This window comes from Parabacteroides sp. AF17-3, assembly GCF_003635445.1.
Taxonomy (GTDB): domain Bacteria; phylum Bacteroidota; class Bacteroidia; order Bacteroidales; family Tannerellaceae; genus Parabacteroides; species Parabacteroides goldsteinii.
Genome location: NZ_QTMM01000018.1, coordinates 57,672 through 115,342 on the forward strand (window position 1 = coordinate 57,672; position 57,671 = coordinate 115,342).

General features: G+C 40.8%; 41 protein-coding genes and 5 tRNA genes (2 of these 46 cut by a window edge). 21 read left to right on the forward strand and 25 right to left on the reverse strand.

From position 1 onward, the window contains the following. From DWW91_RS22085 to DWW91_RS22100, 4 genes are all read left to right on the forward strand, one after another. Positions 1–565 carry the 3' portion of a nucleotidyltransferase domain-containing protein gene (locus tag DWW91_RS22085; RefSeq protein WP_122328925.1) on the forward strand. 77 nt of this gene lie to the left of the window's left edge, so the window shows 565 of its 642 coding nt (coding positions 78–642); its start codon lies beyond the left edge, outside the window; the stop codon is at positions 563–565. A gap of 79 nt (positions 566–644) precedes the next feature. Beyond that, entirely contained in the window at positions 645–1,325 is a 681-nt protein-coding gene (locus tag DWW91_RS22090; RefSeq protein ID WP_007654050.1) for a DUF4476 domain-containing protein, read from the forward strand. Beyond that, positions 1,322–2,947, forward strand: coding sequence for an RluA family pseudouridine synthase (locus DWW91_RS22095; RefSeq protein WP_122328926.1), 1,626 nt, complete (start codon positions 1,322–1,324; stop codon positions 2,945–2,947). The genes DWW91_RS22090 and DWW91_RS22095 overlap by 4 nt, the downstream gene beginning before the upstream one ends. Before the next feature lie 19 nt (positions 2,948–2,966). Further along, positions 2,967–3,899, forward strand: coding sequence for a GNAT family N-acetyltransferase (locus tag DWW91_RS22100; protein ID WP_122328927.1), 933 nt, complete (start codon positions 2,967–2,969; stop codon positions 3,897–3,899). Positions 3,900–3,960: 61 nt separating this feature from the next. Here DWW91_RS22100 and DWW91_RS22105 read toward each other — a convergent pair. Continuing rightward, a tRNA-Pro gene (locus DWW91_RS22105) sits at positions 3,961–4,034 on the reverse strand. 187 nt (positions 4,035–4,221) lie between these two features. Between DWW91_RS22105 and DWW91_RS22110 the strand changes: the two genes are divergently transcribed. Continuing rightward, positions 4,222–4,294 (forward strand) — tRNA-Phe (locus DWW91_RS22110). A gap of 67 nt (positions 4,295–4,361) precedes the next feature. Here DWW91_RS22110 and DWW91_RS22115 read toward each other — a convergent pair. From DWW91_RS22115 to DWW91_RS22125, 3 genes are all read right to left on the reverse strand, one after another. Further along, positions 4,362–5,309, reverse strand: a complete 948-nt coding sequence (locus DWW91_RS22115; protein WP_122328928.1) for a ketopantoate reductase family protein — start codon at positions 5,307–5,309, stop codon at positions 4,362–4,364. Beyond that, positions 5,306–6,154, reverse strand: coding sequence for a helix-turn-helix domain-containing protein (locus DWW91_RS22120; RefSeq protein WP_122328929.1), 849 nt, complete (start codon positions 6,152–6,154; stop codon positions 5,306–5,308). Before DWW91_RS22120 ends, DWW91_RS22115 begins: the two co-directional genes overlap by 4 nt. Positions 6,155–6,240: 86 nt before the next feature. Further along, positions 6,241–8,727, reverse strand: a complete 2,487-nt coding sequence (locus DWW91_RS22125; RefSeq protein ID WP_122328930.1) for an outer membrane beta-barrel family protein — start codon at positions 8,725–8,727, stop codon at positions 6,241–6,243. 297 nt (positions 8,728–9,024) lie between these two features. Here DWW91_RS22125 and DWW91_RS22130 point away from each other — a divergent pair, with 297 nt between their 5' ends. Continuing rightward, positions 9,025–10,377: an MATE family efflux transporter gene (locus DWW91_RS22130; protein WP_122328931.1), complete on the forward strand. Its 1,353-nt coding sequence runs from the start codon at positions 9,025–9,027 to the stop codon at positions 10,375–10,377. Continuing rightward, complete coding sequence (locus DWW91_RS22135) at positions 10,370–10,945, forward strand: Crp/Fnr family transcriptional regulator (RefSeq protein WP_010800437.1); 576 nt, start codon at positions 10,370–10,372, stop codon at positions 10,943–10,945. Before DWW91_RS22130 ends, DWW91_RS22135 begins: the two co-directional genes overlap by 8 nt. Positions 10,946–11,037: 92 nt before the next feature. Here the strand turns inward: DWW91_RS22135 and DWW91_RS22140 are convergent, their stop codons facing one another. From DWW91_RS22140 to panC, 15 genes are all read right to left on the reverse strand, one after another. Then, complete coding sequence (locus DWW91_RS22140; protein WP_122328932.1) at positions 11,038–13,095, reverse strand: hypothetical protein; 2,058 nt, start codon at positions 13,093–13,095, stop codon at positions 11,038–11,040. 64 nt (positions 13,096–13,159) lie between these two features. After that, entirely contained in the window at positions 13,160–15,958 is a 2,799-nt protein-coding gene (locus DWW91_RS22145; RefSeq protein ID WP_122328933.1) for an alpha-L-rhamnosidase, read from the reverse strand. Positions 15,959–16,097: 139 nt separating this feature from the next. Continuing rightward, positions 16,098–17,177, reverse strand: coding sequence for a DUF4959 domain-containing protein (locus DWW91_RS22150; protein WP_158599473.1), 1,080 nt, complete (start codon positions 17,175–17,177; stop codon positions 16,098–16,100). A gap of 29 nt (positions 17,178–17,206) precedes the next feature. Then, positions 17,207–19,027 carry a RagB/SusD family nutrient uptake outer membrane protein gene (locus DWW91_RS22155; RefSeq protein WP_122328935.1) on the reverse strand — a complete coding sequence of 607 codons (1,821 nt, stop codon included), beginning with the start codon at positions 19,025–19,027 and terminating at the stop codon, positions 17,207–17,209. A gap of 11 nt (positions 19,028–19,038) precedes the next feature. Further along, positions 19,039–22,125 carry a SusC/RagA family TonB-linked outer membrane protein gene (locus DWW91_RS22160; protein ID WP_007654070.1) on the reverse strand — a complete coding sequence of 1,029 codons (3,087 nt, stop codon included), beginning with the start codon at positions 22,123–22,125 and terminating at the stop codon, positions 19,039–19,041. A gap of 31 nt (positions 22,126–22,156) precedes the next feature. Beyond that, positions 22,157–23,980: a RagB/SusD family nutrient uptake outer membrane protein gene (locus DWW91_RS22165; RefSeq protein ID WP_007654073.1), complete on the reverse strand. Its 1,824-nt coding sequence runs from the start codon at positions 23,978–23,980 to the stop codon at positions 22,157–22,159. 19 nt (positions 23,981–23,999) lie between these two features. Next, positions 24,000–27,188: a TonB-dependent receptor gene (locus DWW91_RS22170; RefSeq protein WP_007654075.1), complete on the reverse strand. Its 3,189-nt coding sequence runs from the start codon at positions 27,186–27,188 to the stop codon at positions 24,000–24,002. A 741-nt stretch (positions 27,189–27,929) separates the two neighbouring features. Then, positions 27,930–29,141: a hypothetical protein gene (locus DWW91_RS22175; RefSeq protein ID WP_122328936.1), complete on the reverse strand. Its 1,212-nt coding sequence runs from the start codon at positions 29,139–29,141 to the stop codon at positions 27,930–27,932. A 26-nt stretch (positions 29,142–29,167) separates the two neighbouring features. Continuing rightward, positions 29,168–31,999 carry a hypothetical protein gene (locus DWW91_RS22180; protein ID WP_122328937.1) on the reverse strand — a complete coding sequence of 944 codons (2,832 nt, stop codon included), beginning with the start codon at positions 31,997–31,999 and terminating at the stop codon, positions 29,168–29,170. Positions 32,000–32,239: 240 nt separating this feature from the next. Further along, a tRNA-His gene (locus DWW91_RS22185) sits at positions 32,240–32,316 on the reverse strand. Positions 32,317–32,413: 97 nt separating this feature from the next. Continuing rightward, the gene (folD, locus tag DWW91_RS22190; protein ID WP_046147955.1) at positions 32,414–33,310 is read right to left on the reverse strand and encodes a bifunctional methylenetetrahydrofolate dehydrogenase/methenyltetrahydrofolate cyclohydrolase FolD; all 897 of its coding nucleotides are present in this window, start codon (positions 33,308–33,310) and stop codon (positions 32,414–32,416) included. An 18-nt stretch (positions 33,311–33,328) separates the two neighbouring features. Continuing rightward, on the reverse strand, positions 33,329–34,654 hold the full coding sequence (gene ffh, locus DWW91_RS22195; protein WP_007654088.1) for a signal recognition particle protein: 1,326 nt from the start codon (positions 34,652–34,654) through the stop codon (positions 33,329–33,331). 78 nt (positions 34,655–34,732) lie between these two features. Beyond that, positions 34,733–36,055, reverse strand: a complete 1,323-nt coding sequence (locus DWW91_RS22200; protein ID WP_122328938.1) for an MATE family efflux transporter — start codon at positions 36,053–36,055, stop codon at positions 34,733–34,735. 117 nt (positions 36,056–36,172) lie between these two features. Further along, a complete protein-coding gene (panD, locus tag DWW91_RS22205; protein ID WP_007654090.1) occupies positions 36,173–36,523 on the reverse strand; it encodes an aspartate 1-decarboxylase in 351 nt (116 codons plus the stop codon). Between the two features lie 153 nt (positions 36,524–36,676). Further along, the gene (gene panC / locus DWW91_RS22210) at positions 36,677–37,519 is read right to left on the reverse strand and encodes a pantoate--beta-alanine ligase (RefSeq protein WP_007654091.1); all 843 of its coding nucleotides are present in this window, start codon (positions 37,517–37,519) and stop codon (positions 36,677–36,679) included. 100 nt (positions 37,520–37,619) lie between these two features. Here panC and DWW91_RS22215 point away from each other — a divergent pair, with 100 nt between their 5' ends. Together DWW91_RS22215 and DWW91_RS22220 are read left to right on the forward strand one after the other, a co-directional pair. Then, positions 37,620–38,438 (forward strand): glycogen/starch synthase, encoded by an 819-nt coding sequence (locus tag DWW91_RS22215; RefSeq protein ID WP_044215231.1) that lies wholly within the window; start codon positions 37,620–37,622, stop codon positions 38,436–38,438. 13 nt (positions 38,439–38,451) lie between these two features. After that, complete coding sequence (locus DWW91_RS22220; RefSeq protein ID WP_046147976.1) at positions 38,452–39,831, forward strand: DUF4270 domain-containing protein; 1,380 nt, start codon at positions 38,452–38,454, stop codon at positions 39,829–39,831. A 71-nt stretch (positions 39,832–39,902) separates the two neighbouring features. Here DWW91_RS22220 and DWW91_RS22225 read toward each other — a convergent pair whose 3' ends face one another. From DWW91_RS22225 to DWW91_RS22235, 3 genes are read right to left on the reverse strand one after another with little or no spacing between them, the layout of a single operon-like run. Further along, positions 39,903–41,201, reverse strand: a complete 1,299-nt coding sequence (locus DWW91_RS22225; protein ID WP_046147954.1) for a glycoside hydrolase family 57 protein — start codon at positions 41,199–41,201, stop codon at positions 39,903–39,905. 17 nt (positions 41,202–41,218) lie between these two features. Beyond that, on the reverse strand, positions 41,219–42,487 hold the full coding sequence (locus tag DWW91_RS22230) for a glycosyltransferase family 4 protein (protein ID WP_010800450.1): 1,269 nt from the start codon (positions 42,485–42,487) through the stop codon (positions 41,219–41,221). A 14-nt stretch (positions 42,488–42,501) separates the two neighbouring features. After that, positions 42,502–44,442 carry a glycogen debranching enzyme N-terminal domain-containing protein gene (locus DWW91_RS22235; protein ID WP_044215229.1) on the reverse strand — a complete coding sequence of 647 codons (1,941 nt, stop codon included), beginning with the start codon at positions 44,440–44,442 and terminating at the stop codon, positions 42,502–42,504. Positions 44,443–45,102: 660 nt separating this feature from the next. Here DWW91_RS22235 and DWW91_RS22240 point away from each other — a divergent pair. The 4 genes from DWW91_RS22240 (at position 45,103) to DWW91_RS22255 (ending at position 49,911) form a co-directional block, all read left to right on the forward strand. Further along, positions 45,103–47,178, forward strand: a complete 2,076-nt coding sequence (locus DWW91_RS22240; protein WP_122328939.1) for a M3 family metallopeptidase — start codon at positions 45,103–45,105, stop codon at positions 47,176–47,178. An 86-nt stretch (positions 47,179–47,264) separates the two neighbouring features. After that, a complete protein-coding gene (locus DWW91_RS22245; RefSeq protein ID WP_007654099.1) occupies positions 47,265–47,699 on the forward strand; it encodes a dCMP deaminase family protein in 435 nt (144 codons plus the stop codon). 12 nt (positions 47,700–47,711) lie between these two features. Continuing rightward, a complete protein-coding gene (locus tag DWW91_RS22250) occupies positions 47,712–49,433 on the forward strand; it encodes a S41 family peptidase (protein WP_010800452.1) in 1,722 nt (573 codons plus the stop codon). Then, positions 49,426–49,911 carry a 5-formyltetrahydrofolate cyclo-ligase gene (locus tag DWW91_RS22255; RefSeq protein ID WP_232434164.1) on the forward strand — a complete coding sequence of 162 codons (486 nt, stop codon included), beginning with the start codon at positions 49,426–49,428 and terminating at the stop codon, positions 49,909–49,911. The genes DWW91_RS22250 and DWW91_RS22255 overlap by 8 nt, the downstream gene beginning before the upstream one ends. Here the strand turns inward: DWW91_RS22255 and DWW91_RS22260 are convergent. Both DWW91_RS22260 and DWW91_RS22265 read right to left on the reverse strand, forming a co-directional pair. Further along, the gene (locus DWW91_RS22260) at positions 49,901–50,194 is read right to left on the reverse strand and encodes a DUF721 domain-containing protein (protein ID WP_007654102.1); all 294 of its coding nucleotides are present in this window, start codon (positions 50,192–50,194) and stop codon (positions 49,901–49,903) included. The two genes, DWW91_RS22255 and DWW91_RS22260, sit on opposite strands and share 11 nt — an antisense overlap. Further along, entirely contained in the window at positions 50,191–51,294 is a 1,104-nt protein-coding gene (locus DWW91_RS22265) for a DNA replication/repair protein RecF (protein WP_010800454.1), read from the reverse strand. Before DWW91_RS22265 ends, DWW91_RS22260 begins: the two co-directional genes overlap by 4 nt. A 138-nt stretch (positions 51,295–51,432) precedes the next feature. On the opposite strand from DWW91_RS22265, the gene DWW91_RS22270 reads away from it, so the two are divergent. The 4 genes from DWW91_RS22270 (at position 51,433) to DWW91_RS22285 (ending at position 52,911) form a co-directional block, all read left to right on the forward strand. Continuing rightward, on the forward strand, positions 51,433–52,116 hold the full coding sequence (locus DWW91_RS22270) for a tetratricopeptide repeat protein (RefSeq protein WP_007654107.1): 684 nt from the start codon (positions 51,433–51,435) through the stop codon (positions 52,114–52,116). A gap of 75 nt (positions 52,117–52,191) precedes the next feature. After that, positions 52,192–52,674, forward strand: a complete 483-nt coding sequence (gene ribH, locus DWW91_RS22275) for a 6,7-dimethyl-8-ribityllumazine synthase (protein ID WP_007654108.1) — start codon at positions 52,192–52,194, stop codon at positions 52,672–52,674. Positions 52,675–52,729: 55 nt separating this feature from the next. Beyond that, positions 52,730–52,812: transfer RNA gene (locus DWW91_RS22280), tRNA-Tyr, on the forward strand. Between the two features lie 26 nt (positions 52,813–52,838). After that, a tRNA-Gly gene (locus DWW91_RS22285) sits at positions 52,839–52,911 on the forward strand. 436 nt (positions 52,912–53,347) lie between these two features. On the opposite strand, the gene DWW91_RS22290 is transcribed toward DWW91_RS22285, so the two are convergent. Then, positions 53,348–53,815, reverse strand: coding sequence for a helix-turn-helix domain-containing protein (locus tag DWW91_RS22290; protein ID WP_010800455.1), 468 nt, complete (start codon positions 53,813–53,815; stop codon positions 53,348–53,350). 247 nt (positions 53,816–54,062) lie between these two features. On the opposite strand from DWW91_RS22290, the gene DWW91_RS22295 reads away from it, so the two are divergent. The 4 genes from DWW91_RS22295 to DWW91_RS22310 all read left to right on the forward strand — a co-directional run. Continuing rightward, positions 54,063–54,617 (forward strand): helix-turn-helix domain-containing protein, encoded by a 555-nt coding sequence (locus DWW91_RS22295; RefSeq protein WP_010800456.1) that lies wholly within the window; start codon positions 54,063–54,065, stop codon positions 54,615–54,617. A gap of 80 nt (positions 54,618–54,697) precedes the next feature. Continuing rightward, on the forward strand, positions 54,698–56,353 hold the full coding sequence (locus DWW91_RS22300; protein ID WP_122328940.1) for an AMP-binding protein: 1,656 nt from the start codon (positions 54,698–54,700) through the stop codon (positions 56,351–56,353). 14 nt (positions 56,354–56,367) lie between these two features. Continuing rightward, positions 56,368–57,453 (forward strand): glutamate 5-kinase, encoded by a 1,086-nt coding sequence (gene proB, locus DWW91_RS22305; RefSeq protein ID WP_122328941.1) that lies wholly within the window; start codon positions 56,368–56,370, stop codon positions 57,451–57,453. A gap of 134 nt (positions 57,454–57,587) precedes the next feature. Beyond that, on the forward strand, positions 57,588–57,671 hold the 5' portion of the coding sequence (locus DWW91_RS22310) for a glutamate-5-semialdehyde dehydrogenase (protein WP_122328942.1). 1,164 nt of this gene lie beyond the right edge of the window; only the first 84 of its 1,248 coding nucleotides appear in the window; its start codon is at positions 57,588–57,590; its stop codon lies beyond the right edge, outside the window.

The following is a 57,671-nucleotide window of genomic DNA, read 5'->3' on the forward strand; positions in this document are numbered from 1 at the left end:
CGCTCTGATATCTCCGGAGATGATAAGCGAACAATTCGACCTCAACAAAGAGAAAACGAAAGAGCTTATCGATGCCTTATTATCCGAAGGATATATCGAAGCTGCCAAGAAGAAAGGGAAGTATCAACTGACCATTAAAGGCCAAGCCCTTTGTGTAGCCCGGTATACAAATCCGCTCAACAAGGAAAAGGCCGATAAACAGTTTAAGGAATTCATGGAACGGGTCGAAGAGATCAACAGTAATGAGTTTTACCTGTATAGAGTCTCCAAAATCGTTTTATTCGGCAGTTATATTGATCCTGAAAAAACAGATTATTCAGACATCGACATTGCGTTTGAACTCTCCCGCAAGGCCAAAAGTCATGAGGAATTCATGGAAATGGATGAGCAAAGAATTAAGGAAGCAGAACTCGCCGGAAAATCTTTCCCTTCCTTCTTCGATCAAATCGGATACACGGAACGTGTCGTACTGCTCAAGATGAAGAATAAATGCCGGTATATCAGCCTCCATCGTATGTATGACGGAATATTGAATATTACGAAAACCAAACAAGTTTATCCCTAAAGAGTAGTCATAATCTGATATTCCTTTATATATTTGTTTTCTACAAACAAACAATATACATATATAAAGTTCGAAGATCATGAAAACAAAAACATTCATAGCACTTGCACTGATCATCAGTTCCATATCCTTTTGTAGTTGCGGAAGTTACATGACCGGCAAAAGTGCTATCATGAAGGTTGAAAAAGGGATGGCTAAAAAAGAAGTCGTCAGTCTGCTCGGTGAACCCGACTTTCGCCGGTTCGATGAACAAGTTGAAGAATGGGAATACAAGAAAACAAATCCGCTGACAGCGGAAACAACCATCATTATAGTCAACTTCATCAACGAAAGGGTGAGCAATATGAACTCATTCGACGGTGATAATTATCCGGTAAACCCTCCGGTCGCCATTTATCCTCCCGGTGATATCGATTACGGAAAACGTCCCCATCCATCCCGCCCGGATGACCACAGAAGACCATCCAGGGCTATAAACGAAAAAGACTTTCAGCAATTATACAACAAGGTCAAACAGAAACCGTTTAAAGACGACCAGCTGGAACTTCTTGAAATGGGGGTTACCAATAAAAATTTCACCTGTAAACAGTGCATACGCCTCATGTCCATCTACACTTTCGATGATGATAAACTGGAAGTATTGGAAATAGTGGCCCCTCATATCGTCGATTCCGAGAATTACGAAGACATCATCAAGTCGCTGAGCTTTCTTTCCAGCGAAGAAAAAGCGAATAAAATATTGCGTCGATCCCAGAAATGAACAAGTTCCATCAGTTACCTTTTCCGGTTACGCATTTTCATTTACCGGAAAAGTTTACTTATCCATTCCATTACACACCTCATCCTTTATGCGTAGCGGCAGCAGCCGAGGTACAAAAATATCTGCAAAACAAGGATGAATGGAAAAGTGATCTGGAGCAGGGGAAGATGTTCGGTGTCCTGATCGTACAAACCCAGACAGGAGAGACCGGCTATCTGGCCGCTTTTTCCGGTATTCTGGCGGGAAAAAATCTACATGATTATTTCGTCCCTCCCATTTACGACCTTCAACAACCGAACGGTTTCTTCCGGATCGAAGAAGATCAGATATCTGCTATCAACGCGCGCATCAAAAAGGCTCAGACGGATAAAAGCTATCTGGCAACCAAGACACTACTGTCAGAAACAATCGACCAGGCAGAAAAAGCAATCAGTACAGCCAAAGAAGAGCTGAAAGAGGCCCAACAAAAACGAGAAGAAAGGCGCAAGCATACCTCCGACGAAAACGAACTGGCAAACATGATACGTGAAAGCCAGTTTCAAAAGGCTGAATTAAAACGGCTAAAAAAACAATGGGATGAACGTATTTCCGCCATACGATCAGAAGCAGAGACATTAGACCAGGCGATAGAGCAGCTGAAAACAGAACGTAAAACCCGCTCAGCCGCTTTACAGCAGCAACTTTTCGAGCAGTTTCGGATACTTAATGGGAAAGGAGAGACGAAAGACTTATGTGAAATTTTCAAAGAGACTACACAACAGGTTCCTCCTGCCGGAGCCGGAGAATGTGCAGCACCCAAATTGCTACAATATGCCTACCTCCATTGCCTGAAACCTGTTGCTATGGCAGAGTTCTGGTGGGGTAATTCGCCTAAAAGAGAAATACGCCATCATGGATATTTCTATCCGGCTTGCAAAGGGAAATGCGAACCGATTTTAAAGCACATGCTGCAAGGATTGAATGTAGAAGAAAATCCGCTATTAAACGACTTGCATCGTGACACAGAACTTGAAATCCTGTTCGAAGATAACTGGCTGGTAGCAATTAACAAACCTGCCGGAATGTTATCTGTTCCGGGCAAAGCGGATATAGACTCTGTCTACCATCGACTAGAAGCACGTTATCCCGAAGCAACAGGACCTATGATAGTACACCGCCTGGATATGGCAACCTCCGGCATATTACTGGTTGCCAAAACAAAAGAAGTACATCAGAACTTACAGGCACAGTTCAAGAGCCGAATGGTAAAAAAGCGTTATGCCGCGTTGCTTGACGGAACAGTCATACCCAAAGAAGGCATTATCGACCTTCCCCTCTGCCTCGACCCTATGGATCGTCCCCGGCAGATTGTGAGTACGGAACATGGCAAACCAGCCATTACCCAATATAAGGTTCTTGCCCACAACGGAAATCGGACACGCATTGCTTTCTATCCGCTTACAGGACGGACGCACCAGTTGCGTGTACATGCTTCCCACCCACTAGGCCTCAATGCTCCTATTATCGGTGACGAATTATATGGCAAAGGAGCCGACCGCCTTTACCTGCATGCGGAGTTCCTTGAATTCCGGCATCCGGTATCAGGCCAAATCATCCGGATAGAGAAAAAGGCTGGATTTTAAATTCTAAAACAGGACAATCATGAAAGAAAAGCAACAACAAACAATGTATGAAGCTGCTTCCATAAGAGATTACGACGAACTAATCCAGCTATGGGAAGCATCTGTACGCAGCACTCATCATTTCCTGACGGAAGATGATATCCAATATTACAAACCTCTGATAAGAAACGAGTATTTCCGTGCAGTAGAACTCTACATTATAAGAGACAGAAAAACAGAACAAATCACCGCCTTTATGGGATTAAGCGACGAACTGATCGAAATGCTTTTTGTTCATCCTGCACAGCAAGGAAAAGGCTTGGGAAAAACATTGCTTGAATATGCCATACGGGAAAAGAAGATGCAGAAGGTAGATGAAAACGAGCAAAATACCCAAGCCCTGCATTTTTACCAGAACAGAGGATTCGAGGTCATAGCGCGGGATGCTATCGACGGACAGGGAAAAGCTTATCCAATCCTGCATATGCAGTTAAAACCGGTCCGCCTGAGAAAAGCTGAAGCAGGCGATCTTCCGGAACTTCACTCCGTCTTCGAGCAAAGTGTAAGAAATAATTGTAAAAAAGATTATACGCCCGAACAAATCGAAGCCTGGGTACAACGTGCCTCTCCTGAACGTTGGCAGGAATTATTCACAAGCGGCCTGCAATTTATCGTCGCAGAAGAAACAAAATCTTTCCGGATAACAGGATTCACTTCTTTTAATAGCCAAGGATATTTACACAGTATGTTCATACTACCCCAATTCTGTGGTAAAGGTATTGCCACCATGTTATTGGATTTTGCAGAAGATTTTGCACGAAACAATCATATACCCAACCTCTTTTCAGAAGTGAGTTTTACCGCCCGTCCTTTTTTCGAAAAACGAGGGTTCATCGTAGAACAGGAACAGCTTGTCAAAGTAAATAATGTTGAAATGGATAATTTCCGGATGCGGAAGTCCTTATATATATAATGTACGTATAAAGGATATCAAAAAAAGAGGTAAATCATTTCTGATTTACCTCTTTTTGTAGTCGGGATGAGAAGACTCGAACTTCCGACCTCCACGTCCCGAACGTGGCGCGCTAGCCAACTGTGCTACATCCCGTTTTTGATTACGGCTGCAAAGGTACAACTATTTTTGAATCCGCAAACACTTTCGATGTTTTTTTTCAAAAAAATATTGCATTCACCCCTTCAATTTCTTCAAATGCATTTTTTTCGACATTTTTTTCATGAAACATTTGGAATGTATCATATTTTCCCTACCTTTGCACCCGTTAAACAAAACAAACGGTACCATAGCTCAGTTGGTAGAGCAAAGGACTGAAAATCCTTGTGTCCCCGGTTCGATTCCTGGTGGTACCACTGAAAATCAAGCAGCTACTTTAAAAGTAGCTGCTTTTTTTATTTTCTGAGACGAAATACTTATTATTTATATTGTCTCTTTTAATTTGGCTAAATGAGGAGTGGCAATATCGTATTTTATCCCATAGGCTATTATATCTTCAATCATTTGCCGTACCTCTTTAGGAGAATGACTCACATGACCGTCAAACATAAGTTGTAAAGCCTCGTTGCCATATACCTTCCTGGTAATCGGAACACTTAGAAACAAAGGCAATTGATACAATTTATTTGCTTTCTCTTCCTTGGCATCATATCCACGCTTCAAGCAAATAGAAAAACCCTCACGAATGGCGCGAATAGTAGTTCGAATAGTAGCGGAGTCATTCACAAACCTGGCTGCACCGCCTGCACTCAATATTCCGGCAGTCAATCCCGCCGCCGCAGCGTAATGGGTAATTATCCAAAGTAATATCTGTCGGGACAGGACAGGTTTCAGATGTGCTTCGTCCAACGCCTGAACCATTTTCCGCACACGGGGAGTCATCTCTCCATCCACCTCCCCGATGGGAGTATGGGAATATTTCATACCCGAAATAACACAACGTATTTCGTTCGCCTCTCTTCCACCTCCTACCATGAATGGAAAGCCGAAGAAATACTGTTCAGGTTTCAGAAAACAGGCAATCTCATCAAAGCAATCCCAATTATTCTGAAAGAACATCACATGTGCTTTGCCGGCGGACACACCTAAAACCGGCAACACATCCGGTAGTTGTATCTTATTCGTTGCCACAATTATGTATTCAAAATCATTCCGTGCATCCAGTCCGTCAACCACATGAGGACGAAAGACTGTATCAACCGTATTCTTTATACCGCTCCTAAAATCCTGACAAATAATATGAATGCCTTGTTCATCTATCAATTGTTTCTGTTCCTTCCGGACAAGTAACGTAACATCGTGTCCGGCCTTTGCCAATTGCCAGCCATACGTACAACCTATTACTCCGGCACCATAAATCAATATCTTCATAATCTATTACTTTTAGTTTCCCGTTCTCCATTGATAAAAACAGAATTGAATAAAGAAAGATATTCCGAATAAGGATCACAAATAGAAAGATATTCCTTTGGAGTATACCCCATAAAGGTTTTGAAATCTTTTATCAGATGCGATTTATCACAATATCCCCAATCATAAGCCAACTGGTTCAAACGAATTTGCGAACCAGCATGTAAACAATGTAAAGCATTCCGGAAACGTGCTATTTGCAAAAACTCTTTCGGATTTAAACCTGTATATTCAGCAAATACCCGTTTGAATTGCTTATATCCGAGACAAGCAGACTGAGAAAGCTCCGTAATGTCCTGCTGTCCGTTATGAATAGACTGAACAACCGCATTCATTCTGGCAAACCGCTCGGAAGTAAAACCGTATAACTTTTTTAACAGATATTGTTCTATCAGATATACACATTGGTTATTATCCTCCGTTTCCATTATCCATTTCTCCAATTCAATCAAAGAAGCATCTCCCAATAACTCTACATCAACATTCTTATCCCGCAAATTATTCATAGGAATCCCTAATACAACCCGTGCTGCGACCGGCTGGAATACAACCATAACCAGATTGAGATTACCGGAATAAACAACATCAGTGTACGAAACAGATTGTCCACACAAACTGGAACGAGGCTGCATCTCCTGATGCAAAGTTGAATAGATTTTGTCACCCCGGTGGAACGCAAGCACAGCACAACCAGATGGCACATAACGCTGCGAACTTCGTTCCGCGTTATCAATCGCCAAAAACCAATACTGTTTCACGTATGGCCTTAACAGCTTGGACGGTTGTACTAGCCGAAATTTTTCCATTTTGCTTTATTCTGCCAGCAAAAATAATCCATCTTTACTGGAAAGCGGTGTAAAAAAAGGACTTTGTTATTGATTCAGACACACTTTCATTCCATATCAAACATATCCGGTTCTTCGCTTCTGCTCTTGCTTTTATCTTTTTTCTTGTTCATGTTGCCGAAGTTGTAAGTCAACGTGAAACCTACACGTCTTCCGCCACGCCAGTTCTCAGAGTCCTGCCAGAAACCGTCGCCGGCTGTAACGGTACGGAATTTACGGGAATCCAACAAGTCACGGGCATTAATGCTCAAGGTCAGTTTATCGCTCAGGAAAGATTTACGCAAGCCCAGGTCGACCGAGTAGTTCGGTTCGCGATGTCCCTGTGCCATCAACTGTTTGGAATTATAATTACCGGTCCCCTGCAAAGAGACACCCCAGGGAAGGCTTAAGTTGGCAATCATACGGACGTTCCAGGCAAAACTCTCATCCGTATCTCCGATAACCGGTGTTTCCACACCTTGCGGCAGATAACTGAAACCATCCAATTTAGAATAATAGAGGTTGACTGTCGTTGTCAAGTCGAGTATCTTGAATAATTTATCCTTCCCTACGATTTCCAAACCGCTGGCCTGAGATTTTGCCACATTCTCACTGGTGGTATACATTACGTTGTCTTCCGTATTCAGAAAACGGATACGCTGGATTACATCATCTGTCGAACGATAGTAACCGGATAAAGACAAAGTATGTCCCGATTCCCAACTTTTGATATAATTCAATTCAAATGAGTGAGAATACTCCGGTGTCAACTCCGGATTACCGAAAGAGATATTGGAAGCATCGGATATATTACGGAAAGAGTTCAATTGTCCTCCCCACGGACGACGCAGACGGCGGGTATAATTCACCTGCAACTCATTGTTTTTCGGTAAAGCATAAGAAATAAACGCACTCGGAAAAAGTTTAAAATAGTCTTTCTCAAACGTCTCGGAAGCTTTACCGTTAAACTCCTGGTCGAAATCAAGCGAACGGGTATCCACCCGCCAGTACTCACCGCGCAGACCGGCCTGGTAACTTAATTTATTCCATTTTCCGCCGTATGTCATGTAAAGAGCATGTACATCCTGATTATAAAGGAAACGGTTATAGAGCGACTCGTCCTGTCGGATATCTTCGGCTGTCGTTCCGGTATAGGTATCAACCGGACTGGCATTCCGCTGAAAAGTACCCTTATAGCCGGCTTCGATGCGGGCCATATCGGATATTTTATTGGTGTAGTCGGCCTGGACTTCCCAGGTCTTATCCTTTATATCATTCTCCTGAGTCTGATAAAGAGGATTAGCGGTTTGAGAAGGGTCTGTATAGACAGTCGATTGCCGGAAAATATTCATTCCGTCCCGTCTCCACTGGTTATTGCTGACCATCAGGTCGATGTTACTGTTTTCCGAGAACTTATGAACATAATTCAGTTCCAGATTATACATTTTCATATCCGAATCACCATTGGTTATACGATCGCTGGTGTAGATTGTATTCTTCTGACTGTCGATAGAGTTATAATGGATATTCTCACTATTGTCTCCACCGCCGGTCATACCGGTTACATTGAATGCCAGGTCATCGCTTTTAGTGATATGCCAGGTGACGCCAAAACGTCCGAACCAGTTATTATGCTGTCGTTTGGAGTCGTTGGTCTGGTCGAGAAAACTGTTGTCCGTCGTATTCAGACGACTGGTGATGCCTCCTCCTTTAAACTCACGGTTACGGTAATTCAGATTAGCATAAGCATCCACTTTACTACTGCTGTAATTGATGTTGCCACTTGCCTGATACCCTCCGTCCGTATCGGCTCCGACTTTCACGCTTCCGTAATAACCAGGTTTCCGGTCATCCTTCAATATAATATTGATAATACCGGCTGTACCCTCAGGGCTATATCTGGCAGAAGGGTTGGTAATAACTTCTACCTGCTTGATATCTCCGGCCGGCATCATATCCAGAATATCCGCCTGGTTATCAGCCGTTAGACCCGATGCTTTACCATTAATCCAAATCGTTACACTGGAGTTTCCTCGCAACGATACTGAGCCTTCATTATCAACCTCCACGGAAGGAATGTTGGATAACAAGTCGCTTGCCGAACCACCTTCGGCCGCAATATCCTGCGTCGCATCAAAGACTTTCCTGTCAATCTCGAACCGCATCTGAGGCCGTTTCGCCACCACTTCCACTTCTCCCAATTGATTGGCATCTTCTGCCAGTGTCAACTCTCCCAGACTCAAAATCTGGTTATCGCTGCTGATAGAAATATTTTTAGATACTTCTTCATAGCCGATATAAGAAAAAGTAACTACATATTCCCCTTTCTTCAATCCGCCGATCATATAATTTCCGTCACTCCCGGTAACGGAACCCTGCACTATCTTATCCGAACCTTTTGCCTTAACCTGCACTGTAACAAACTCCAACGGTCCACCCAGTTCGCCGTCCATTACAATACCTTTAATCTTTCCATCCGTTTCATTTGCAAACATGTCCGGAGCAAAACACAAAAGCATTCCGGCCAGCACAATACTCATCTTCTTCTTCATCATAGTCCAAATATCTATCTATTCCAATTTTTTGTCGCTTTGTTTGACTGGTTACTAACGGAATAGTTTATTCAGAACAATAAAAAAATAAGCAAATATACCTTAATAAAAAACACTTTCACTGGTTTGAAATTGATTATCATCACCAGTAGATATTCAGAAGCAAGCACACATTTAAAAACGAATATTTTTCAATCTACAATATAATATTTTATCTATTTTCATTTATTACCAATTGGTAAGTTCATCCGGAGGTTAAAGGCCTACCTTTGCGGGCGTTATTATTAAAAACCAATTGATATGCAGAGGGATAGCCTTGATTTCAAAAGCATGAGCGTAGGAAAACTATTTACCAAATTACTGGTTCCTACCATTATGGGGATGGCCGCATCGGCACTATTTACCGTTGTAGACGGTATTTTCGTCGGGAACGGGATTGGGAGTGATGCTATGGCAGCGGTCAATATATCCGCCCCTATTTTTATGATTATTACCGGAGTCGGATTGATGTTCGGCATGGGAGGCGGGATACTCACTTCCATCAACTTGTCGCAGGGTAAAAAGAAAGTTGCAAATATTAATTTTACCCAGTCGGTCATCGCATTGGTATTCATCAGCCTCGTTATGACGTTGTTGCTAACGATATTTCCGCATAAGATAGCCACCCTTTTCGGCTCCGATGAATACCTGATGGATATGGTGGTTGAATATTTATTCTGGTTTTCCATCAGCCTGCCATTTACGGTACTGGTGGTTGCCCTTCCGTTTTTTATCCGGCTGACGAATCCCAAGATATCCATGTGGGCAATGCTGGCTGCTACCGTTGTGAATATTATTCTCGACTATTTGTTTATTTTTGTTTTCAAATGGGGATTGTTCGGGGCAGCGATTGCAACAGATATAGGTGAGTTTGTTGGTGCCGCCATTATGATTATCTATCTGTTCCGGCATTCGATAGCCATACGGTTCGTGTGGTTGAAACTGAGTGTCAAGAGTTTGCTGTTGACGCTCCGGAATGTAGGTTATATGATTAAGCTCGGCTTTTCCGTATTCCTTAGTGAGATAACGATATCCGTTATGATTATTTCCGGCAACTATGTTTTTATGGATTATATGGGAGCCGACGGCGTAGCGGCTTACAGTGTCATTTGCTACCTGTTCCCAATCATATTCATGGTTTTCAACGCAACCGTACAGTCCGCACAGCCGATTATCAGTTATAACTACGGATGCGGACAGATGAAACGTTCGGATAACGCTTTACGTTTATCCATGCTTTTCACTTTGGCATTCGCATTCAGTATCATGCTCCTGTTTATATGTTTTACCCGAAGCATCGTTACTCTTTTCATTCCCGATACAGCCAGTGCGGCATGGGGATATGCAGTAGCCGGCTTACCGCTGTTTGCTACCGATTACCTGTTTTTCGGTATCAACATCATTATAATCGGTTATTATACCAGTATCGAACGGTTACGGCGTGCGATATCACTGACAGTTTTACGGGGAATATTGCCTGTCGTATTCTTTTTCACATTACCTTTACTACTGGATGTCAATGATATATGGCTGGCAGTAGCAGCAGGGGATATTACCACGACAGTTGTTATCGTCATTTTATTAATTGTTGATAAAGTACGCAAGAATGGATAAATTAATTGAAGAAATAGACTACCGGTGTAACCTAAGCGATACGGAAATGACATTGCTCCGGCAGACACTCCGTATCCTGCATTTCCCTAAAGGCAGTATTGTCATTGGGGAAGGCAAGACGGACGATTCCATCTATTTTCTGGACAAAGGTGTATGGAGAGCCTACATCGAAGAAGAAGGCGAACAGCAAACCCTTTGGTTTGCTATCCCCGGGGAGACCATATTCTCTTCCTGGGGATATTTCCGCGGACATCCTTCACGTTACACAATCTGTTCGTCGAGTGACAGTATTGCCATCGAAATGAGAAACAGCACAATACAAAAACTGTCGGAGTCTTCGCCGGCTTTTCTGAAATGGATACAAGGTCTTCTGATGGATATACTCGTTAATGAAGATGATGTTCTGGTCGATATATCCAGTCCGAAAGCGGAAAAGCGTTACCTGGCTTTCATCAAAAAGATGCCGGAGTTGTTTAATAGCGTTCCTTTGAAAGAGATAGCCGGATACATCGGTGTAACTCCCCAGTCACTCAGCCGCATCCGGGCCGGGCTGAACAAAAACAAATAGAAAAGAAAGTAACCTTAACAGCCAACGTTTTAACAGACATTAGCTGTTAAGGTTATTTCATATTATAAACAGATGCTTTCTATAGCGCGATTTTATTTATTCCAGATATAGCGATAATTAAATCTTCGGTTAGGAGCCGCATCGCCATCTACACACAATGATATAGGATCTTTCAAATTAGCAGGATTATCAGTCCATTTAAAATCAAAGACAAATGAATCGTCAATTAATCCTAAATCTGCACGAGGTATTGATAATTCCAATTGATTTCCATTCACCCGATATGACAATGTATTTACTTTCTTCCACTCTCCGGCTTGTTCATCATACCTCATCAATTCTGTCGACTGCGCATCAACAACCTTTTTATTTACTATAAAATCATAACCGTACCAGCCGGTCGAAGCATTATTATCCGCATCGATAAGTAATAACATCCAGTTCGGATCAGAAAATGGGGACAATTTATCCATCGTTTCCGCATAAAAGAATATGTTATCCTTATCTACTGCTACTTTCGATAAAACAATATCATTTCTACCAGAATTATTTACATAATGATTTCCGCCATATCCTTTATGGTCACGATGAGTTACATCTCCTTTGGTATCCCGATATTCAACCTTGACTTTATCCCATTCCTTAAATGTCCCGTCTATTCGGATTTTCTGGTATCCACTACTCTGTGGTATGGGACGAACTCCTTTATAACGACGAATATTCTGTGCCATCTGCATATAATAGTTATCCGTATAGCCACCTTTCATAGGTTGAATTGTACGATTAAATTCTGCATTATACTGATCTACAAAATAAAACGGATTTTTACGTCCCAAAAATTCTGTCGGGCCGGGTAATTCAGACCCGGGAGCTTTCCCTGAGTTATATTTTCCAGCAGTCCATTCATTCCAGTCATTCAAATACAGAAACTGAGGATCGTTTTTCAATGCTTCATCCCAGCGATCCTGAAAATAGATACCGTATGCTGTAGGATCATTTACAGTCTTCCCTAGCCAGGAGACATAAGTCGGTTCAGGCATATCATGGTCATTCAACTTCGGTTCCTTTTTATCACGAGTCCAGGATTTTCCAATTATGGAAATAGGATGTTGAGCCGGAGTAACTGCAGCTTGTTCATTTTCTCCTCGATAAGTTGCAACCAAATCCGACGGTGACATTTTACAGACTCGTTCGTCACCCAAATCGTAGCCAAAACTCCAGTTTCCTTCTGTTCCGACAAAACGTTCACCATCCCACTCATAGTATCCCCACCACATGGTTCTGAGCGTGAAAAAATCTTTCACATCCTGGGTATAATCCGTATAAAACTCATTTATGTAATCCGGATCATTATAGTGAGAATGTGAAGGGTCAGTCAATGCTTTGGGATCATAATGAGGATTCGGGTTCTTCACACCTCCACCATTAGCATCCATTGTCGGTTTTCCATTATACAACAGTAAAGGTTTATCTCCCCAGTAGAACCATAAATCCTTATATTTATTTTCTTTATATACTTTATCATATAAATCTTGTACAACAGAAATCACAGGTCCGTTGAAAGCCCAAAAACAAAATTGAGGGACTTTGTTACCTTCTGCTTTCATTTTTTGCATCGTTGTAAACAGAGTTTCCCACTCATCCCAATAACGGACTGCATTTGTTACATCCATAACTAATACATCCACACCGGCATCGGCCAGCATCGACATATCTTTACGAATCACATATTCATCACGACTAAGGAAATAACCCAATTCAGGTTCCCCCCAATGGTAAGAACCTTCTGTCCATGCCGGATGACTAGCATCCAGACGAGCTTCGGGAGCTTCTTCCAACACCTTACTTACATCAGCACGATAAGGAGCCTTCAAATTAGCCAAATTATCCGAATGCCACGTGATATAAAAAATACCAACCACACGACGCTTATCATTCTTGACATTTCCGACCTCTTCTTGTGTCGGCATAGTCCGTCCCAAAGCATCTGTTGCCACCCAGGTATCAGAATAAGTATCCCAACAAGAATCAGGCATATTCACATTCGAATGAACGGTATCCTTTTGATTTCCACATCCCGACAGGGCCATTATCCCTATCAGTCCAAAAGTCCATAATTGATTTATACAAAGACCTTTAACATGTTTCATAATCTATAAATTCAGAGTTTATAAAAATAAGACAAAACTGATTCAAAACGAATTATATATTTCTTTATTCTTTATAAATTTCTATTTGGTATACTCCCGATGGAAATTTATAAAGAGACACTTCCTCCTCGCTTCCAATAAGTGGATAATCAGCCTTATTAAAAGAACGTTTGTTTACATGTATCTTTTTACTATCAGGTAATGCTACAATGCCTGATGTATTAGGAGGTAATGTTATTATCCATACCAGACTATTTTCTTCTTGGGACCATTCGCTTGCCGTTCTCCCATAAGGTGTTTCTATCGAAGCTTTTGCCCAGGAAAGATAAGATGTCATTGTTGGTTCAAAGTGTATAACTTTAAAACCCGGGCCTGACACATCCGGTCGTATGCCTGCTATATCTTCATAAAACCAAGTGTCATAACCACCCTGCATGGGATGATTAAGTGAAGATCCTGCCAAACACATTTCCTTACTCTTCCCATTTACCGGAAGAATCTCCCAAAGAGATGTAGCATCAGCATCCGTCCACATATAAGCAAAACTATTCTCACCTGTTTTAGTAAACATATCCCATGCCATTTTACTATTGCCAAAACGTGATAATGCTTGCCCAATACGTCCTAGACCAAATATCCCCGTATGCATAAAACCATCATATTTTTCTTTCATATTCCTGACAATCGCATCAGAAACAGCTTTTTCATCTCCGGCAGGAACCAGTCCAAAATCAAGAGCCATTGCATCAGCAGTCTGACTCCCGAATGTTTTACTTTCTTTATCATAAAATTCGGCTACAAAAGCTGCTGCAATCTTATCCTTCAAACCACTGTAATATCCGGCATCATCACTCTTTCCTAACATAGCGGCCGTTTTAGCCAAAATTGAAGCATCAAGATAATGGAAAGCAGTAGAACTCAAAGCAACAGGACAATCAATCGCATTGTTCCCTTCCGGCGGACACCAGTCACCCAATCCGTAAGGTACAATATGTTTGGTTGAAAGCGTATCATTAAGCGTTAGACTCTCCACGTGATCCACCCATTGTTTCATTTCCTGATAATATTTATGTAAAGGCTCTTCATTGCCGAAATATAAATAAATGTACCAGGGTAATTGAACTACGGCCGTCCCCCAATCTGGAGAAGCAACCCCACAAAGACGTTTTCCCGGAGAAATCATATACGGGATTCCCGGCGCTTTATCTGCAAAATAAAATATTGTATTAAAAAGTTTTTGATGAAGTGTATTTTTCTCAAATGCGGAAGAAGTCGAACTGATATCTTCCATATATTTCATCCAAAAATTATTCAGGTCAAAATTATAATTCTCAAAAGGAGCTACGGTATGTGCATCTCCCAACCAACCACATCGTTCTCTGTGAGGACAATCCGTCGGCAAACCATGCGTATTATTGAGCATTGTCCTGACCGCTAACTCATGCAATTTATTAATTTGTTCATCAGAACATTCAAATTCACCTCTCTTATTGACATCCGTATGTACAACAATTGTCTTTATCCAATCCAATTCAGGCTCCGCTGCCATACCGGAAAGTTCTAAATAGCGATAGCCATGGTAGGTAAAACGAGGGTTCCAGACTTCCCGACCGTTTCCGGCACAAATATATTCATCTGTTTGTACAACACCTGTAGCAAAGACTCCGGTTGTATTATATTCGATTGAACCATCCTCACGAAGAAGTTCTCCCATCCGCATTTTCAAATGTGTTCCTTTTGGCTGATCTACCGTTATTTGTGGTACACCGGCAATATTACCCCCAAAGTCAAATATCCAATTTCCGGAAGAATCCTTCCATTTCTTTATCGCTCTGATTTCATTCTTCAAACGAATAGGTTCCATAACCTGAGGAAACAAATTCACCGGAATAACACCTTCTGCAACTACAGCATTTTTCCATCCATTCAGTTGAGTTCCAACTTCTGACCAACCTTTAATTTCCTTTGTAGCATCATACACCTCACCAGCATATATATTACCCTTTAACACAGGTCCGGAAGTCCACAGCCAGGATTCATCTGAAACAATCATTTCCTTAGAACCATCCTCATAAGTTATTTCCATTTGTAATCTAAAAAGAGGATCGCCATATTTAGCCCAAGGTCCCCAGACACTGTTTTGCCCGTACCAACCTTCACCAAGTATCACACCTAAACAATTTTCACCTTTCACTAACCCGGATGTGATATCAAATGTAGAATACAGGGCATACTGCTCATAATTCGTTTGTGCAGGGTCAAGGATTCGTTTTTTATCGACAAGTTCACCATTCAAATAAAGATCACTGCATCCTAAACCACAAAAATAGACAACAGCTCTTTGTAGTTTCGATTCTGCCTTCCCTGTATCAAATACTTTACGAAAATAAGGCATCGGACTATCTTTTTTCCAAACAGAAGTTATCCACTTAGCTTTCCAATCAGACGTATTTAACCCCAAAGAGAAAAAAGAAGGCTCACTCCAGACCGTTACTTGTCCTTTCCCATCCCAAATGCGCAAACGCCACCAATAGAGTGGCCCTCTTTCTAGTATTGCGATATCCGGACGTACATTCACTTGCTGTTCTGAAACAGTCTTTCCTGAATTCCAAATATAATTACCATCCTCCAAATCCTCTCGGGAAGAAGCAATCTCTATTTCCCAAGCAGACTGAATAAAGCCATTCTCCTCTGACTCGATTTTCCAACTAAAAACGGCTTCATCTATTCCTTCCGGGGTTACCAGACCACGACACTTCAAATCCACCACCTTCGCTTTACTCCCGACACAGTTATCAGTACATCTCGTAAACCCTAAAAGAAAAATGAAAAGCAATAATAAACAAAGACTCTTTGACTTCATACATTTCCTATTTAATCGTATCAGACGCAAATATCATATAATGATATATTTTAAAGACTTCTCCATATCTCATAGAAGAGGGTGATACTATAAATTTTTGAAACTCCTGTATACACCCTCTCTATCATTTATCGAAAAATCATTTAAATCGTATATTTCTGATATTTATTGTAACATCAGCATTTGTACCGAAATCACAACGCATATAATCACCTGAATTACCCCAGCCGACAGTAGCCATTCCGGCTGTATAGTCCTGTTCAAATGTTGTCCATTCTTCTGCTGCCGGAAACTCTATCGTTGTCGAATTAGCTTCAGATGGTCCGGAAAACGAAGTACACCAGAATATTTGTAACTTAACACTTTTAGTAGACTTATATCGGAATACCATGGTAGAACCTTTTTTTGCGGCAGCTAAGCCATTTGAATAAATATAAGGGTCCCCTCCTGTTGTTACAATCGTATATTCATTTGAATTCTCCGGATTAGAAGCAACCAATGTCATATCATTAATTGTAGCCTGGAAAGTTACATATTCCACATCGGGATAAACAACATCATCCGGATCAATAACCGGAGTAATCACATACTCTTTTTCTACAGACTTTCCACCATCCGCTTGATTCACTGCATAAACCGTCAATTTTGTTTCAGCGATAAAACCGGTAACAACATATACCCCTGTTTGAGTTGCATCAATAGTAACTTCCTGTTTCACATTATTTTTATCCAGATATGAAGCTATCAGGTCAACTCCCACAAATGTCTCATTTGTCCAGAAAATCTTTGCACCACCACTTGCCGGTTCCATTTCAACGGTTTCGATTACATAATCTTTTGCCTCCTCTATACCCTGAGGAACACCTTTCACCGTTACAGAAGATGAGGATTCTCCACCATATCCATAAGATGTCAAAACAAACTCATGTTCTTCCGTATCTGTAAATCCTCCAACAACAACCGATACGTTGTTATTAGCATCAGCACTATATTTACTAACCTTTTTATTCACATTTTCTCCTTGGGAATTTCTATAGGAAATCAATGTATAATAATAATTGGCATCTGTTGGATTCATCCAATTCAATGTGACGGAACCAATAAAAGGTATACACTCCACATTGCTGACAGGATCTATATGGCCCTTATTATTGTCATCATTGTCGCATGCATAAATAAAAAGCGAGATGAACATTACTAATAGAATATATTTCTTCATTGTATACTTTTTTTTAATTATATCTTCAATTACCATCCCGGATTCTGCCAGTTAGCACCCGTATGTTTCAACATCTTGGCTACTTCTGTCTGTTTAATCGGGTAGAGCAAATATTTCTCTGAATTTGTCCCACGCGATGCAAGTTTGATTCGATTGTATGTGAAAGTACCATCCTCCTCTTTTACAATTTTCATACCTGTCACAAAATCATCTGTTTCATTTAAAATTTTCCAACGACGAACATCAAAGAAACGATGTTCTTCGAAAGCTAATTCTACACGACGTTCATTTCTATAACGTTTTTCAAAAGAATCTTTCGACATGCCTGACGATAATGCCGGTATACCGGCACGAACCCTGATTTTATTAACAGCATCTCTGGCTGATAACGCCTCTGCCCCTACTTTGGATACCACTTGTCCATCCGGACCTACAGCCTGATAAGCAGCCTCTGCAAAATTCAAATATAATTCAGCCAAACGAAAAATACGCATAAGCCCATCTGCATCCTGCCCGATTCCGGATTTGAAATTATTGAATTTACGCATATAATATCCCGTACGAGTATAACGGATATCCGTCACCTTATCAGAGATACCACAATTTCCACCCACATATGTTTCTACAACATCTCCATTAGGTTGATCTAAATATCGAATAGCCCCATTATAATAAACCGACGCATAGAAACGAGGATCACGATTCGCATACGGATTTTTCGGATCATAAGAAGATGCCGTATTTAATATCGGCCGCAAATGCTCTGCATCCGAATAACCTAAAATGGGTTGAGTACCATCAATCATTTCATAACTATCTACCAACTCCTGCGAAGGTCCAGCTCCAGCTTTTTCCATACCATTTGTAATAGGAGTCCCGGCAAACTTCCAGACATTTGAACGCCAGGAGGTCGTTTCATAGATAGTTTCCCTATCCCATGAACGGCTTGGATCTGAACGAGTAATGAAATAATAGGCATATGCATTCTGAGCGATTGCAGGATCCGGAGCCTGACTATACAACTCAAAACCATGTTGCAAACAAAGATCTAAAGCCTCTTTGGTAATTTCTGTTGTTTTCTCCCATGTGTATTTACTGCTTCCGTTCTCATTCCATAAAGGACTTGCTGCATATAAAGCCGTCTGAGATTTCACAGCACAAGCAAAAGCACGTGTCAATTTTCCTCTTTCGTTATCATTTATTTGCCAACGAAAACCAATTGATTGTCCTTCGGACTCTACCGTAGCCAAAGCCTTATCACATTCTGAAATAATAAAATCTGCACATTCCTCAAAAGAGGCACGTTTATCTGTCGAGAAATCATGATTCGTCTCGTAAGGAGTTTCTATTAGAGGAACTCCCCCATAACGTTTTATCAATTGTAAATAATAAAACGCACGTGCAACACGAACCTCGGCAATCCAACCATTTTTTTCTACTTCATTAAAAGTATAAGTGGCCATTTCCGGATCATTTATACAAAGCAAAAAAGTATTACAACGACGAATACCTTCAAAATAATGCGACCAAGGATCCATATAACTGGCTGTTAAAGGATTATATTCAGGAGTCGTATATCCTTTATACCACTTGGATACCGGTCCGTCCTGATTGTCATTTGCATCATGGGCTTCATCACAAAAAGAAGCCAAAGGAGTATTCGTATTTTCATACGTAAATCCAACCTGAGGCATATATCCCAAGCAATTGGAGTAATAAGCAGATGTACGTTCATATCGATTAAAAATATCATTCAACGACACACGCCCATCGGAAGCTATATCCAAATCTGCACAGGAAGAACAACACAATGTAAAAGTAACAACTAATATATTTATCAGATTCTTCATAATATCTATATTTAAAATGTTAAGCTCACTCCAATATTATACACTCTATATGGTTGGAAAGTACCCATGTTAGCTATTTCCGGATCTATATGTTTTGAACGCATATTATCGATTGTAAACAAATTCTGTCCACTTAAAGAAAAACGGATTTTTTCTGCAAAAACCTTCTTTGAAGTATTCAATGGTAATGTATAAGCAACCTCCGCGTTCTTTAAGCGTAAATAAGATGCATCCATAATAAAGAAACTGTTTGGCTGATGGTTGGTAGATGCTTTCAACGATAAAGCCGGATAAGTTATTTCTTCTCCATTATTCCAACGTTCAGGAGTCCATGCTTTTAAATGAAGGTCTGTAAATACACCCTGATATTCCGATTCATATGCACCTACACCACTTATTGTTTTTGAATATTTACCAACGCCTTGAAATAAAAGATTAACTTCAAAACCCTTATATTTAAAACCTCCGGAGAAACTATAGTACTGCTGCGGTATAGAAGTGTTTAAAATCGGAGCTTTATCTTTTTCATCTATTATTTTATCACCGTTTAAATCCTGATAGATAAAATCACCGACACGAGGAGTTCCGAAAGCATAACTCAAACCGCTCTTTTCAAGTTCTTCCTGAAAATTAAACATGCCATTGCCATTGCTGTAATCAATCAAATATCCCCACTGTTGCCCATAACTAAATCCCTCTGTACGGTACGGATAAGCATACTCATTTGAATAAGGAGATTCATTAATATTAATAACCTTGTTTTTATTATAACTGAAAGCGCCGCCTACATAAAAAGACCAATCTTCATTAATCTTTTTGTCATACATTGCTTCAATTTCAAAACCATGATTTTCCATTTTACCCGTATTCGTTTTTGGATAGTTGGAAAGTACAGTTCCTTGATATTCCGGAACTAAACCGGCACTACTTACCAGCATATTATCGCACAAAGATTTATACCAGTCAAAAGAGATGGTCAATTCATTGAACAGCCCCAGATCAAAACCATAATTTTGCTTTTTCATCTTCTCCGCCATCAAATCCGGATTACCTTTTAATCCTTCATTACCACTTACATCAATATAATCCAGATATAAAAATCGTTCCCCACCCAGCTGATCATTTGCTGTAATACCATACGAGGCTCTTAATTTCAAATTACTTAACCAAGTCCAATTCTCCAAAAAAGCTTCATCCGAAACAACCCAGGCACCGGAAATAGCCGGAGTAGCAATATAACGGTTATCTGGGTGGAACTGTTCAGAACCGGAATATCCCAAATCCGCTTTTACAAAATAACGGTCTTTATAACCATACGTTGCTGTAAATCCTAAACTTTCACGTTTATATGGCAACATACCGGAACCAGAAGAGACCTCTTTCTCTTGTTGCAAATAAAAAATATACCCCATGGCGCTAATACTATGATCATCAAACCTACGTTTATAATCCACATTTGCATAAAGATTCAAATTGTAATAAAATGTAGAGCTTTTTCCGTAAGAAAGAGGAGTATTGTTGTCTGAACCTAATAATGAAAAATCCAACTTTGACAAGTCTTTTGAACGGACATAACGTTCAAAATTCTGAGTTGTAGTTGTTTGATTCACAGAATTAGTTTGATAAGCCATTGTCCCACTTACAGAAAGACCTTTAGTAAGAAAACTCATATCCAAAGTCAAACCAGCTTGAGCGTTTATATTGGCAACAAGAGCCTGAATATAACCAGAACGGTTCAGCATCCCGTAGACAGGAGTTTTCTCATTATCATGTGTTACAACTTGATTACCGTTACTTAGACCGTCTCCTGACGGAGTTAATGGACCATACATCGTGGGTGGCAGATTAAATATATGGTTATAAATAGTCTCATTACCATAACCTGCAGTCTTTTCTGTTTTAATATTACCGGACAACCGCATGAAACCACTTAAATAATCATTTATTTTCACATCAATATTCGAACGGAAATTAAACCAGCTATTTTTAGGAGTCGGATCATACTTCGAACCACTTTCATTAGCTGTTTTAAACGGCAATTGCTGGTGCATATAATTCACATTAGAAAAATAACGAACTCTCTCAGTTCCACCTTTTACATTTACACCTACTCTGGACATTAAAGTCAAAGGACGTATAAACATTTTATACCAGTTATTATTCGGATATAATTCATTACCTCCAGCTTGGAACAACTCGGTATCCGTCTTAGAAAACTGGGAATACCCCCCCAGACCATCATTATAGCCTGCCTGATTTCTCATTGTAACATAATCGGATGAATTAACAAATAAAGGTTCTTTTGTCATTTGCTGGAATGACTGGTCAAAATTCACCTCTACTTTTGTTTTTCCAATGTGTCCCTGCTTAGTCTTAATCGAAATTACCCCATTGGCTCCCTGAATGCCATAAATAGCCGTTGTAGCAGCATCCTTCAATATAGTTACCGACTCTATTTCTTTAGGAGTAATATATGTATAATTCGTATTAGGACAAATAATTCCATCCACAATCACTAGCGGTTCCCGTCCATTAATGGTAGAAAGCCCTCTGACCAATTGTGTTACCCCTGTTGACGAAGAACTCAATGCTCCACGGGATAATTCAGCATTTGTTTCTATCGTCGTCAACCCCGTAAACCGACCTGCAAAAGTTTTTGTCAGATTTGATTCAGGAGACTTATCCAAATCTGAACCTAAAACTCTGGAAACAGCTCCGGTTACCGCCCTTTTAGGTAACGACATATATCCCAAATCTATGACCTCATCCATTTTTTCAGCATCATATGACAACTGAATAGATTCCAATCCTTCGTGATTTACGACAGATACTTTTTTATCATCATAACCGATATATGAAACTGTAATATATTGGCTTCCATCCTTTATATCAATTTCATACGCACCATCAACTTTTGTCAGATATTCGCATTTTCCGTTTTCCGACTTCAAAAGAGCCCCGGAAATCGGCTTTCCAAACTCATCAATGACAAACCCTTTTAATTGAATAGAAGGATCTTGTGCCCAACCTAATATTCCCGGAGAACTCAAGCAAGCACAAATAGCCAATATGGATATTTTATTTTTTATGTAGCTCATAATTTAGATTCTTTTCAAGTTATACAGAATATTACCATCCCTGATTTTGCCAGGAGACTCCCGTTGTTGACTCCAAACGGGACACTTCGTCCAATGGTAATGGCAATAATAAATCTCTATTCTGATATCCACCACGTGGATTTGTAGATATATTATATCGTTGATAATTGAACGAGCCATCATTATTTTTTGTAATTCTCATTCCTGTCAACCACTGGCATGTAGCATTCAAATTACCTTCAGGCTTCTGCCAACGACGTAAATCAAAATACCGAACCTCTTCCCAAGCTAATTCAACGCGTCGTTCATTATGAACACGTAAAATCATTTCATCTTTCGACAAACCGGCTGGCAACGCAGGCATATTTACACGAGCCCTTATCTCATCCACGGCAGCTTTGGCTTCTGCCAAATGCCCTGATTCTGCTGCAGCTTCCGCATAATTCAGAATAATTTCTCCTAACCGGAAAAATTTCCAGTTTGAATTATTTATTTGATTTGTATTTGAAGCCTGGGGAGTAACTAATTTCCTATGATAATAACCAGTACGACTATGAGCTCTGTCAGACGGATCCAAACTCATTCCATGTCGGCCATTCACATAAGTTTCAACAGTAAATACTTCTCCATTATTCCAGATTAAAGAATCACCATTACATAAAACTGTTGCTGTCAAACGCGGATCACGATTTTCATACGGATTTTTAGGATCATATATTTTATTATCTGGATTATAATTCGGTTGCATATGCTTTTCGTCCAAATAAGGTTTAGCCAAATCCAGTATAGGCTGCCCATCTATTGTTTCGAAAGCATCAACCAGCTCCTGAGTAGGACATGTTCCACATTTATAAGTACCATCCATAGAACTTCCTATATAACCGACATGCCATACGAAAACACCTCCGGCACGATGTTGCCAAATTGTTTCTTTATCACGTGGTTCTGCTGAATAGTCTGCATTTTGACAAACCAACTGATGAAAAGCAGCAGCGTCATATGTTCCAAATGTCGAAGGATTAGTACATGTGGTAAATAATGCATACCCATTCTTTTTCAATTCCTCTACAGCCTGTTTATTCATCTGATATGCTTCTTCCCAATGATCTTCTCCTGCATTAAACAAAGGGCTGGCTGCAAACAACATCATTTTAGATTTAACAGCCCAAGCTAATGCTTTAGTTGCCCGCATTGCTTCATCTTCCGTTGTAATACGCCAGGGTAGTTCCGCACAATTGAGACCGGCATCACAGTCTTCTGCTATAAATCGGGCAACATCATACACGGCTTCTCGTTTCAATGTAGAAAAATCAGCATCAAACGCTATGGTTTTATCCACAATAGGAACTTTGCCAAACCATTTAACCAACTCTGAATAGAAAAAAGCACGCATAACGTGTGCCTCTGCGGTAAAACGGGCACGTTCTGCTTCACTATTTACAGCCGCAGTCCCTATATTTTCCAAAAACTGGTTGCACAAACGTATTTGTTGCCAATATCTGGACCAATAAGCATTATTAGCTGCACCATGTCCATCGTGCATATCTCTTATCGGATGGGAAGACGCTGATTCATTCGCATTATACATTGATTGAATACTTGTTCCCTGTACTTCTTCCGAAGACCACCCTTCATCACTACAAGCTGTCACTAAAGGATCAAAAAACCAATAAGCATATCCCTTTTGAGGAATATTATTATAACAAGCATTCAACAAAGCACCTACTTTATCCGGGTCTGCATATATTTCCTCCATAGTGAGCGTTCCATCAGGAGCTACATCCAGGACATCAGAACAAGAATTCAATGTTCCCAACAGAACAATTGAAGATATTAAGAAATATGTTAGTTTCATATAACTCTCCTTTCAATGATTAAAATGTCACATTAATACCAAAATTCATCATCTTAGTAATCGGATAATTAAGCTCTGCACTTTGCTCCGGGTCAATTGCATCAGTTTTCATGGCCTTCCATGTCAATAGATTATTCCCGTTTACATAAACTCGTGTACTATTAATTCCGACTTTTTTCAAAAGTTTTTTAGGCAATGTATACCCCAGTTCTATATTCTTCAAACGCAGGAAAGAACGATCCATAATAAAGAAATCATTTGCCTTCTGGCTAGTTCCGGGTGAGGATGCCAAGGCTGGATATTTAATTTCTTCACCATTAGCATAACGTTCAGCAGTCCAAGCCTGCAAATGATAATCACTGTAGAAACCAACCAAACCGAACTCTGTAGCTCCCCAACCAGTATATACACGGGATGCTTTAGCTATACCGGAAAACAAAAATGAAAAATCAAAATTCTTCCAGTTTACAGAACCAGAAAAGCCATAAGTAATACGAGGTATATCACTATACTTGATCGGAGCCTGGTCCTTCTCATCAATTACACCATCTTCATTTATATCCACATAAAGAAAATCACCCAAACGAGGAGTTCCTCCTACCTGATAAGTAGCCAAAGCGTTGTCCAGTTCTTCTTGTGTATTAATATATCCATTACCATTACTATAGTCTATTTTATATCCGAAACACTGTCCTATACTGTAACCTGTACTTCTGTAACGATATGCATAATCAGCCGTTTTTTGTGCTTCATCCATAAAACGTTGGGTATTCTTATTATACGCGAAATTTCCCTTTACAGTAAATGACCAATCATCGTTTAATCGCTTATTGTAAGTTGCCTCCAACTCATATCCATGATTATCAATACGTCCCATATTGACTTTTGGCAGATTACCAAGTGCTACTCCCTGAATTTCAGGTACTGTACCACGAGATATCAAAACTCCTTCACGTTTTTCCTTAAAATAATCAAAAGTTAAAGACAGTTCATTAAACAACTGTATGTCAACTCCATAATTCTGTTTATAAGCAATTTCCCAACTTAAATTGGTATTTCCTAATTTCCCTTGTGAAATGGCTTGCCCACGTCCTAAAGAAGGAATAACTCCACCACCACTCGTAATGTTACTTATATACAAGAAACGTGTACTACCTAATTTATCATTACCCACTTTACCATAAGAAGCACGTAACTTCAAATTAGAAATAGTCTTATTATCTTTCAGGAAACTTTCATTACTAGCCACCCAACCTGCGGAAAAAGCAGGAAAAAAACCAAAACGATGTCCTTTTGCAAATTGCTCGGAACCGTTATATCCAATATTTACTTCAGCCAGATAACGAGAATCATATCCATAAGTAGCACGCGCTGAAACACCTAACATATTATAAGGTAAATCTGCTGCATATTCCTGCCAATTATCACGTTGAACCAGAGCCATCCCTGTGACATCATGCACTCCAAATTTCCGGGCATAATTCAATGAATACTGCATATTCATATAATAGTTGGTCGACATAGACTTTGAGAGAGAAATAGCATTATTTTCATTCGTTCTCACTTTTGTATAATAAGATTGGTCTTCCGCCGTTCTGGCAACCGACACACCATAAGCATCATACGATCGGACTCCCTGTAAAGTAGTCACAGCTTTTGAGTCAAAAGAAATCATAAATTTATTACTAAGTCCTTTCGTTATGAAATCTAATCCCCAATCCACGATTAACGATGAATTCAAATTAGTATTCGTTTCCTGCTGATACCCTCTACGGTTTATTTCCCCATAAGTATTGCGGTCCTGACCAGACTGATTAACAACCTCACCAGCCGGAACAGATGTTCCATCTATCAACGTATAACCCTCTTGAGTCAGTGGTCCCGGATCTGTCGGAGGTGTTCCCCAAATATAAGCCCTCATATTTTCAATCATAGCAGCGACACTTCCTCCAAAAAGAGTTTTTGTTTGTGGAGTATTTACCTTTTCCAAGTAAGAAGCCAGATTCAAAGAAAGCTTTAAATTTGAAAGTACTTTATAATCCAGGTTTGCACGAAAATTATAACGATCCGATTTATAACTCGGATCATATCCCAGATCCTTCTCCGATTCCGTGCGGAATTGGCCTCCTTGCCCCAAATAAGCAACATTCATGAAATAGCTCAATTTTTCTGTTCCTCCACTCAAATTCACGTTAACACGAGTTTGAGGAGCCCATTTTAAAAAAAATTCACTATATACATCCCTATCCGGATAAAATACAGGATCTTTACCAGACCTATACATATCGATCATATAATCGGTGTAAGGTAAATCCGCTTCAGAATATCCATCATTGCGAAACGCCTGATTACGTAACTCTGCAAATTCCCAGGAGTGAATACGATCTGCCTGGGCAGTAAATTGCTGCAAACTATAATCCGCAGAAATACTTAATTCTGTTTTTCCTACCTCACCACGACGTGTGGTAATCATTATAACACCATTAGCACCACGAACGCCAAATACTGCAGTAGCAGATGCATCCTTTAATATAGATACGGAAGCAATTTCATTCGGGTCTAACGTAGAAATATTATCACGTGGCACACCATCTATTAAAATAAGAGGATTTGCTCCATTTGTCGTACTGGCCCCACGTAAATAAAATGTAACATCATCTCCACCCGGTTGTCCGGATGTCTGCAAAGCGGTTAATCCCGGTAGACGTCCAGCCAAAGCGGTTGACAAATTCGCAGCAGAACTTTGTTTCAGTTCTTTCGTCTGTATTGCAGCGACTGCTCCGGTTACAGACACTTTCTTTTGGGAACCGTATCCAACCACTACTACTTCTTCCAGTGTTTCTGTATCTTCAAGCAATGTAATAGATACAGATTTCTGGCTCCCTGCCTTTATTGTTTGTGTCACATATCCAATATAGGATACACGCAACACAGACTGTGGAGTGACTTTAATGGAAAATTTACCATCTGCATCGGTAACAGTTCCGTTTGTAACACTTTCCATAATATTTACACCAATCAACGGGAAACCGTCTTTATCCAAGACAATACCTGTTAATAGCGAAGTTTGTTGTTGAACTCCTGCCTTTTCGTTTTTTTCCGGTATAACATTAGATTTTTCCGAATACCCATAGAAAGGGGTTAACAACAATGAGGTGATCAGCAAAGCTGATTTGCCTCCTAATTTTGTTAATCTGACATTTTTCATAAAAGATTAGCTTATTGTACATTATAGTAAGCAAGCTTAATAACAAAGTATATACACAATTATTCACGTGCATTTGAGAGATTCACAAGTTCTCATTTTTGACAAAATCAAGAATACTCATTTCAGAAACAGTTCAACATCTTTACTTCAATTTTTACCCTAAAATTCTTATGAAAGGGTAAAAGATTCAACAATTTTCGTTTACATATCACAATAAAAGTTTGTATTATTATCATAATTAACCGAATTCTAGCCAAAGAATACTTCGGCAAAGACATAAAGATTTCACTACGGAGCAAAAACCATGTTTTTACTCCGTTCAAATGACGATTTAACAAAAAACAAATAGGATTTTTCAGGATAAAGAAGCTTATTTTTATCCTGTTTCTTTATATATAGGGATGGATGATTTACAAAGGATAGTCAAAATAGCACTTTTCAAAAGCACTAACCAAATACAAGATTTTATTATAGAATAATATAATTGACAAAAAGATTTGTCAATTATACAGGTTATAACCTGTATAATTGACAAAAAGATTTGTCAATTATACAGGTTATAACCTGCGTTTTTTCGGTTTCATTAATCTGTTTCATCTGTTCTACACGGTATATATTTTTACTAATATCAAAGGAACAAATTCTTTTTTTATTAAATATTAAAAAAATGATTTTTCAAGTTTCATTTTTGACAAATACATCTGATATAAATATTTCTTATTTCAAATGCATTCCCAATTTCTATTTTTCCAACAAATAAATCAATATATCTCCGGGAGAGATTAATAAAGTAGCTGTATACGATTCAGCAGAAACAAGACTTCCGTCTTTTAATACACGTTTCACGGAGGGATCTGCATAAAAGGTAAGCTCCATTGTATCCATCAGACTTCTGTTTACAATAGCAAGATATTTCTTACCTCCATTTTCCAGCAATGAAATAATGGCTCCATATCCATGTGTATCCAAAACCTTCACCTTTTCAGGAAGAGTGGTCAAACGTGTCGTACCTCTCGGTATAACACTTCCTGTATGTCTGACCGACAAAACTTTTGCCCCCAAAAAGATTCCGGCAATTGATCTGATCTCGGCATTCATATCTTTCACCAAATCATAAACTTCCGTTCGCTTACCATCCAAACCAATCGGTCCGTGTTGATAATCATAAAAAGAATCACCAGCCGGTGTCCAATAAGTAAAATACTGTAACCCTTGGGCTCCATAAACCAGATTACTATATAGTTGTAACCGTAAAGAAGCGCGTGTCGGAACAGGATATGGTCCATGTTTGGTAGCAAGAGCAAACGCCCAGAAATCCTTACCGATTTTTCTTGCTTCACCTGAGAAATCTTCCAGATTTTCATACCATTCAGCTTTCAAAACATTATCTCCAAGAACCGGATAATGGTCGAAAGAAAGAAATGGTAGAGGAACCTCTTTATTAAAACGGGTAATATAATCACGATAATTCTGAACACCCAAAAACCTCAAATGCTCCTCACCTCCTGTCGGAAATAAGTTCAGATAGCAAAATTTGCGATTATCTACAGCTTGTATTCTTTTAGCCCAATCACCTAGCGCTGTAAAATCTGCAACAACAGGCTCATCCCGTAAAAAATAACCTGCAACCGCCGGATGTTCCATAAATTTCCGAACAGTTTTTTCTGGTTCTTTACGTAACTCAGGACAAGCTATTATTAGCTGCACACCTACTTTATGTGCGGCGTCAAGCGCTTTTTCCACTTCTTCCAAACTTGAATACTCACTAAAGTTTATAGTAAATCCTGCCTCTTTCAGTTCCTTGAAACGCTCAACGGTCGCTTCATTTGCCCTTATGCCATACCAGGCTACTATGGGTATCTGTGCCGATAAATCCAATCTTTCCTGTGCTTGTCCTATTCTTGTAAACAGTAACAATAAAAAGATCATTCCCAATACGAAATAATGTTTCATAAAATATTTTTTACTAATTATCCTTCTCATTTCAAACTAAGATCCAACCTTTTTCCTGCATAAACTGGTAAAATCATCAGGGTAAGACGATGGTCAGCCACCGAACAATTAATTTTTTTACCATTAAAACGGACTTCAGCTTTTTTCACATGTGCAGGAAGAGGTATGCTTATTTTACCCTCACCGGCAACATACATCTGATAGCGGGACATATCATTATCTACAGGCGAAAATGTTAAATCCACGGGGGTATCTGCAAATTTATAATGAATTCCGTCAAGAGTAATTTCATTACACTGCTGTCCTGAAAATGCAATCAGCTGTTGACCGTCTAAACGAAAGCCTAAAGATAAACGTCCTACATATGATACCTCATGCCCGTTAATTTTTGCCTGTTTCAATTCTATCCGATCTGATGGAAGAGGATTTTCAAGCAATACTTTTTCATCATCTTCCTGATTTCTTGAGAAACCTCCAAACCAACTTTCAGCATGTGTACGATAATGTGCTACTACCATGGTTGTTGAATTCGGGAAAGAAGAAACAAAATATTCACCAGTCCTTGAAAGATACGACGGATTATCATTTACCACAAACTTTCCGGTAGAAGGATAAGCATTACAAGCATTTAGTATTTCAAACAAAGTACGGGTTTCATACCCCAGGCTTGCCGATTGGTCATCACGTGGACGGAAACCACAATAACAAGCAATTCCTCCATCAGGATATTTAAGCATTGTCCCAACCACTTTCTTGTCTGAATAAGCTATAATCTCCGCATTAGAAACGGGAGTTACCGGATAAATCCGGTCCACAATAAAATCTGTCAGGATTGACTGATCCGGAACATCAGACAAACTCCCGGAAAAATCAATCATTTTCCCGGATGCAATTTCCCCCATATAACAATCATGGTTATACTGAGCTCCAAACAGTTTCTGCCACTGCCTGGTACAATTTTCCCCACTTTTATCGATCAGAGGCGGAGTACTGAACCAGACAACCTTTCCACCAGCTTTAACAAAACGTTCCATCATATCCAGTAATCCTTTTTCCGGTAACGGCTCAAACATAACAACCAATGTTCCGTACTTTTTTTCTGCGACCTGGATATGTCCGTCCGATTGTACAGTTCCCATTTCAAGCAATTTATCAGTTGTCAGATAATTTGCATATCCATATTGCGTCATCCAACTTCCAAAACGCGGTTCCACAGCAACCAAATTCATCGGATAAAGAATCAACACTTCAGTATCGCGGTGCACATTTCCTGTCATTAAGCGGATTGGCTCACTCGGACTGGCACCATACGCATAATTTATAGCCATTTTACGTTTCAGAGCTTTATCCGGCATTCCCCAAGCTGCTGCATAGGCATTCGGATATTTATTGATAACACCTATGGATGCAGCCATTGCCGCCCCGTAATAATTACGGTCACTCCAACCACCTTCAGCAAAATCATTACCGGTCGGTTGCAGATATTCACTCCATTTAAAATAATCATAACAAGCAGCAGACGCCTGATGTACCGTATTACCCCAGATAAAATTGGATGTATATTCATATTTATAACGATTGCCATATAGTTTCTCACAATTCCAATAGTCTATCGTAGGACTCTGTGCCCATGATGCATGCGCCGACGTACTCAATTCATGCCCAAACAGCTTTTCACCATAATCTTTCGCATTTTTGAATAAGTTGACTACATCATCATTCAACATTCGATAATAACGGTCACGTAATAAAAATGTACGATGTATTGCATCCGGTGTTTCTCCCAAAACATATTGAATATTGACAACTGCATCAGTTGTAGGACGGAACATCGGAGCTCCGTACGCAAAATAGAGCATGTAGCGATCATCAAATTTCTGGTTATACTTCTCTTCATAGCGACATGCCATATTTTTAGTCAGATAACGTTCTGCAAACTGACCTTCTTCGTGATGTCCAAAATAAAACCAATCTTGTTGAATATGCATTTCATCAGAATACAGGGAAGTCAGATTTACTTTTTTATCATGGTACTTCTTTAACAAGTTACTCAAGAAAGCCGGAGCTTCCGGATCAAAGTAATCCATTTCCTGAGTTTCATATTCTAACATAACCATAACCCGATCAAAACCTGCACATTGGATTCCATCACCATAGATACGTAAGCGCTTCATCGGAATTGTTCCCTGATCAGATCCATTGATAGAATCAATCTCCTCATATTTCACATTTTCCAATAAAACAATATCATCCGGATTTACAGATCGCATAGATGTAGATACCACCTTTTCTTTAAAAGCATAAGCCTTTACACCTTTAAGTTTTACCGGAGTTTGTCCCTTATTATTCGTCCAAAACAACTGCTGCCACATCTGCAAGCTGAATTGTCCTGTACGGGGATTCCTCAATCCGACTTTATAAGCAAGCCAACGACCGCTGTTACCCGTTTGATTTTTATATGCCAAACCCAATTCAAGCGGACTAAGCAGGCTCAAACAAAGTCCCATATCCTGTTTAGAGACAAAATCGCTGACAACTTTTATTTTATCAACATATTCATCCATATCAGGAGTCAAATTTCGTTCCGTATTTTTATCTGTACGATATTGACGGAAAAATTCATCAAACGCAATAATTAGTTCTTTCGATCCATAACTCTTTCCTCGTTTACAAACATCACGAAGACTTTCCAAACGAGAATCATACCCCAACGAATTATCTATTTTTTTATCAGGATCTGTTAAATCGTTTAGTTGTTGATCACTTGTCAGAATAATTGTTTGTGCCTCAACAGAACTGGTTATCAAGGTAATTCCCACAAACAAATTTAAAATCCATTTTACAATTGTGCTTCTCATAATTTAAAAATTTAATTAATTTGAATATTACACAACAAAAATAGGACTCCTTTACTGCTAACAATTCACAAATCTGACATTTATGCCTACAATATTGACACATGAATATTACAACAAATGTTATTCATATTTTGGAAAAAGTTCGGTATGATCCGGAAATAATAGGATACTGGGTAAGTTTTTTACTAAATGGACATAAAAAAAGCCACCCTGTAACAGGATGGCTTATTTTTTCTATCTTGGGGTGAACGATGGGACTCGAACCCACGACCCTCGGAACCACAATCCGATGCTCTAACCAACTGAGCTACGCTCACCATTTCAGTCTCGTTGAGTATTTCTCTTTAAGACGGTGCAAAGATAGATGTTTTTTCTGATTCCGCAAGCGTTTTCAAAGAAAATTATACAAATATTTTACTTGTAAATCGCTTTCTTCCCGGCTAACAGCGTGTTACGCATCAAAGAAATGATTGTCATAGGACCAACACCTCCCGGAACCGGTGTAATATAAGAACATTTAGGAGCGACTTCGTCGAACTTTACATCACCGGTCAGCTTATAACCGCTCTTGGTTACACTACTCGGCATACGGGTAGTGCCAACGTCAACTATTACGGCACCTTCTTTCACCATATCGGCTTTCAGGAATTCAGGAACACCCAAAGCAACAATGATGATGTCAGCGTTCAGGCACATTTCTTTCAGATTCTTTGAACGGCTGTGACAAACAGTTACCGTGCAGTTTCCCGGATAATTTTTCTGCATCATCAGGGTTGCCATCGGTTTACCGACAATATTGCTGCGTCCCAGGACTACGCAATGTTTGCCGCTTGTTTCGATTTCATAACGTTTCAGCAATTCCAGAATACCGGCCGGAGTGGCAGAAACAAAACAAGGAAGACCGATCGACATACGTCCCACGTTGATCGGATGGAATCCGTCAACATCTTTACGGTAATCGATCGCCTCAATAATCTTTTGCTCTGAAATATGTTTCGGAAGCGGAAGCTGCACAATGAAACCGTCTACATCCGGATCGTTGTTCAGTTCGTCTACCCGGCGAAGCAACTCTTCTTCGGTCACATCGTCCTCATAGCGAATCAGCGTCGATTTGAAACCGATTTCTTCACAAGTTTTTACTTTACTGGCCACGTAGGTTTCACTTCCTCCATCATGACCTACCAGAATAGCTGCCAAGTGGGGAATCTTACCTCCTGCAGCTTTGATCTGGGCGACTTCTTCCGCCATCTCTTTCTTCATCTGAGCAGAGACGGCTTTTCCGTCCAGTAATTGATAATGATTGTCTTCCATAATATATCTCTTTAGTTTTTATCTTCTAAACGATGGGAATTTCTTACTTCCCGGTTTGGCAGCGGTAAGCATGCGCATCATCTTACGGGTTTCATCAAACTGCTTGATTAGTTTGTTTACCTCCTGGATAGTCGTTCCGCTACCTTTGGCGATACGCTGACGGCGTGAACCGTTCAGGATAGCCGGATTAACACGTTCGTCCGGCGTCATGGAATAGATAATCGCTTCGATGCTCTTGAAGGCATTATCGTCGATATCGATATCTTTCAAGGCTTTACCAACACCCGGAATCATAGAAGCAAGTTCTTTCAGGTTACCCATCTTCTTGATCTGCTGGATTTGGGAAATGAAGTCGTTGAAGTCGAACTGGTTCTTAGCAATCTTCTTCTGCAAACGTTTTGCTTCTTCTTCATCGTATTGTTCCTGGGCACGTTCTACCAAAGAAACGATATCACCCATACCGAGGATACGGTCAGCCATACGTTCCGGGTGGAAAGTATCCAGTGCATCCATCTTCTCACCGGTTCCGACAAACTTGATCGGTTTATCGACTACCGTACGGATAGAAAGGGCGGCACCACCACGGGTATCACCATCCAGCTTAGTCAGAACTACGCCGTCGAAGTCAAGACGTTCGTTAAATTCTTTGGCTGTGTTCACCGCATCCTGTCCGGTCATAGAGTCGACAACGAACAATGTTTCGTCCGGTTGGATAGCACTTTTGATAGCGGCAATCTCTTTCATCATCTGCTCGTCGATCGCAAGACGACCCGCCGTATCGACAATCACTACATCGTTACCCTTGGCACGGGCTTCGCGGATAGCGTTCATCGCAATCTCTACCGGATTCTTGTTTTCCAGCTCCATATAAACAGGAACACCGACCTGCTCACCGACAACACGCAACTGTTCGATAGCCGCCGGACGGTAAACGTCGCAGGCAGCCAGCAACGGCTTCTTGTTTCTTTTGGTTTTCAACATATTGGCCAGCTTTCCGGAGAAAGTGGTCTTACCGGAACCCTGTAAACCCGACATCAGGATAATAGCCGGATTTCCACTCAGGTTAATATCGATAGCCGTTCCTCCCATCAGGCTGGCAAGTTCGTCGTGAACGATCTTAACCATCAACTGGCTGGGTTTAACGGAAGTAAGTACATTTTGTCCTAACGCTTTTTCTTTTACCGTATCGGTAAATGACTTGGCTACTTTATAGTTTACGTCGGCATCAAGAAGGGCTTTGCGCACATCTTTCAGTGTTTCAGCCACATTAATCTCGGTGATCTTGCCTTCACCTTTCAGCAGTTTAAACGATCTGTCTAACCTTTCGCTTAAATTTTCAAACATATTCGTATGTGTATTTATTTTTTTCTTTCTAATTTCTAACGTAATAGGGTGCAAAGGTAAGAAAAAGGATGTAAACCTCTAAATCTTTTTATTCTGCCAAGCTGCTTTTTTCAAATAAATTACACTTGCCAGCAGCAGTCCGGTGTAATAAACAACTTCGGTCAGAAAACAAATAGCAACCGGAAGATGTAAACGCATCCCTGCCACATAGATAAACAATGTATAAAAGACAAGTGTCACCAACTCCATCGCAAAGGCAGAACGGGTATTTCCCGTACCTGTCACACCATTAAATACGATATTAGCGACAGCCGCTATCAGCAAGGCTCCGGCAATCACATAAAGCGAAGGTATCGAAGCATGTATCAAAGAGGCGTCATTCGTATAAACCGACAAGATAGCCGATGGGAAAATACAAGTGATAAAAACACATACAGCCACAATACCCAATGAGATATAAGAAAGCCGCCGGATAATCGGGATAACCTGGTCGGTATGCCCCGCACCAATGCTATTACTGACAAAAGAGTTGGTTGCCGTGGATAAAGAATTAACCGGAATCAACAGAACGATATACACACTGCGCACAATATTGGCAATCGCCAACTCCCGTTGCCCCAGATGCTCCACGGCTACAAAAAGCATGAAATAAGTGCTCAACGATATAAAATACTGTAACATGGTAAATATAGAAATACTTAACACCCGTTTCAGCAGCCTGATGTCGAACGACCGGAATTGATTCAATGCATATTTCTTTATATCCACCGTCAGACGGGTATAAACCAAAAAGAAAACAATCGACCCCCCCTCTGCTATCACCGAAGCGATAGCCGCCCCTTTGATACCCATTTCAGGAAAACCACCTTTCCCGAATATCAACAGGTAGTCGAGCAGCACATTCGTCAATGCCATCACAACAGCGTTCAAGGTCAATACCTTTGTCCGGGTTATACCGATAAACAGCGCCCGGAACATCACATTAACGAAAGAGAAAAAGAATCCGAACACACGCCAGTCGAGGAACTCTTCCGTTGCTCCCAAAATCGTATCGGAAGAAATCATGAACCGCATAATATCTTTAGCAAAGAGACGGGAGAAAGAAAACATCACAGCCGCCAGTGCCAACAGAAAAAACACTCCCTGTATCATGACCGGTCCTACATCACTGTACCGCCGTTCACCGTTTCTGCGGGCCATCACAATCTGAGACCCCGTACTGAATCCGAAAGCAATCGTAAACACACAAATATAATAGAGCCCACCCATCGCGGAGGCTCCCAATTCAACTTCCCCTACCCTTCCCAGGAAAGCCGTGTCGGTCACATTAATAATGTTCTGCGCCAACAAACTCAGAAAAATAGGATAACTTACATTCCAGATTTGTTTGTTCGTATACATATTCTACTCTTATTATTTTCTAAATGGGGAAACACAAGACCATAAAAAAAGCCCGCCGGCAACCGGCGAGCTTCTTTATTGTTGTTTAAAAACATTCTAAATGCTGCTACCGATGCTCTATATCAGTCTATTTGTTGCTGTATCGGGAAACACAACAGCCGGTTTAAATGTTTTGGCTTCTTCAAAATCCATCATGGCATACGACATGATAATGATGATATCGCCAGGCTGTGCCTTGCGGGCTGCTGCACCGTTCAGACAAATCACGCCTGAACCGCGTTCGCCTTTAATGATATACGTTTCAAAACGTTCACCGTTATTGTTGTTCACAATAGCCACCTTCTCATTGGCAATCAGGTTGGCGGCATCCAGCAAATCTTCATCGATAGTGATACTACCGATATAATTCAGATTAGCTTCCGTTACCGTCACCCGGTGAATCTTTGATTTAACTACCTCTATAAACATCGTTTTCTGTATAATTTGATTACCATTAAATGTCCCTCAAACGAAAGTAGGGTCTTTTGCATTTAAAATAAGGGACTTTTGTTTTCAAAATAAGGGACTTTTAAACTCAAAAGTCCTGACTTTTTTCGAAAAGGCAATCACCTTATTTATCAGCTACTTATACTTTATATTATCAATCAGGCGAACTTCACCGCAATAGACCGTGATACAGCCGACTGCATAATCGGTATCCGACCAGTTTTTGATCGACTCCATGGTGTTTCCGTCTACGATTTCATAATATTCCACCCGCATAACAGGGTCGGCATTAATCGTATTCACAACATAATCAATAACCTCCTGTACGCTTTTTCCGGCTGCAAAGTTAGTACTTTCTTTTAACGTACGTGCTATTAACGGTGCTTTTTGACGTTGTTCCGGTGTTAAACGAACGTTACGACTGCTTAAAGCCAACCCGTCGTCCTCACGCAAAATCGGGCAGGCGTTAATCTTTACAGGGATATTCAACTGTTTTACCATGGCACGGATGACAGCGATCTGCTGGAAGTCTTTTTCTCCGAAGTAGGCATTATCCGGCTCTACGGCATAAAACAGCTTGCTGACAATCTGGGCCACCCCGTTAAAATGTCCCGGACGGCGCGCCCCTTCCATCACGGCCGAGACTGTTCCGAAATCAAATGTGCGGGTATCCGGTTCAGGATACATCTCCGCCTCTGTCGGAGCAAAAACATAATCACAACCGGCCGGTTCCAATAATGCACAGTCCTTATCCAACGTGCGAGGATAAGTCGCCAAATCATTTTTGTCGTTAAACTGGGTCGGATTTACGAAAACGCTGACAACGCACACATCGTTTTCTTCCACGCAACGCTTAACCAGGCTCAGGTGTCCGTTGTGTAATGCTCCCATGGTGGGAACAAAGCCTATTTGCTTGTTATGCTGCCTTTCTTCGGCAAGATAACGCTTCAATTCTTGAATGCTGTTTACTATTTTCATCTTTTTAGATGCTTATTGACGGTGCAAAGCAAATAAATAATTACGGTAAATGAAAGAAATTTATTATCTTTGTGCCGTCTTTATAAAACTAGTTTACAGAATGGATGCAAAAAAAATCTTGTTTATAGCTCAAGAAATAACACCCTACCTTCCCGAATCTGAGATTGCAACAATATGCAGGAATCTGCCGCAAGGCATTCAGGAGCGTGGTCGCGAAATCAGAACTTTCATGCCTAAATTCGGAAATATCAACGAGCGACGCAATCAGTTGCACGAAGTGATCCGCCTGTCAGGTATGAACCTTATCATTGATGATACGGATCATCCGCTAATCATTAAGGTAGCATCCATTCAGGCCGCACGCATGCAGGTGTACTTCATTGATAATGAAGACTTCTTCCAGCGTAAACATACTGTCAGCGATGAAGAGGGAAACGAATACGAAGATAACGACGACCGTTCTATTTTCTATGTACGTGGAGTACTGGAAACAGTGAAGAAACTTCGCTGGATACCAGATGTGATCCACTGCCACGGATGGATATCTGCACTGACTGCATTATACATAAAAAGAATGTATGCAGACGATCCATGTCTTAAAAATGCAAAAATAGTCTATTCTATTTATAATGATGATTTTAAAACACCGTTAAGAAAAGAACTGGCTCAGAAGCTGAAAACAGACGGAGCCAAAGACAGCGACCTGAAAGGTATTAAGGCTGATACCAGCTTTGTCGGCTTGACGAAACTGGCTATCGATATGGCTGACGGTGTGATACAAGGTAGTGAAACGATCAACCAGGATGTACTGGACTATATTGCAACCAAGAAAGATACTCCGTTCCTTCCTTATCAGTCGCCGGAAACTTATATGGATGCATTCAACGAATTTTACGATGTCGTATTAGATTCTAAATAAGTGAGAGAAAATGATGAAGATCAAGCCTTTATTAATTGGCCTGGGCTTAGGAGTAACAATCCTGAGTGGGTGTAGTGATGATTTGAATCTGGTTGGCTCGACAATTCAGCCTGACGGAGACAAAATGCCCGTATATGTAGATACTTTCCAGATGCAAGCGACAACTTTGCTGATGGATTCGGTATATGCAAGAACTACTAATGGACTTCTCGGGGAGTTCTATGATCCGTTATATGGTAACGTGAAATCTGATTACATCTGCCAGTTTTACTGTCCGGATGACTTCAAGTTTAAGCATGAACCTATTAATGGACAGATTGACTCTATCGATTTTAAAATCATGTATCAGAACGGTGCCTGGGTAGGTGATTCTTTAGCACCTATGCGTGCCCAGATATATTTGGTAGACAAAGAACTGGAAAGAGATTTTTATACGAACTTCGATCCGTTGGAGTATTGTGACATGCAGAATTCATTGGGCATGCAAACATATACTGCATATGATAATTCTGTGCCTGACAGCATTCGTAATGCCATTGATTCTAATGGTGATCGCACTTATATTCCGACCGTTACAATCCGGATGCCTAAGGAGTTCGGTCAGAAGTTCTACGATGAATCAATCAAAAATCCAAGTACTTTCAGCAGCCAGGAGAACTTTAATAAATTCTTCCCCGGATTGTATATAACAAATACATATGGTAGCGGTAATATTCTGCAAATTACCTATTCAACTTTCTCGATCTACTATAAGTACAATTTGAAAGGCAGCCAGGGTCAGGATTCCACCGCATATTCCAATGAAACGTTCAATGTAACCAAAGAAGTATTGCAATTGAACCGTTTCAAAAATACAGATTTGACTTCGTTGTTAGAGGAAAATGATTCAATTGCTTATTTGAAAACACCGGCAGGTGTATATACACAATTAACAATTCCTGCCCAGGATATAGTTGAAAGAATCGGAGACCGTGTTATCAACAATATACCTCTGACAATAAAAGCACTGCCGCAGGAAAACTGGCAATGGGCTCTTTCTGCTCCTTCAAATTTACTGTTGCTGCCTAAAGATTCCTTGGCTACTTTCTTTGTGAATAATAAGATAGAAGATAAAAAAACATCATTCCTTGCTAGTTACAGTACTAGTAGTCGATCTTATTCGTATGATAATATCTCCAATCTGATGCAGGAACATATAAAGAATAATCCTGACAAGGATATGGTATTGCTTTTGGTTCCGGTTGAACGTCTTACAGGTCAATCAAACAGCTACTACGGACAATCCCAAACATACACTACGGCAATAAATAATTATTTACTTCCTTCCGGAGTCAAGTTGCTCAAAACAAAAGAAGCGACAAAAATTGTCATAACAACAACGGAATATAAGTAATAATTTTAAATTCATAAAAAAGCGGATAATCAAAAAAAATTATCCGCTTTTTTTTATGAAAGGCTATTATATTATTTCTTCTTTGCAGCCTTCTTTTTCAACTTATCGACTTCTTTCTGAAGTGTCTCAATCTCAATACCCTGATTCTTAATTGTAGTCAATAATGAATTTAATTCTTCATTATCCACATCAATTGGGTACAAAGCATTCACACGACTAATAAAATCTCCCAGGATATTCATATAGTTTGTAAATGCATCATAAGGAGAATCATAGATACCACGATTCAACCAAATCCCCGTATTCTTTGTAGTCATGAAACGGAAATTATTACTTGCCTGCAAATAATCCCAGTCTTGCTTGATACGACGGTCATCACACAAATGAACACGTTCTGCCACACTATAAAGCTTATTGAATGCTTCACGCTGCATCACATTACCCAACCAACAACTGATATCTCTTTCTTCATCTATCCACGACATCGGATAAGGGACATCAACCTGATCCACTGATTTCAATTTAGTCACAATATCTGTCGGTGTAGAGAACGTAATACCTCTTTCTTTTGCACAAGCAGGCAATGCTTTGATAAAACTCAAGATATTAGAAGATAACGGTTGGGCAATTCCCAAAGCCCCAAGTTCCATAAATATATTGATAACCTGCTCTTCTTCAGGAAATGCAGCAATCCAATCCATATACTTATCAGCAAACAATGGATACTCACTCCAACTTGAATTAGAAAAACGCAAACTAATATCATCCGACAATTTGAAATCACGAAGCAACAACTTCAGATTCGGGTTATATGCACAATGATATAAATAATGAGCGCTCTTCCAACCTAAAACATGCTTAGCACCTTCCGTCAACATACCTTTAAATCCCATGCTGGCAACCAAAGCACCGATTTCATTCGAATAGATCAAGCTTGAATTACGGAACACTTTCGGAGTTTGTCCGAATACCTGTTTGATCTTTTTCTTCATACGGTCTACCTCTTCCCGGAAACACTCTTCATTAGCCAATGAAGACAAACCGTGCGAATAAGGTTCACACAAGAACTCACAGCAACCGGTATCATTCAACTGATGCAACAGTTCGATCACTCTGGGGGCATATACCTCCAATTGCTCCATGGCCACACCAGAGATTGAAAATGCAACTTTAAATGCCCCACCATTCTCTTTTGCCATTTCAAGCAATGTTGTCAGAGCAGGAATATACGAACGTGCTGCAATATCACTGATACTGCGTTCATTTTCATAATCATCATAGTAGTAATGATCGGTACCTATATCAAAGCAGCGATAACGTTTCAGATGAATGATTTGATGTATTTCAAAATAAAGACAGATTGTTTTCATATCTAGTTATTGTTTTATTATTTACCGTAATTCTTTAAAACTTCCTCATAAAGTGCTCGGATTCGCAAACCGACTTTTTCCCACGTAATACCGTCAACCTCCTTCTTTCCTTCTTCCTGAAGGTATTTGAAAAGAGATTCATTCGTACAAAGAGAATAAATAGCATCGGCCATTGCATTGATATCCCAATAATCTGTTTTAATCACTTTATCAAGAATTTCACCGCATCCGGACTGCTTTGAGATAATAGAAGGTGTTCCGCACTGCATCGCTTCCAACGGAGCAATACCGAATGGCTCGGAAACGGAAGGCATCACGAACACATCACTGTTTTTATATGCTTCATACACCTGGCGGCCACGTTGAAAACCCGGAAAATGGAAACGATCGGCAATACCGCGCTCAGCGGCCAAATTGATCATGGCATTCAACATATCACCCGAACCCGCCATTACGAAACGGATATTGCGTGAGCGTTTCAATACCAAAGCTGCCGCTTCTACAAAATATTCCGGTCCTTTCTGCATCGTGATACGTCCAAGGAACGTAACCACTTTTTCTTTCGGATGCTCCGGACGAGGTATATCCAGCAACTCCTGCGAAAGCGGATAAACGGCATTGTGCATAGCAAAACATTTACGGGGATCCTGATGATATTCGCGGATAACCGTCTGACGAGTCAGTTCCGATACACACATGATACAATCAGCATGATCCATACCGTTCTTCTCCATCGCATACACGGTTGGATTCACCTTTCCACGTGAACGGTCAAAATCAGTCGCATGAACATGGATACATAATGGTTTTCCACTTACCAGCTTCGCATGCACACCTGCCGGATAAGTCAGCCAGTCGTGCGCATGAATGATATCGAACTGCTGTTGCCGAGCTATAACTCCGGCTATAATAGAAAAATTATTGATCTCATCATGAAGATTCCCCGGATATCCCCCGGCAAATTCCATACATCCCAAATCATTGACATGCATATGAGAAAAGTCGGCATAAATATGATCGCGAAAAGCATAATACTGCTCCGGCGTCATATAATGAGGCAACCGCGACTTGACATAGTTATAATCGACATCACGCCACACAATCGGCACCTGGTTCATACCGATGATATTCAAAAAACCTTCTTCTTCCCCGGTCGGCTTCGGAAGACAGAAAGTCGTTTCTACATCTCCCTGCAAACTCAATCCTTTTGTAATCCCATAGGATGCTACAGCAAGACCACCATATATTTTGGGAGGAAATTCCCATCCAAACATTAATACTTTCATATTGGCTCCTCCTATTAATAATTGTATTTACTCAATAAATATAACACTCGCAATATTTCTGCCACATTCATAGCAAAAGAAACAGCACCGCGTCCTTTGAAAGGAGGATTTCCATCAAACAGTTCAGAAATAGATCCGATACAGTGAGAAGACATCTCATCTTCATAACCGATCAAATAGCGTTCAATAAAACCCAAGGCACTCATTTTATAAATACGAAGATAAGCTTCGAAATAAAAACCTGCCAACCATGGCCATGCAGTACCTTGATGATAGGCATAATCGCGCTGAATCTGAGGCCCTACATAATTCGGATTATAACCTCCGCTCTTCGGGCTCAACGAACGAAGACCTTTTGGCGTAAGTAATTCTTTCGTTACAATATCAAGTACTCCTTTTTTCTGGCTGGCATTCAAAGGAGAATAATCCAAAGCTACGGCAAATATCATATTAGGACGGACACTCCAGTCCATCATATTTCCATCTACATAATCTAACAAATAACCGTACTCGTTCAAAAATGTTTCGAGAAACGACTTACCGCTTCTTTCAGCCAAAACAGATAATTCAGTACTTAATTGTTCATTTCCTGCCTCACCCAGCAATTCGCCTACAAAACATAGGGCATTATACCACAAAGTATTAATTTCTACAACAAAACCAGTCCGAGGTATTACCGGTCGCCCATTAGCTGTAGAGTTCATCCATGTAACAGCCTTCTCTGTTCCGCGAGTATACAACAAACCGTTGTCAAGTAAAGACAGATTAGGATGTTTATTACTGCAAATAAATGCCATGATATCCTCCAACAATACACCATATTTCTCACGACATGCATCGCGTGACACCATCTTAGCATACTGCTGGATACACCACACAGCCCAAAGTAAAATATCGGGATGATCCATTTCATAAACCCGTAGGTGGCTCGGTTCATTATTCATGAAAGCATACAAAGCTTTACGGGCTGTTTCCATCACAAGCTCAAATTTGGACTTTTCGTTGATAGCCAGCGTCAGTCCCGGCAAGGATATAAACATGTCGCGGGCACGGCACTTAAACCAGGGATAACCGGCCAGAATATAAAACTCGTCGCCCTGCTTATTCAAAAATTGATGAGCAGCATTGATCAGACAATGTTTAAATGTATCACGCGGAGTACGCTCTTCCATTTCTTCTTCAAACGTCTTTTTCAACGCACGTGTACCCGTCTCGGAAACACCTCCGGAGAAAACAATGCTTTCACCTTTTTTGATATCTACTTCAAAATACCCGGGAACATAAAGGTCTTCATTGAAATCATACCCTCTCTCCTGTTCTTTCGGATATTCGATACCACGATACCAGTCCGGTTGAAAATGGAACTCATTCTTTTTATTTAACTGCATGTACAATTCGGGATATCCCGGATACATACATGTCTTAATACCGTTTGTGACAACCTGATACTCACGACTAGCCTGTGAATTCTCATGGGTATATTCACGTACACTACGAAAAGCTAAAAACGGACGCAAACGCAAGGTTGTAGCAGAATGCGCATCCAACAATGTATACCGAATCAAAATCCGGTTTTCATGATGAACAAAAAGCTTTTCTTTTTTCAAAACAACTCCACCTACTCTGTAGATTGTTGTCGGTACTTTCTCACATTCAAATTCACGGATGTATTTATGCCCGTTCGGACTATAGTTATCACCCTGATACTTATGGAGACCTAAATTAAATTCAGCCCCATGCTGTATAACCGTTTCATCCAACGATGATAGCAACACATGGTTTTCATCATCTAGTTCTGGCACCGGAATGACAAGTAATCCATGATACTTTCGCGTATTACAATCCGCGATAGTTGTACAGTGATAGGCTCCCGAACGATTCGTACGAAGAATCTCCCTTGGTAGAGACTCCTCCAGGTTTGTCATAAGAGTCTTGTCAAATTTAAGATAACTCATAATTTTATATTTGGTTTTAAGTTTATGCTTATATAATGAAAATGATATGATATACAGACCAAATGTATCACTTAAAAACAAAAAAAACAAATCAGCTTTCATATTTATTTAGAAACTAACTTTTTTTACAACGCCAAAACGTTTGATAAATAACTCCTTAGAAAATTAGAAGCTTCCGTTCATGTGTTGTCAAACACATGAACAGTTGTTAAAAACTCAAAACAAGCTACTTTATGAATATCTTAGACTACCCCCCAAAAACAGATCTGCATACTTTTTGAAAAAAATACACACAGTAAGAAGAAAACAAAAAACCTCTGCAGAAAGTTATAAAAACACAAGCGGGAAACAATAGTATACCAATTGCTGGCAAATACCGATACAGACAGACTTTATTGCCGATGCAATAAGGATTTGTTGCCGATCCAACTGTTTGTTGATAGCTATCGGTAAGCTTGCTTACATCTGTCGGTATAATTGTCGATAATTATCGGCTATTATGCTTATAACTATCGGCAAACAATTGGATCGGCAACACAATTAAGAAATATAGAGGGAATTTATTCTGTAGCACAGCTATTTTTTCCATCTTTGTGCCGGAAATAAACAGGCTGTTTCCGGCAATATATGGACTATAATAATATATAATGTATAAGAGATATGACACAAACAACTCATAATCCGTTTTTCTTTAGTTATAACACCCCTTTCGAAACCCCTCCTTTCAACGAGATAAAAAACGAACATTTCGAACCGGCTTTCGATGAGGGAATAAAGCGACTCGATAGTGAAGTGCAGGCCATTGCCAACGATACACAGCCGGCAACCTTCGAAAATACAATCATCGCTCTGGAACGTAGCGGTAAACTGCTGAACAAAGTCAGTTCAGCCTTCTTCAATATATTGAATGCGGAAGCCGACGACGAAATGATGGAGATCTCACAAAGAATCTCCCCCAAGTTGTCGGAAAGCTCTAATAATATCTTTCTGAATGAAAAGCTATTTGCACGTGTCAAGAACGTATATGAACAAAAAGACAGGCTCAACCTTTCTACAGAAGATACCAAGCTGCTGGAAGAAACATTTGAATCGTTCTCCGTTCGTGGTGTCAACCTGAATCCGGAAGACAAAGAGAAATACCGCAAATTAAGCACAGACCTGAGCGTACTATCTCTGAGATTCGACCAGAATGCATTGAAGGACAAAAACAGGTACGAACTGCTTCTTACCGATGAGAAAGATTTGTCGGGCCTTCCCGAAAGTATTTGTGAAGCCGCAGCTCTCCGTGCCAAAGAAAAAGGGAAAAAGGGTTGGTTATTTAACCTGACTGCACCGAGTTATATCCCATTCATGCGATATGCCGATTCACGCAAATTGCGTGAAACAATGTACCGGGAATACATGAGCGTAGGGAACAAGGGAGACGAATATGACAATAAAGAGATCATCCGCCAGATCATCAATATTCGCCTGGAGATAGCCCGGTTGATGGGTTACAACACCTATGCAGAATATTCGCTTAAGCATACGATGGCTAAAAATCCGGCTACTGTTTATAACCTGCTGAATCAATTGCTCGATGCCTATAAACCGGTCGCCATCAACGAATATAATGCAGTACAAGGGTTTGCCATGGGGATGGAAAAAGAAAATATCACCGTCATGCCCTGGGACTGGAGTTATTATTCAGAAAAACTGAAAGATATTCGTTTTAATGTAAACGATGAAATGACACGTCCCTACTTTGAACTGAACAATGTCAAAAACGGTGTGTTCGGACTTGCCACACAGCTATACGGCATCACATTCAAAGAGAACAAGGAAATACCGGTTTATCATCCGGAAGTAGACGCTTATGAAGTATACGACGCCGATGGCAAATTCCTCTCCATCCTGTACACTGATTTTCATCCGCGCGACGGAAAACAATCGGGAGCCTGGATGAACAGTATCAAAGAGCAGTATCACGAAGCCGACGGAAGCGACAGTCGCCCGCAGATTATCATCGTTATGAATTTCACACGTCCAACGGAGACTAAACCGTCTTTACTGACTTTTGACGAAGTAAATACGCTTCTGCATGAATTCGGACATGCCTTGCACGGAATGTTTGCCGAAGGAAAGTACGCCAGCCTGTCCGGTACAAATGTGTATCGCGACTTTGTCGAACTGCCTTCACAACTCATGGAAAACTGGCTGACGGAAAAGGAATTTCTCGACCAGATCGCCGTACATTATGAAACAGGCGAAAAAATCCCGCAGGAACTGATCCGGAAGCTAGTCGATGCATCCAACTTTAACACCGGCTATTTCTGCTGCCGCCAGTTAAGTTTCGGCATGCTCGATATGGCATGGCATACACAGACCGAACCGTTTGAGGGAGATGTCATCGCCTTTGAAAAACAGGCCTGGGCACGGACCGTTATCGTACCGGAAGTTGCGGGCACATTCATGAGCAGTAGCTTCGGACATATCTTTTCCGGAGGCTATGCCGCCGGATATTACGGATACAAATGGGCGGAAGTATTGGATGCTGATGCATTTTCTGTCTTCAAAGCTACAGGCATATTCAACAGGGAAACAGCTAGCTCGTTCCGTGAAAATGTCCTTTCAAAAGGAGGAACCGAAGACCCGGCAATCCTGTATAAACGCTTCCGCGGACAGGAGCCGACCATTGACGCCCTGCTCATAAGAAACGGTATCAAACAGGCTGAACCGAAAGCAAATAGCAATTGATATAAAAAATAGCTAAACATACAATAGTTAAATCAATTATATTTACCTTTGCCAGCTAAAGTAATAAGTACAAAATCAGGTAAACAATGTGCGAAAAAACAGAGAAACAATATGAATTAGATAAACGTTATCTGCGGATGGCTGCCGTTTGGGCTGAAAATTCATATTGCAAACGACGTCAGGTCGGTGCACTGATAGTTAAGGACCAGATGATCATTTCCGATGGATACAACGGGACACCTGCCGGTTTTGAGAATGTCTGTGAAGATGAAAACAATGTGACCAAGCCCTATGTGTTACATGCCGAAGCGAATGCAATAACAAAAGTGGCGGCATCTTCAAACAGCAGCAAAGGAGCGACGATCTATGTGACTTCGGCCCCTTGCATCGAATGTGCCAAGCTGATCATCCAATCGGGCATTAAGCGTGTTGTATATTCAGAAAAGTACCGGATGGAAGACGGATGCAATTTATTGCAACGCGCCGGTATTAGTATAGATTATATTGATATAAACGAATAAATATACGTTTTTATGGACAAAAACAGAAGGTTGACCATCTGGTTACCTGTTATCATCGCAGCAAGTATTGCTCTCGGAATTTTTATCGGGAACAATTATCTTTCTCTTACACAACATGGCAAGCGCCGTATGTTCTCCAGCGGGAATAAAATAAATGCCATACTCGATATTATCGACGAACAATATGTCGATACCGTTAATATGGCAAAGCTGGTGGAAGGCACCATACCTAAAATATTCAGTGAACTGGATCCGCACTCCGTTTACATTTCTGCCGAAGACGCGACAATAGTGAATGAAGACCTCGAAGGGTCGTTCAGCGGTATCGGTGTATCATTCAATATGCAGACAGACACGATCCTGGTAATCAGTGTTATCTCCGGAGGTCCGGCTGAAAAAGCCGGTTTATTGCCATTCGACCGTATCATTACAATCAACGACTCGATCTATTCAGGAAATAACACCAGCCAGGCAAAAATTATGCGTACGCTGCGCGGAGCAAAGAACAGTACGGTTAAACTGGGAGTAAAACGCGGAGGTGAACCGGAACTGCTTTATTTCGATGTTACACGCGGTGATGTTCCGGTCAACTCAGTAGATGTTTCCTACGAGGTTAGTAAAGGCATTGGTTATATCAAAGTCAGCAAGTTCGGCCGGACAACTTATAACGAGTTCATTACAGCTATCGCCAAATTGAAAGAAGCAGGATGTAGTTCTTTCGTTATCGACCTGCGTGGAAATACAGGAGGTTATATGGATGCCGCCATCAATATGGTCAACGAATTTATGCCGGAAGGAAGACTGATCGTTTACACGGAAGGTAAGGCCTTCCCCCGTAACGATGTCTATACAAACGGAACCGGCACTTGCAAAGAGGCTCCGATCGTTGTCCTGACAGATGAATTCTCGGCTTCTGCCAGCGAGATTTTCTCCGGAGCGATCCAGGATAACGACCGTGGATTGATCATCGGACGCCGTACGTATGGAAAAGGATTGGTTCAGTCACCGATCAAACTGAGCGACGGTTCTGAAATCCGCCTGACAATCGCCCGTTATTATACTCCTTCCGGAAGAAGTATCCAAAAAGATTATGAAATGGGTAATTCCACCGATTATGATCAGGATATATACAACCGATTCATCCATGGTGAATTCGATTCAGCCGACAGTATCAAGAATACGCATACGGAAAAATATAACACCATGATGGGACGTACGGTCTATGGTGGTGGCGGTATCATGCCGGATATATTTATTCCACGCGATACAAGCGGAATTACAACGTATTTCACAAGTATCGTCAACAGTGGCACGCTTTATCTGTATGCACTTGAATATTCAGACCAGAATCGTGAAAAATTATCTTCGTTCACGACTTATCAGGATCTGTACAAGTATCTGCAATCGCAGCCATTGCTATATGACTTCACGAACTTTGCCGCAACCAAAGGGATCAAGAAACGCCCGAACCTGATCAATATATCAGGAAAGCTGATCGAAAGCCAGTTGCAGGCATATATCGTACGTAACTTTTTCGACGAAGCCGGATTCTATCCGATCTTCCTGAAAGACGATCCTACGTTATTACGTGCTATCCAGATCATAAACGAAGGTAAATCCGTTCCTACATTAGAGAAAAAAGATGCAGACAAAGGAATTGCAGGAATCCAAGCAACAACTCCGAAAATACATAGCCTCGCTAAAGAAATCGTACAAGAAGACTACATTGCTTGATCTTTCCGAAGAAATAATGAAGCGGCTGGAAGAGACTGAACTCTTCCGGCAGGCTTCCTGTATCGCTTTATACAACGCGATACCCGGCGAAGTCCAAACGGCCGGTTTCCTTGAAAAATGGTTTGAAAAAAAACAACTTCTCCTACCGTTGATTGTAGGAGATGATCTCCGCCTGTTACCCTATAACGGTACTGACAGCCTTAAACCGGGCATCTTCGGCATTATGGAACCTATCGAACAGAAAACAACTGTCGATGAATCGGAAATAGACCTGATCATTGTTCCGGGTGTAGCTTTCGACCGGCAACTGAACCGCATGGGACGCGGTAAAGGATATTACGACAGACTGTTATCCACATTGCAAGCACCCAAAATCGGTATATGTTTCGATTTTCAGCTACAAGACACAGTCCCTACCGAATCTTTCGATAAGAAAATGGATATGATCATTACGGAAAAAGAGATTGTCAACGGATAATAATATCGTGTATAACGGTTGCCCCGGCATATTCATTCAGACTCTTCACCAACCGTTCACGGCATAAAGTCAGCTCACTTCTCAAGACAGCAGAAGTCAACGATACATATAATATATGATCGCGTACATATATATTACGGGTATATTGCATAACCATCGGTCCGAGCACTTCTTTCCAGGCACGTTCCACACGAATTTCCAAAATCTTTTCATAAAGTTCCGTATTATCTTCAAAGAAATCTCTCAGGACTTCACCGATCGCTTGTGTATTCTTTCGCTTCATGGCTGATCCTCCATCGGTTGAACTTCACCCTGTTCTACTCTGAACAAAGCATAATCATGATTCATTGCCTGCAGGATTTCATCCAGGTATTTCCGGTTGGTATCGGTAATAAATATCTGCCCGAAACTATCTCCACTGACCAGCTTGATGATCTCAGCCACTCGTGCCGCATCCAGTTTATCAAATATATCATCCAAAAGCAAAATAGGAGTTGTCTGTCCTTTCCGGGTCAGAAAAGCAAACTGAGCCAACTTCAGTGCTATCAGATAAGTTTTATTTTGTCCTTGCGAACCGGCCCTGCGGATTAATTGTTCATTCAATGTCATTTCCAGTTCATCTTTATGAACACCGTTGGAAGTATATCCCAGAATACGGTCACGCTCCCTGTTGGCAGCCAGCGACTCAGCCAGATTCCGGTCTGCCAGTTGGGATATATACCCCAATCCGACCTGTTCGGTAGAACGGCAGATAGTTTGATAGTATTCGTTAAAAATAGGAATAAAACTTTCCACCAGCAGCTGGCGCTTCTCGAACACCATCCGCCCATACATATCCAATTGCATTTCCAGCACTTCATACAGAGATGTATCTGTATTTTGATTCTTCAAAAGAATATTCCGCTGGAGCAAAGCCTTGTTATATTGTATCAAGGCATGCAGATATTGTTTGTCCTGTTGCGAAATGATCAGATCCAGAAAGCGGCGGCGTTCGTCACTCCCCCCCCGGATCAGATCTGAATCCGCCGGCGACACCATAACCAAAGGCAGGAGTCCGATGTGTTCGGACAACTTATCATATTCCTTTTTATTCCGTTTGAACTGTTTCCGCTGGCGACGGCGGATAGCACAGAATATATCCTCGTTTCTCCCCTCGTAATCATATTCACCCTGGATAACGCACATATCCTGATCATTATTTATAATCTGACTATCAGGAGTATTGATATGACTCTTGCAAAACGAAAGATAGTGGATCACATCCAGCAGGTTCGTCTTCCCCATCCCATTATTTCCAAAGAAACAATTCATTTTCGGAGAGAAAGCGACTTCCGCCTGAAGAATATTTTTATAATTGAGAATAGAAAGCTTTTTGAGTATCATCTGTACCTTATTAATCGTACAAAATTAAAAAATATACTTCTAAGTATAGATTATATCAGTAAAAAAAACTACTTTTGCGCTTTGAATTGCCATTGGCATAAATCAGTAGATAAAAATAATAAATAACTATAACACATTATGGCTACTAAGGAAAAAAACACCAACACGGAGTTAGAAGTAGAAGAAATTGTTTCAAGATCAGAGCAGTTCATTGAAAACAATTCAAAAAAGATCATTTACGGAATTATAGCTATCGCACTCGTTGTTGGAGCTGTTTTAGGAATTAAACACGGTTATTTGATTCCTCAGGAAAAGAAAGCAGCCGCTGCTATATTTAAAGGAGAACAGTATTTCGCTAAAGATTCTTTCAATCTGGCTTTAAACGGTAATGGCGCTGACTTTGACGGATTCGAAGGTATCATCGACCAATATGGAAGTACTGCTTCCGGTAACCTGGCAAAGGCTTATGCAGGTATCTGTTATTTCAAGATGGGAGAAACTGAAAAAGCTCTTGACAAACTGAAATCATTCAGTGGAGACGACAATATGATTTCTCCGGCTATCATCGGCCTGATCGGTGACTGCTATGTAAATATGGGTAATGTAAAAGAAGGTATCAGCTATTTCGAAAAAGCTGCTAAGAAAGCAGACAACGAAGTGATCAGCCCGGTTTATCTGAAAAAAGCAGGTATTGCCTACGAAAACCAGAAACAATATAGCGATGCAGTTAAAGCATACACTACGATCAAAGAAAAATATTTCAACTCAATGGAAGCTGCCGATATCGACAAATATATCGCTCGCGCTTCTGCTGCAAAATAATATTATCATTATGATATGAACTATATAAAAGGATGTCCATCAAAAAAGGCATCCTTTTATTTTAAATAGAAAGTTATGGCTACAGCTTATCAAAATTTATCAGACTACGACTTCAACAGTGTTCCTGACGGTTCAGAAATGACGTTCGGTATTGTAGTCGCAGAGTGGAATAAGCACATCACCGAGAAATTATTGGAAGGTGCCTGCAACACTCTGGAAAAACATGGTGTAAAACCGGAAAATATCTATGTGAAACGTGTACCGGGTAGTTTCGAACTGACATTTGGTGCAAAACGCATGGCTGAAACAAAAGACGTAAACGCTGTGATCGTTCTTGGCTGTGTTGTCAGAGGCGATACTCCACATTTTGATTATGTTTGTTCAGGCGTTACACAAGGAGTTACCGAACTAAACCTGATGTATGATATCCCATTCATTTTCGGTCTATTAACTACCGACAACATGCAGCAATCGGAAGATCGCGCAGGCGGTAAGTACGGAAACAAAGGGGATGAAGCAGCAGTGACCGCATTAAAAATGGTTCATTTTTCTGACTAAACGCTTGCAGGTTTCAAAAATAATCGTACCTTTGCACTGCAATTGAAAATAATAGGGGCAGTTACCAGAGTGGCCAAATGGGGCTGACTGTAACTCAGCTGTCTTTCGACTTCGGTGGTTCGAATCCATCACTGCCCACTACTATTTCAAAAGCAATAAAAATTGCGGAAGTAGCTCAGTTGATAGAGCATTAGCCTTCCAAGCTGAGGGTCGCGGGTTTGAGCCCCGTCTTCCGCTCTCTGAAAAAAGGATAATCGAAAGGTTATCCTTTTTTTGTATACCAAAAGTCCCGACTTTCACAAGCCGGGACCTTACCTGATTACTAAATCAAAAACTATGAAAAAATAAAGTTGATCAACCTCTCCAAATGAATAAAAAGAAAAAACATAAATTTAATCATAGGCTACGAGTATTCTAGAAAAAGTAGTCCGACAAACGTCTTCATCAGACTACTCAAAGAAGAATCACTTCTTCTTTCTCTTTTTCATAGATAAGGTATGCCTATGCATCTATATACTTTAATACCTTTTATTTTTATCATTTATCTCTGATGCAAAGAAATAACAAAAAAACGGATCAAGCAAAGAAAAACAAAGCATGAAGAAGACAAAAACGATCCATGGATAGGACAAAATCGTTCTTATTTGTTTCTTTTGACTGCTCAGCTATAAAATCAGGAGTTTTTTGTCCTATGAGAACGACGATATTCACTGGGAGTCATATGGTATACTATTTTGAAATTACGCACAAATGTCCGGGAATTATTAAAGCATGATTCCGAAGCTACAACTTCAATCAGCTTATTAGAGGGTTCCAATAATAAAGCGGATGCATAAATAACACGCTGTTTATTTATATATGCATGAAAAGCAACGTCATCCTTCAACCTAAGAATCTTATTCAATGACTTTTTCTTAACGTTACATTGACGGACAATGATATCTACTGTTATATCTTTATCCAGGAAATGCTTTTCAGTCACTACATAGTGATGAATCTTATTATATATTTCTATATATTCCGTATTCTCTGAAAACTTTGATATTTTAGGAGGAGGTATAATTCTATCCAATATAAATATAAAAAGATAAAAGTCCGGACGTTCTATTTCGAAGAAATGCATTTTAATCTTTTGATTCATGAGTTTACTATATTAATTAAATATTTTAGGGCAGACCTGATATCGCTTATAGTAAAAACTTAATCAATATATTAGATCCAGAGTTAACAATAACAAATTCAAGCCCTACACATAAACAAATATAGGATTTAACATTTGCTTATCCAAAGAAAATATCTAAATAACATTCTATCCCCCATTTTTCTAGTCATTTTGCTTTTTATTTATAACTTTGGGGCAACATAAATCTATAAACGATCTACAGAAGATGAACGAACAGATAAAACAGATAGCGGAGCGCCTGGCCGGTCTTCGTGATGCATTGGAGATAGCTCCTGAAGAAATCGCCAAGGTCTGTAACCTGACCACAGAGCAATATCTGGAACTGGAAAGCGGCAATGTCGATATTTCAGTCAGTGTTTTACACCAGATATCACAGGCATACGGAGTGGAACTGACCACACTTATGTTCGGTGACGAGCCTAAAATGAGCACTTACTTTATTACCCGTAAAGGAAAAGGTATTACCGTTGAACGTACCAAGGCTTACAAGTATCAATCGTTGGCTGCCGGTTTTGCCGGACGCAAGGCAGATCCGTTCCTGGTTACCGTTCACCCGAAATCCGAAGAAGAGCCTATTTATCTGAATTCTCATCCGGGACAGGAATACAACCTCGTACTGAAAGGACGTATGCTTTTGCAGATCAACAATAAGGAATTGATCCTTGAAGAAGGAGACAGCATATATTTCAACTCCGAACTGCCACACGGCATGAAAGCATTGGATGGAGAAAAAGTCAGTTTCCTGGCAATCATTTTATAAATCAGTAGACAGTTGACAAGCGAGAGCTGACAATTAATTATAAAAGCAACAACGATCCTTGTCCGTTAAATAAATAAATTATGTTAGAAAGATTCTTAGATCAGACGTCTTTTACGTCTCAGGAAGATTTTATAAAGAATTTCAAGATAAAAGTACCCGAGAACTTTAATTTCGGATATGATGTAGTAGATGCATGGGCCGCTGAAGAACCCGACAAAAAAGCTTTGTGCTGGACAAACGACCGGGGCGAACATATTGATTTCACATTTGCAGATCTGAAGAAATACACCGATCAAACGGCTGCCTATTTCCAGTCTTTGGGGATAGGACATGGCGATATGGTCATGCTGATCCTGAAACGCCGTTACGAATTCTGGTTCTCGATTATCGCATTGCATAAGTTAGGAGCGGTTGTCATTCCGGCAACTCACCTGCTGACTAAAAAAGATATTGTTTATCGCAATAACGCAGCCGATATAAAAATGATCGTTTGCGCCGGCGAAGAAATCATTACCAAACATATTATCGACGCCATGCCGGACTCTCCGACTATCAAGAAATTAGTCTCTGTCGGTCCTGAAATACCGGAAGGCTTCGAAGATTTCCATAAGGGGATCGAAGATGCGGCCCCATTCGTCCGTCCGTCTCATCCGAACAGCAATGACGATATTTCACTGATGTATTTCACATCGGGCACGACAGGCAATCCGAAGATGGTGGCACACGATTTCACTTATCCTCTGGGACATATCGTGACCGGTAGTTTCTGGCATAACCTGCACCGCGACAGTCTTCACCTGACGATTGCCGATACAGGATGGGGAAAAGCCGTCTGGGGAAAACTGTACGGACAATGGATCGCCGGTGCGACTGTTTTCGTTTACGATCATGAGAAGTTCACACCAGCCGATATGTTGCAGATGATTCAGGACTACAAAATCACTTCTTTATGTGCACCTCCAACAATCTTCCGCTTCCTGATCCGTGAAGATATGACCAAATATGATCTGTCATCCCTACAATATTGTACGATTGCCGGTGAAGCACTGAACCCTGCCGTATTCGAAGCATTCTATAAGCTGACAGGTATCAAGCTGATGGAAGGATTTGGCCAGACAGAAACAACACTGACGGTTGCAACCTTCCCCTGGATGGAACCGAAACCCGGTTCTATGGGTGTTCCCAATCCTCAATATGATGTCGACCTGATCCGTCCGGACGGAACCCGTGCGGAAGATGGCGAACAGGGACAAATCGTGATCCACACGACCAGTGGCAAGCCTATCGGACTGTTCAAAGAATATTACCGGGATGCCGAACTGACTCACGAAGCCTGGCACGACGGCATGTATTATACCGGCGACGTTGCTTGGCGCGATGAAGACGGCTATCTGTGGTTTGTTGGCCGTGCTGACGATGTGATAAAAAGCTCCGGTTACCGTATCGGCCCGTTCGAAGTGGAAAGTGCCCTGATGACACACCCGGCAGTCGTAGAATGCGCCATCACCGGTGTGCCGGACGAAATACGCGGACAGGTGGTAAAAGCAACAATCGTACTGGCTAATGATTATAAAGAAAAGGCAGGCGAAACCCTGATTAAGGAATTGCAGGATCACGTGAAACGTGTGACGGCACCTTACAAATATCCGCGTGTAGTGGAATTTGTCGATGAGTTACCGAAGACCATCAGCGGTAAAATCCGTCGCGTGGAGATCAGGGATAAAGACAATAAATAACCGTGAACGCAAAGATGGCATATCAGTTTAAGCGGATAGCTGTAAAGATAGGAAGTAATGTGCTGACAAGGATGGATGGCTCACTCGACGTCACCCGTATGTCAGCACTGGTCGACCAGGTAGCCGAACTACACCGGAAGGGAGTTGAAGTTGTTTTAATCTCTTCGGGAGCGGTAGCTTCCGGGAGAAGCGAGGTGAAGCCCGGCAAGAAACTCGATGCCGTTTCAGCCCGCCAGCTCTACTCCGCAGTAGGCCAGGCCAAACTGATCAACCGTTACTTCGAACTGTTCCGCGAACATAAGATCGCCTGCGGCCAGGTGCTCACTACGAAAGAGAATTTCGGTAGCCGCACGCATTATCTCAACCAGAAACATTGCATGGAAGTGATGCTCGATAATAACGTGATACCAATCGTAAACGAAAACGATACGATATCCGTTACAGAACTGATGTTCACGGACAACGACGAACTGTCGGGACTGATCGCCACCATGATGGGGATGGATGCACTTATCATCCTGAGTAATATCGACGGCATCTACAACGGAAATCCTGCCGATCCTGCCTCTACCGTTATCCGCGAAATAGACGGCGGGAAACAGGACCTTTCCGAATACGTACAAACCAGTAAGTCTTCGTTCGGACGGGGTGGTATGCTGACTAAATGCAGCATTGCACAGAAAGTTGCCGACGAAGGTATAACCGTCATTATTGCCAACGGGAAAAAGGAAAACATTCTGCCCCAATTGTTGGTTAAAGGAAGTACGGAAATATGTACCCGTTTCATTCCTGCGGCCAAGCCGGTCAGCAGCGTAAAGAAATGGATCGCCCACTCCGAAGGCTTTGCCAAAGGAGAGATACATATCAACAAAGGTACTGAAGAAGCATTGACCGGACCACGTGCGACAAGCCTTCTATTAGTCGGCGTCACAGCCATTAAAGGAGAGTTTGAAAAGAACGACATCGTCCGGATCATGAACGAGGATGGCGTTCAGCTGGGTGTAGGTTGTGCCGGATACGATAGCCATGAGGCTATTTCACTTATCGGACAGCGCGATATAAAACCGTTGGTACATTACGATTATCTGTATCTGGATTAGAGACTAAACATAGCGACCGGTAGTAATCACTCCCCTCTTGAGAGGGGGTAGGGGGTGTGTTATCTTCCGCCATTCACGCAAATTATTACATACCCTCTGCCCCCTCTCAAGAGGGGAAAAAGTTACTATCAAGAATGTCTATTAAGAACCTATTACAGCAGACCGTTGCCGCTTCACGCCAGCTGATCACGCTGAGTGACGAAGCCATAAACCGTATC

Excerpts from the sequence above, each read along its gene's own strand:
- DWW91_RS22300 (WP_122328940.1), top strand. The coding sequence starts at position 54,698 with ATGTTAGAAAGATTCTTAGATCAGACGTCTTTTACGTCTCAGGAAGAT.
- DWW91_RS22220 (WP_046147976.1), top strand. The coding sequence starts at position 38,452 with ATGAAGATCAAGCCTTTATTAATTGGCCTGGGCTTAGGAGTAACAATC.
- DWW91_RS22230 (WP_010800450.1), bottom strand. The coding sequence starts at position 42,487 with ATGAAAGTATTAATGTTTGGATGGGAATTTCCTCCCAAAATATATGGT.
- panD (WP_007654090.1), bottom strand. The coding sequence starts at position 36,523 with ATGTTTATAGAGGTAGTTAAATCAAAGATTCACCGGGTGACGGTAACG.
- DWW91_RS22150 (WP_158599473.1), bottom strand. The coding sequence starts at position 17,177 with ATGAAGAAATATATTCTATTAGTAATGTTCATCTCGCTTTTTATTTAT.
- DWW91_RS22175 (WP_122328936.1), bottom strand. The coding sequence starts at position 29,141 with ATGAAACATTATTTCGTATTGGGAATGATCTTTTTATTGTTACTGTTT.
- DWW91_RS22270 (WP_007654107.1), top strand. The coding sequence starts at position 51,433 with ATGGCTACTAAGGAAAAAAACACCAACACGGAGTTAGAAGTAGAAGAA.
- DWW91_RS22115 (WP_122328928.1), bottom strand. The coding sequence starts at position 5,309 with ATGAAGATATTGATTTATGGTGCCGGAGTAATAGGTTGTACGTATGGC.
- DWW91_RS22295 (WP_010800456.1), top strand. The coding sequence starts at position 54,063 with ATGAACGAACAGATAAAACAGATAGCGGAGCGCCTGGCCGGTCTTCGT.
- DWW91_RS22120 (WP_122328929.1), bottom strand. The coding sequence starts at position 6,154 with ATGGAAAAATTTCGGCTAGTACAACCGTCCAAGCTGTTAAGGCCATAC.
- DWW91_RS22165 (WP_007654073.1), bottom strand. The coding sequence starts at position 23,980 with ATGAAACTAACATATTTCTTAATATCTTCAATTGTTCTGTTGGGAACA.
- folD (WP_046147955.1), bottom strand. The coding sequence starts at position 33,310 with ATGGAAGACAATCATTATCAATTACTGGACGGAAAAGCCGTCTCTGCT.
- panC (WP_007654091.1), bottom strand. The coding sequence starts at position 37,519 with ATGAAAATAGTAAACAGCATTCAAGAATTGAAGCGTTATCTTGCCGAA.
- DWW91_RS22155 (WP_122328935.1), bottom strand. The coding sequence starts at position 19,027 with ATGAAGAATCTGATAAATATATTAGTTGTTACTTTTACATTGTGTTGT.
- DWW91_RS22265 (WP_010800454.1), bottom strand. The coding sequence starts at position 51,294 with ATGATACTCAAAAAGCTTTCTATTCTCAATTATAAAAATATTCTTCAG.
- DWW91_RS22235 (WP_044215229.1), bottom strand. The coding sequence starts at position 44,442 with ATGAGTTATCTTAAATTTGACAAGACTCTTATGACAAACCTGGAGGAG.
- DWW91_RS22245 (WP_007654099.1), top strand. The coding sequence starts at position 47,265 with ATGTGCGAAAAAACAGAGAAACAATATGAATTAGATAAACGTTATCTG.
- DWW91_RS22140 (WP_122328932.1), bottom strand. The coding sequence starts at position 13,095 with ATGAAACATGTTAAAGGTCTTTGTATAAATCAATTATGGACTTTTGGA.
- DWW91_RS22145 (WP_122328933.1), bottom strand. The coding sequence starts at position 15,958 with ATGAAGTCAAAGAGTCTTTGTTTATTATTGCTTTTCATTTTTCTTTTA.
- ffh (WP_007654088.1), bottom strand. The coding sequence starts at position 34,654 with ATGTTTGAAAATTTAAGCGAAAGGTTAGACAGATCGTTTAAACTGCTG.
- DWW91_RS22170 (WP_007654075.1), bottom strand. The coding sequence starts at position 27,188 with ATGAAAAATGTCAGATTAACAAAATTAGGAGGCAAATCAGCTTTGCTG.
- DWW91_RS22200 (WP_122328938.1), bottom strand. The coding sequence starts at position 36,055 with ATGTATACGAACAAACAAATCTGGAATGTAAGTTATCCTATTTTTCTG.
- DWW91_RS22260 (WP_007654102.1), bottom strand. The coding sequence starts at position 50,194 with ATGAAGCGAAAGAATACACAAGCGATCGGTGAAGTCCTGAGAGATTTC.
- DWW91_RS22125 (WP_122328930.1), bottom strand. The coding sequence starts at position 8,727 with ATGATGAAGAAGAAGATGAGTATTGTGCTGGCCGGAATGCTTTTGTGT.
- DWW91_RS22215 (WP_044215231.1), top strand. The coding sequence starts at position 37,620 with ATGGATGCAAAAAAAATCTTGTTTATAGCTCAAGAAATAACACCCTAC.
- DWW91_RS22160 (WP_007654070.1), bottom strand. The coding sequence starts at position 22,125 with ATGAGCTACATAAAAAATAAAATATCCATATTGGCTATTTGTGCTTGC.
- DWW91_RS22240 (WP_122328939.1), top strand. The coding sequence starts at position 45,103 with ATGACACAAACAACTCATAATCCGTTTTTCTTTAGTTATAACACCCCT.
- DWW91_RS22290 (WP_010800455.1), bottom strand. The coding sequence starts at position 53,815 with ATGAATCAAAAGATTAAAATGCATTTCTTCGAAATAGAACGTCCGGAC.
- DWW91_RS22130 (WP_122328931.1), top strand. The coding sequence starts at position 9,025 with ATGCAGAGGGATAGCCTTGATTTCAAAAGCATGAGCGTAGGAAAACTA.
- DWW91_RS22225 (WP_046147954.1), bottom strand. The coding sequence starts at position 41,201 with ATGAAAACAATCTGTCTTTATTTTGAAATACATCAAATCATTCATCTG.
- DWW91_RS22250 (WP_010800452.1), top strand. The coding sequence starts at position 47,712 with ATGGACAAAAACAGAAGGTTGACCATCTGGTTACCTGTTATCATCGCA.
- DWW91_RS22135 (WP_010800437.1), top strand. The coding sequence starts at position 10,370 with ATGGATAAATTAATTGAAGAAATAGACTACCGGTGTAACCTAAGCGAT.
- DWW91_RS22180 (WP_122328937.1), bottom strand. The coding sequence starts at position 31,999 with ATGAGAAGCACAATTGTAAAATGGATTTTAAATTTGTTTGTGGGAATT.
- DWW91_RS22095 (WP_122328926.1), top strand. The coding sequence starts at position 1,322 with ATGAACAAGTTCCATCAGTTACCTTTTCCGGTTACGCATTTTCATTTA.
- DWW91_RS22100 (WP_122328927.1), top strand. The coding sequence starts at position 2,967 with ATGAAAGAAAAGCAACAACAAACAATGTATGAAGCTGCTTCCATAAGA.
- ribH (WP_007654108.1), top strand. The coding sequence starts at position 52,192 with ATGGCTACAGCTTATCAAAATTTATCAGACTACGACTTCAACAGTGTT.
- proB (WP_122328941.1), top strand. The coding sequence starts at position 56,368 with ATGGCATATCAGTTTAAGCGGATAGCTGTAAAGATAGGAAGTAATGTG.
- DWW91_RS22090 (WP_007654050.1), top strand. The coding sequence starts at position 645 with ATGAAAACAAAAACATTCATAGCACTTGCACTGATCATCAGTTCCATA.